Annotated in this window: 55 protein-coding genes and 1 pseudogene (2 of these 56 cut by a window edge); 37 read left to right on the plus strand and 19 right to left on the minus strand. The window is 67.0% G+C overall.

The features are described from left to right. Positions 1 to 454 (plus strand): annotated as a pseudogene (locus G432_RS00295) (Tn3 family transposase); it begins 2520 nt to the left of the window's first position. A gap of 253 nt (positions 455 to 707) precedes the next feature. Here G432_RS00295 and G432_RS00300 read toward each other — a convergent pair. Then, the gene (locus G432_RS00300; protein WP_015456805.1) at positions 708 to 2711 is read right to left on the minus strand and encodes a TonB-dependent receptor; all 2004 of its coding nucleotides are present in this window, start codon (positions 2709 to 2711) and stop codon (positions 708 to 710) included. A gap of 308 nt (positions 2712 to 3019) precedes the next feature. Here G432_RS00300 and G432_RS00305 point away from each other — a divergent pair, with 308 nt between their 5' ends. The 15 genes from G432_RS00305 to G432_RS00380 all read left to right on the plus strand — a co-directional run bounded on the left by G432_RS00305 (position 3020) and on the right by G432_RS00380 (position 16196). Continuing rightward, on the plus strand, positions 3020 to 3397 hold the full coding sequence (locus tag G432_RS00305; protein ID WP_144061954.1) for a hypothetical protein: 378 nt from the start codon (positions 3020 to 3022) through the stop codon (positions 3395 to 3397). A gap of 83 nt (positions 3398 to 3480) precedes the next feature. After that, positions 3481 to 4260, plus strand: coding sequence for a prepilin peptidase (locus G432_RS00310; protein ID WP_015456807.1), 780 nt, complete (start codon positions 3481 to 3483; stop codon positions 4258 to 4260). A 118-nt stretch (positions 4261 to 4378) separates the two neighbouring features. Continuing rightward, the gene (locus tag G432_RS00315) at positions 4379 to 5224 is read left to right on the plus strand and encodes a type II secretion system protein N (protein ID WP_015456808.1); all 846 of its coding nucleotides are present in this window, start codon (positions 4379 to 4381) and stop codon (positions 5222 to 5224) included. After that, the gene (gene gspD, locus G432_RS00320; RefSeq protein ID WP_015456809.1) at positions 5221 to 7419 is read left to right on the plus strand and encodes a type II secretion system secretin GspD; all 2199 of its coding nucleotides are present in this window, start codon (positions 5221 to 5223) and stop codon (positions 7417 to 7419) included. The genes G432_RS00315 and gspD overlap by 4 nt, the downstream gene beginning before the upstream one ends. Continuing rightward, complete coding sequence (gspE, locus tag G432_RS00325; protein WP_015456810.1) at positions 7416 to 8939, plus strand: type II secretion system ATPase GspE; 1524 nt, start codon at positions 7416 to 7418, stop codon at positions 8937 to 8939. Before gspD ends, gspE begins: the two co-directional genes overlap by 4 nt. Beyond that, positions 8932 to 10161, plus strand: coding sequence for a type II secretion system inner membrane protein GspF (gene gspF / locus G432_RS00330; RefSeq protein WP_015456811.1), 1230 nt, complete (start codon positions 8932 to 8934; stop codon positions 10159 to 10161). The genes gspE and gspF overlap by 8 nt, the downstream gene beginning before the upstream one ends. Before the next feature lie 8 nt (positions 10162 to 10169). Continuing rightward, on the plus strand, positions 10170 to 10667 hold the full coding sequence (gene gspG / locus G432_RS00335) for a type II secretion system major pseudopilin GspG (protein ID WP_015456812.1): 498 nt from the start codon (positions 10170 to 10172) through the stop codon (positions 10665 to 10667). A 149-nt stretch (positions 10668 to 10816) separates the two neighbouring features. Then, complete coding sequence (locus tag G432_RS00345; RefSeq protein ID WP_041865018.1) at positions 10817 to 11260, plus strand: GspH/FimT family pseudopilin; 444 nt, start codon at positions 10817 to 10819, stop codon at positions 11258 to 11260. Further along, the gene (gene gspI, locus G432_RS00350) at positions 11247 to 11726 is read left to right on the plus strand and encodes a type II secretion system minor pseudopilin GspI (protein ID WP_015456814.1); all 480 of its coding nucleotides are present in this window, start codon (positions 11247 to 11249) and stop codon (positions 11724 to 11726) included. The genes G432_RS00345 and gspI overlap by 14 nt, the downstream gene beginning before the upstream one ends. Positions 11727 to 11800: 74 nt before the next feature. Further along, a complete protein-coding gene (gspJ, locus tag G432_RS00355; protein ID WP_041865020.1) occupies positions 11801 to 12433 on the plus strand; it encodes a type II secretion system minor pseudopilin GspJ in 633 nt (210 codons plus the stop codon). Beyond that, a complete protein-coding gene (gene gspK / locus G432_RS00360; RefSeq protein WP_015456816.1) occupies positions 12430 to 13416 on the plus strand; it encodes a type II secretion system minor pseudopilin GspK in 987 nt (328 codons plus the stop codon). The genes gspJ and gspK overlap by 4 nt, the downstream gene beginning before the upstream one ends. After that, a complete protein-coding gene (gene gspL / locus G432_RS00365) occupies positions 13413 to 14513 on the plus strand; it encodes a type II secretion system protein GspL (protein ID WP_015456817.1) in 1101 nt (366 codons plus the stop codon). Before gspK ends, gspL begins: the two co-directional genes overlap by 4 nt. 11 nt (positions 14514 to 14524) lie before the next feature. Continuing rightward, complete coding sequence (gene gspM / locus G432_RS00370; protein ID WP_015456818.1) at positions 14525 to 15007, plus strand: type II secretion system protein GspM; 483 nt, start codon at positions 14525 to 14527, stop codon at positions 15005 to 15007. Next, a complete protein-coding gene (locus G432_RS00375) occupies positions 15004 to 15723 on the plus strand; it encodes a type II secretion system protein N (RefSeq protein ID WP_015456819.1) in 720 nt (239 codons plus the stop codon). The genes gspM and G432_RS00375 overlap by 4 nt, the downstream gene beginning before the upstream one ends. Further along, positions 15723 to 16196, plus strand: a complete 474-nt coding sequence (locus G432_RS00380) for a hypothetical protein (protein WP_015456820.1) — start codon at positions 15723 to 15725, stop codon at positions 16194 to 16196. The genes G432_RS00375 and G432_RS00380 overlap by 1 nt, the downstream gene beginning before the upstream one ends. A 7-nt stretch (positions 16197 to 16203) precedes the next feature. Here G432_RS00380 and G432_RS00385 read toward each other — a convergent pair whose 3' ends face one another. The 3 genes from G432_RS00385 to G432_RS00395 form a co-directional block, all read right to left on the minus strand. After that, positions 16204 to 17847, minus strand: a complete 1644-nt coding sequence (locus tag G432_RS00385; RefSeq protein WP_015456821.1) for an MFS transporter — start codon at positions 17845 to 17847, stop codon at positions 16204 to 16206. Positions 17848 to 17911: 64 nt separating this feature from the next. Next, positions 17912 to 19018, minus strand: coding sequence for a PepSY-associated TM helix domain-containing protein (locus G432_RS00390; protein WP_015456822.1), 1107 nt, complete (start codon positions 19016 to 19018; stop codon positions 17912 to 17914). 22 nt (positions 19019 to 19040) lie between these two features. Beyond that, positions 19041 to 21209 (minus strand): TonB-dependent receptor, encoded by a 2169-nt coding sequence (locus G432_RS00395; protein ID WP_144061956.1) that lies wholly within the window; start codon positions 21207 to 21209, stop codon positions 19041 to 19043. Between the two features lie 207 nt (positions 21210 to 21416). On the opposite strand from G432_RS00395, the gene G432_RS00400 reads away from it, so the two are divergent. Further along, positions 21417 to 22004 (plus strand): FxDxF family PEP-CTERM protein, encoded by a 588-nt coding sequence (locus tag G432_RS00400; protein WP_236626823.1) that lies wholly within the window; start codon positions 21417 to 21419, stop codon positions 22002 to 22004. Between the two features lie 112 nt (positions 22005 to 22116). Here G432_RS00400 and G432_RS00405 read toward each other — a convergent pair whose 3' ends face one another. Genes G432_RS00405 through G432_RS00430 form a run of 6 tightly spaced genes read right to left on the minus strand, consistent with a single transcriptional unit; the run spans position 22117 to position 28272 of the window. Further along, the gene (locus G432_RS00405; protein WP_015456825.1) at positions 22117 to 23295 is read right to left on the minus strand and encodes a CaiB/BaiF CoA transferase family protein; all 1179 of its coding nucleotides are present in this window, start codon (positions 23293 to 23295) and stop codon (positions 22117 to 22119) included. Then, on the minus strand, positions 23292 to 24221 hold the full coding sequence (locus tag G432_RS00410) for a hydroxymethylglutaryl-CoA lyase (RefSeq protein WP_015456826.1): 930 nt from the start codon (positions 24219 to 24221) through the stop codon (positions 23292 to 23294). Before G432_RS00410 ends, G432_RS00405 begins: the two co-directional genes overlap by 4 nt. After that, positions 24218 to 24835, minus strand: a complete 618-nt coding sequence (gene leuD, locus G432_RS00415) for a 3-isopropylmalate dehydratase small subunit (RefSeq protein ID WP_015456827.1) — start codon at positions 24833 to 24835, stop codon at positions 24218 to 24220. Before leuD ends, G432_RS00410 begins: the two co-directional genes overlap by 4 nt. Next, positions 24832 to 26214 (minus strand): 3-isopropylmalate dehydratase large subunit, encoded by a 1383-nt coding sequence (locus G432_RS00420; RefSeq protein ID WP_041865024.1) that lies wholly within the window; start codon positions 26212 to 26214, stop codon positions 24832 to 24834. Before G432_RS00420 ends, leuD begins: the two co-directional genes overlap by 4 nt. Then, entirely contained in the window at positions 26207 to 26707 is a 501-nt protein-coding gene (locus G432_RS00425) for a hypothetical protein (protein WP_015456829.1), read from the minus strand. The genes G432_RS00420 and G432_RS00425 overlap by 8 nt, the downstream gene beginning before the upstream one ends. 14 nt (positions 26708 to 26721) lie before the next feature. Further along, entirely contained in the window at positions 26722 to 28272 is a 1551-nt protein-coding gene (locus tag G432_RS00430) for an alpha/beta hydrolase (protein ID WP_015456830.1), read from the minus strand. An 86-nt stretch (positions 28273 to 28358) separates the two neighbouring features. Here G432_RS00430 and G432_RS00435 point away from each other — a divergent pair, with 86 nt between their 5' ends. The 5 genes from G432_RS00435 to G432_RS00455 are packed head-to-tail and all read left to right on the plus strand — an operon-like array spanning position 28359 to position 32834. After that, the gene (locus G432_RS00435) at positions 28359 to 29042 is read left to right on the plus strand and encodes an isochorismatase family protein (protein ID WP_015456831.1); all 684 of its coding nucleotides are present in this window, start codon (positions 28359 to 28361) and stop codon (positions 29040 to 29042) included. Continuing rightward, a complete protein-coding gene (locus G432_RS00440) occupies positions 29039 to 29944 on the plus strand; it encodes a polysaccharide deacetylase family protein (protein ID WP_015456832.1) in 906 nt (301 codons plus the stop codon). Before G432_RS00435 ends, G432_RS00440 begins: the two co-directional genes overlap by 4 nt. Next, positions 29934 to 30848, plus strand: a complete 915-nt coding sequence (locus G432_RS00445; RefSeq protein ID WP_015456833.1) for a polysaccharide deacetylase family protein — start codon at positions 29934 to 29936, stop codon at positions 30846 to 30848. Before G432_RS00440 ends, G432_RS00445 begins: the two co-directional genes overlap by 11 nt. After that, positions 30845 to 32278, plus strand: coding sequence for an aldehyde dehydrogenase family protein (locus G432_RS00450; RefSeq protein ID WP_015456834.1), 1434 nt, complete (start codon positions 30845 to 30847; stop codon positions 32276 to 32278). Before G432_RS00445 ends, G432_RS00450 begins: the two co-directional genes overlap by 4 nt. Beyond that, entirely contained in the window at positions 32271 to 32834 is a 564-nt protein-coding gene (locus tag G432_RS00455; RefSeq protein WP_015456835.1) for a VOC family protein, read from the plus strand. Before G432_RS00450 ends, G432_RS00455 begins: the two co-directional genes overlap by 8 nt. A gap of 31 nt (positions 32835 to 32865) precedes the next feature. Here G432_RS00455 and G432_RS00460 read toward each other — a convergent pair whose 3' ends face one another. The 7 genes from G432_RS00460 to G432_RS00490 are packed head-to-tail and all read right to left on the minus strand — an operon-like array spanning position 32866 to position 41570. Further along, on the minus strand, positions 32866 to 33597 hold the full coding sequence (locus G432_RS00460; protein WP_015456836.1) for a hypothetical protein: 732 nt from the start codon (positions 33595 to 33597) through the stop codon (positions 32866 to 32868). Continuing rightward, positions 33597 to 33959, minus strand: coding sequence for a hypothetical protein (locus G432_RS00465; protein WP_041864740.1), 363 nt, complete (start codon positions 33957 to 33959; stop codon positions 33597 to 33599). The genes G432_RS00460 and G432_RS00465 overlap by 1 nt, the downstream gene beginning before the upstream one ends. After that, entirely contained in the window at positions 33956 to 35155 is a 1200-nt protein-coding gene (locus G432_RS00470) for a class I SAM-dependent methyltransferase (RefSeq protein ID WP_015456838.1), read from the minus strand. The genes G432_RS00465 and G432_RS00470 overlap by 4 nt, the downstream gene beginning before the upstream one ends. Next, positions 35152 to 36228, minus strand: coding sequence for a nitrilase-related carbon-nitrogen hydrolase (locus G432_RS00475; RefSeq protein ID WP_015456839.1), 1077 nt, complete (start codon positions 36226 to 36228; stop codon positions 35152 to 35154). The genes G432_RS00470 and G432_RS00475 overlap by 4 nt, the downstream gene beginning before the upstream one ends. A 4-nt stretch (positions 36229 to 36232) precedes the next feature. Next, entirely contained in the window at positions 36233 to 37792 is a 1560-nt protein-coding gene (locus tag G432_RS00480; RefSeq protein WP_015456840.1) for an FAD-binding oxidoreductase, read from the minus strand. A gap of 1 nt (position 37793) precedes the next feature. After that, on the minus strand, positions 37794 to 39038 hold the full coding sequence (locus G432_RS00485; protein ID WP_144061957.1) for an MFS transporter: 1245 nt from the start codon (positions 39036 to 39038) through the stop codon (positions 37794 to 37796). 33 nt (positions 39039 to 39071) lie between these two features. Beyond that, positions 39072 to 41570, minus strand: a complete 2499-nt coding sequence (locus tag G432_RS00490; RefSeq protein ID WP_015456842.1) for a TonB-dependent receptor — start codon at positions 41568 to 41570, stop codon at positions 39072 to 39074. A 124-nt stretch (positions 41571 to 41694) separates the two neighbouring features. Here G432_RS00490 and G432_RS00495 point away from each other — a divergent pair, with 124 nt between their 5' ends. From G432_RS00495 to G432_RS00520, 6 genes are all read left to right on the plus strand, one after another. Next, positions 41695 to 42375 carry a hypothetical protein gene (locus G432_RS00495; protein WP_015456843.1) on the plus strand — a complete coding sequence of 227 codons (681 nt, stop codon included), beginning with the start codon at positions 41695 to 41697 and terminating at the stop codon, positions 42373 to 42375. 81 nt (positions 42376 to 42456) lie between these two features. Continuing rightward, positions 42457 to 43287 (plus strand): HpcH/HpaI aldolase/citrate lyase family protein, encoded by an 831-nt coding sequence (locus G432_RS00500; RefSeq protein ID WP_015456844.1) that lies wholly within the window; start codon positions 42457 to 42459, stop codon positions 43285 to 43287. After that, positions 43277 to 43789: a MaoC family dehydratase gene (locus tag G432_RS00505; RefSeq protein WP_236626824.1), complete on the plus strand. Its 513-nt coding sequence runs from the start codon at positions 43277 to 43279 to the stop codon at positions 43787 to 43789. Before G432_RS00500 ends, G432_RS00505 begins: the two co-directional genes overlap by 11 nt. 11 nt (positions 43790 to 43800) lie before the next feature. Then, positions 43801 to 44970: an acyl-CoA dehydrogenase family protein gene (locus G432_RS00510; RefSeq protein ID WP_015456846.1), complete on the plus strand. Its 1170-nt coding sequence runs from the start codon at positions 43801 to 43803 to the stop codon at positions 44968 to 44970. Then, the gene (locus G432_RS00515; protein WP_015456847.1) at positions 44967 to 46160 is read left to right on the plus strand and encodes a CaiB/BaiF CoA transferase family protein; all 1194 of its coding nucleotides are present in this window, start codon (positions 44967 to 44969) and stop codon (positions 46158 to 46160) included. Before G432_RS00510 ends, G432_RS00515 begins: the two co-directional genes overlap by 4 nt. Before the next feature lie 3 nt (positions 46161 to 46163). After that, positions 46164 to 47252, plus strand: a complete 1089-nt coding sequence (locus tag G432_RS00520; protein WP_015456848.1) for a CaiB/BaiF CoA transferase family protein — start codon at positions 46164 to 46166, stop codon at positions 47250 to 47252. Position 47253: 1 nt separating this feature from the next. On the opposite strand, the gene G432_RS00525 is transcribed toward G432_RS00520, so the two are convergent. Continuing rightward, positions 47254 to 48012, minus strand: a complete 759-nt coding sequence (locus G432_RS00525) for a GntR family transcriptional regulator (RefSeq protein ID WP_084653491.1) — start codon at positions 48010 to 48012, stop codon at positions 47254 to 47256. A 44-nt stretch (positions 48013 to 48056) separates the two neighbouring features. Here G432_RS00525 and G432_RS00530 point away from each other — a divergent pair, with 44 nt between their 5' ends. The 9 genes from G432_RS00530 to G432_RS00570 are packed head-to-tail and all read left to right on the plus strand — an operon-like array spanning position 48057 to position 56989. Further along, positions 48057 to 49313, plus strand: coding sequence for an MmgE/PrpD family protein (locus G432_RS00530; protein ID WP_236626825.1), 1257 nt, complete (start codon positions 48057 to 48059; stop codon positions 49311 to 49313). Continuing rightward, on the plus strand, positions 49310 to 50617 hold the full coding sequence (locus tag G432_RS00535; RefSeq protein ID WP_015456851.1) for an MmgE/PrpD family protein: 1308 nt from the start codon (positions 49310 to 49312) through the stop codon (positions 50615 to 50617). Before G432_RS00530 ends, G432_RS00535 begins: the two co-directional genes overlap by 4 nt. Beyond that, complete coding sequence (locus tag G432_RS00540; protein WP_015456852.1) at positions 50614 to 51987, plus strand: phenylacetate--CoA ligase family protein; 1374 nt, start codon at positions 50614 to 50616, stop codon at positions 51985 to 51987. The genes G432_RS00535 and G432_RS00540 overlap by 4 nt, the downstream gene beginning before the upstream one ends. Beyond that, positions 51984 to 53300 (plus strand): amidase, encoded by a 1317-nt coding sequence (locus G432_RS00545; RefSeq protein WP_015456853.1) that lies wholly within the window; start codon positions 51984 to 51986, stop codon positions 53298 to 53300. The genes G432_RS00540 and G432_RS00545 overlap by 4 nt, the downstream gene beginning before the upstream one ends. Before the next feature lie 21 nt (positions 53301 to 53321). Further along, positions 53322 to 53627 (plus strand): hypothetical protein, encoded by a 306-nt coding sequence (locus G432_RS00550; RefSeq protein WP_015456854.1) that lies wholly within the window; start codon positions 53322 to 53324, stop codon positions 53625 to 53627. Continuing rightward, a complete protein-coding gene (locus G432_RS00555) occupies positions 53627 to 54460 on the plus strand; it encodes an SDR family NAD(P)-dependent oxidoreductase (protein ID WP_015456855.1) in 834 nt (277 codons plus the stop codon). The genes G432_RS00550 and G432_RS00555 overlap by 1 nt, the downstream gene beginning before the upstream one ends. Further along, positions 54460 to 55326 carry a polysaccharide deacetylase family protein gene (locus G432_RS00560; RefSeq protein WP_015456856.1) on the plus strand — a complete coding sequence of 289 codons (867 nt, stop codon included), beginning with the start codon at positions 54460 to 54462 and terminating at the stop codon, positions 55324 to 55326. Before G432_RS00555 ends, G432_RS00560 begins: the two co-directional genes overlap by 1 nt. Beyond that, positions 55323 to 56087 (plus strand): enoyl-CoA hydratase/isomerase family protein, encoded by a 765-nt coding sequence (locus G432_RS00565; protein WP_015456857.1) that lies wholly within the window; start codon positions 55323 to 55325, stop codon positions 56085 to 56087. The genes G432_RS00560 and G432_RS00565 overlap by 4 nt, the downstream gene beginning before the upstream one ends. Continuing rightward, positions 56084 to 56989 carry a glyoxalase/bleomycin resistance/dioxygenase family protein gene (locus G432_RS00570; protein ID WP_015456858.1) on the plus strand — a complete coding sequence of 302 codons (906 nt, stop codon included), beginning with the start codon at positions 56084 to 56086 and terminating at the stop codon, positions 56987 to 56989. The genes G432_RS00565 and G432_RS00570 overlap by 4 nt, the downstream gene beginning before the upstream one ends. A gap of 46 nt (positions 56990 to 57035) precedes the next feature. Here the strand turns inward: G432_RS00570 and G432_RS00575 are convergent, their stop codons facing one another. Next, positions 57036 to 57113: the end of a quinone oxidoreductase family protein gene (locus tag G432_RS00575; RefSeq protein WP_015456859.1), read on the minus strand. It continues 897 nt past the right edge of the window; the window shows 78 of its 975 coding nt (coding positions 898-975); its start codon lies beyond the right edge, outside the window; the stop codon is at positions 57036 to 57038.

Genomic DNA, 57113 nt, shown 5'->3' on the forward strand with positions numbered 1-57113 from the left:
CTTGTCCGCCTATCCGCGACAGAACGGACTGGCCCTCGCACTACGCGAGCTGGGCCGCCTCGAACGCTCCATTTTCATGCTCGACTGGCTGCGCGACATCGACCTGCGCCGGCGCACCCAGGCGGGCCTCAACAAAGGCGAAGCCCGCAACGCGCTCGCCCGCGCGCTCTTCTTCAACCAGCTCGGCGAACTGCGCGATCGTCGGTTCGAGAACCAGACCTATCGCGCCTCCGGCCTCAACCTGCTCGTCGCCGCCATCATCTTGTGGAACACTCGCTATCTCGAAATGGCGCTGGCGGACATCGGCACAGCCGACGAAATCGCACGCCACATCGCGCCATTGGGCTGGGAGCATATCTCGCTGACCGGTGACTATAGCTGGAATGTTGAAGATCAACCCGATCCGGACGCCTTGCGACCGCTGCGCGCCGTCAACTCCCTACTTGCCGCGTGACGTTCGCTATCCGTTCGCCCTTTCCGTGCAGATACGTCACTTTCGTGTAGTCACCCCCAAAAGCGCTTGCCGGCTACGGGTTTGGAGAGCCCATTGGCACGGAGCGTGAGCACAACGCCCCGTTTGCAAGCAGCGCCGGATGATGGCGAGCACACTGGCAGATAATTCGAGCAGGACGCTCCCCGCCAGTGGCAGAAAGCGTGAGCAGGAAATCAGGCTGTTTGCGAGCACACGCCGCTATGATTGCAAGCGCCTACAGGTAGGAGATGCTGCCGTCGACGCCGTATTTCTCGACCTTGCCGAGGTTCCGGTAGATCGTGACATTCTGTTCGAAGTCATAGGACGAAGCCAGGCGGTTCTTGTAGTTCGTATACCAGCCGGAGAGCTGGGCCTGGATCTTGCCCGACGTGTAACGGACGCCGAGGTCGAAATTGTCTGTCGTTTCCGGCGAGGGATCGGCGGCGTCGGTGCCCGGCGCATACCAGAAGGACTGGTAGAGGTTGTCCGTGCCCGGAACCTGAACACCCTTCGAATAATTACCGAAGACGCTGAATTTCGGCATCACGTTGAACACGACGCCGGCGGTCGGCAGCAGCTTGTCATAATTGAAGACGCGCTTCTGCGGGCGGGCGAAGTTCGGGTTGGCCGCCGCATAGGCATCTTCGGCCGCGTCGTTGCCGCGCATGCAATCCACGAAGCCGCTGTTGCTGCTGGTGAAGCAATATTGGTTCAGGTTGCGCTTGAAGAAGGGTGCGCGCAGGCCGGCATTGACGGTCAGGCGTTCATCGAAGAACTCGCCGCGATATTCGCCCGAGACCTGGTGCAGGATCGCATAGGACAGGCGATCGCGCTTCTGCAGGCGGTTGCCGTCCGATCCCAGCACGGGATTGTCGACCGGGAATACGTCGATCGCATTGCCGTAGGCGTCGAGGAAGCCGACTTCGCCGGTCTGGCGATGGCGGCCGCGATCGTAGCTGTAGGCAAGGCGGACGGTGTTATGATCGTCGATGTCATAGCGCAGCGAGGCGATCAAGCCGAGGCGATCCGTCTTGGTCTGGCTGGGGGCCAGCATGCGGACGGTATCCAGCGTATCGCCATCGCCGTTCAGGTCGGCGCCGACATAGGGCTTGCCGCCGAAATAGCCGGGGAAGAACTGGTCGCCGATCTTGAATGCCGACTCGATGGCTTCCACCGTGCCGCCGCCATTGGCCTTGGTATATTGGTAGCTGGGATCGACGGTCAGGACGAGGCCGTCGCTGAGCGTGAAGCGCGAGCTCAGGCGGATATTGCCCGTGTCGGACGGATTGAACCGATATTCGTAGAGCGAGCCGCAGCTGTTGGCGGTATCCTTCACGCCCGGCGTGGCCGGCGTGACGGTGCAGCGGGCGACTTCATAGAAGCGCTCGTCCTTGGTGATCGGGAAGCGGTTGCTGGAAGCCGATCCGACGACCCGGCCGCCCGCGACATCGGTGCGCAGGGGAACCGAACCGAAGAAGTTGTTGCGGTTCTGGTTCCAGTGGCCGGCGAGCGACACGAAATCGCCATTGTCGCCGACCGGCTGGTAGATCTTGAAGTTATACTGCTGCTTGTCGACCTTGCCGTAGCCGCCATAGATCGCATTGTTGGTCGCGCTGCTGGCGGAGAACCAGGCGCGGGTGCCGAACGAGGTGAATTCGCCGGTGTCGACCAGGCCGAACACGCGGAAGAAATCATATTCGCCGACCGAGCTGACCACCTTCACGCCGAAATCCTGGGAAGGATTGCGCGAACGCAGGTTCACCGTGCTGCCCGAGGCGGCGGCGGTGGGGCTGTCCACGTCGGTGGTGCCGAGGTTGACGTTCACCTGATCGATCAGCTCGGGGTCGATCTGCTGGTTCGAATAGAGCGCATAGCCGCCCGTGTCGTTCAGCGGCAGGCCGTCGAACGTCTGCGAGATGCGCGTGTTGTCGAAGCCGCGGATCGACATCTTGCCGCCGGCCGAGCCGAACGGATCGTTGTTCTGGAAGCTGACGCCGGGAACCAGGTTGATGATGTCGTTCACCGACTGGCCGGGCACCTGATGGGCGATGATCTCCTGGGTGAGGACGACCTTGGCCTTGGGCGTATCGGGCGTGTTCACGCCAGCGACGGCCTTGGGGCCGGCGACGCCGGTGACGACGATTTCCTGATTCTCGAAGTCGATCGAGCCCGTGGACTGGGCGTAAGCGGCGGGCGCCGCCAGAGCTGCAACGGCGCAGCCCAGCAGTAACTTTTTCACTTCATATCCCCTTTTTAGCGGATGGCGTGCCAATGGCCTCCCCTCATGACGCGCCGGAGAAATCTGCATGGCTCCCGAGTGACGGTTGCATGACGTTATTGTTTCACCTGCCTTTGCGGCGGTGCATCATGCGCCGATAGGCGAGATTTTCTGCGAATCCAAGATGTCCCGCAGCAACTCATCGCGATTGGTGTGCGGCTGCGAAACGACTGCTTGCAAAGAGCGAAATCGCCGGATGCGGCCGGTTGTGGCCGTGTCATATCCGTGTAACATTCATCTCTATAATTAATCGGTTTTGCTTGGAGGAGATGATGCGCGGTCTTGGGTTGATGTCGCTGGCGTTGATCGCCATTCCTGCCGCCGCCCACAGCCAGCCGGCCCCGCGTGTGGAGACGGGCTATGAAGTCGGCGCGCTCGGCCTGGCGGCGATCGACCGGGGCGACTGGACTGCGGCCGAGCGGCAGCTTGGCGCGATGCGCGGCGTTTCCGCTGACGATCCTGCCCGCCTGATCAACCTCGGCCGCGTCTATGCGGCCACGGGGCGGCCCGAGCTGGCCGCCGAAAGCTGGCGGCAGGCGCTGCGCTCGCGCCATCATTATGAGGTCACGCTGGGTGACGGCACCGTCACCACGACCGACAAGGTCGCCCGCGCGGCGCTGGCGCAGGTGAGCTTCGTTTCGCGCTGACCCTTTGGCGCGGAAATCGGTTGGGCTGCCGCGCCGCGCTGTAATAGGCGTGGCGCGATGATTCGGCTTTTCGCGCCCCTGCCATGATCCTGCCCGATCCGATCGGGGCGGGGTGGGGCATGTCCTGGATATTGCCGGCGCTGGGCGCGATTCTGGGCCTTGTCGCCGGCAGCTTCCTCGCGGCCCTGGCGCTGCGCTGGCCGCGCGGTCAATCGGTGATGCGGGGGCGATCGGCCTGCGACGCCTGCGGCCACCGGCTTGGCGCCGTCGATCTGCTGCCCGTGTTCGGCCACCTCCTGCGGCGGGGGCGTTGCGCCTATTGCGGCGCGCCTATCGATCGCCGCCATCTGCTGATCGAACTCGCCTGCGGGGGCGTCGGCCTGGTATCCTTGCTGGCCGCGCCGGGGCTGGAGGGGCTGTGCGGCGCCATGTTCGGCTGGCTGCTGGTCGCGCTCATCGCGCTGGATGTCGATCATTTCTGGCTGCCGGACGAATTGGTCGCGGCGCTGGCCGTCGTCGGCGTGGGCGCCGGCCTTGCGGGAATCGCCCCGCCGATGGCGGATCGGCTGATCGGCGGGCTGGCCGGGTTCGCGGGGCTGGCGGTGATCGCGATCCTCTATCGCGTCACGCGGGGCCGCACCGGCATGGGTGGCGGCGATCCCAAATTGCTGGGGGCGATCGGCCTGACCTTGGGCTGGCAGGCGCTGCCGCTGGTGCTGCTGGGCGGTGCATCGGTCGGCCTCGCGCTGCTGGGCGTCCGCCGGCTTCGCGGCGACAGCATCCGGGCCGATCAGGAGGTGCCGTTGGGCGCCCTGATGGCAGTCGTCGCATGGCCGCTGTGGCTCGTCGCGGCCATGGCTTGACGAGGCTGGTGACAAATCCTCAACAATGCCCGGCTAGGACGGGTGAAGCCCGTGGTTAACAGCACGTCACGGACCTGTCATAATGCAGCGCTAGCGGGCGGCGCAGGGGTGGTATTTGATGCAATTGTCTTTCGATCGGCGCGCCCAACGCCTGCTGCGCCGATTGCCGCGTTACTCGGCCTATAATATCGCGGAAATCCTGCTGCTTGCCCTGCTGGCGGTGCAGGGTGCGCGCCTGCTTTATGCGGTGGTGACGCCGGTCGGCCCGGTCGGCGGCTGGCGCGCGGCGGACCGGGCCGTGGGGGCGCCTGTTTCGATCCTCGGCGCATTCGATCCTTTTTTCCGTCTCGCCGATACGCAGGGGCCGGTGGCGGTCACGGCACTGGACATCAAATTGTTCGGCACGCGGGCCGATCAGGCGTCCGGCCGCGGATCGGCGATCATCGGCCTGCCGGACGGCAGCCAGGCGAGCTTCGCCGTGGGCGAGGAGATATTGCCGGGCGTCACGCTGAAGGCGGTCGGGTTCGACAATATCACCGTGCAGCGCGGAGGAACGGACGAGATGGTCTATCTCGACCAGTCCACCCCGGCGGAAGCCGTGGCCCAGGCCGGGGCGGAGGGAGCGGGCGGCATCCCGAGCCCGGCGGTGGCCGCTGGCGACAATTATGACGCCAAGGGCCCGACGCCCGCGCCCCTGCCGCTGATGGACGAAACCGCCGCCACGCCGCGCCTGCGCAACGGCGCGGTCGATGGCGTGGTGCTGCAGCCCAAGGGCGGCGGCAACGCCTTTCGCGCGGCGGGTTTCCAGCCCGGCGACGTGCTGATGTCGGTGGATGGCCAGCCCGTTTCCGATGCCGGCGGTGCCGCGCGGCTGCAATCGCGCCTCCAGCAGGGAGGTGATATTCCGGTGGAAGTTGAACGGGGCGGGCGCATCGTCTCCCTGCGGGTGAAGGCTGGTCAATGAAGCGTCTGGTTCTCGTCTCGGCGCTCGCGCTCGCTCTGGCCTCGCCGGGGGCGGCCCAGCAGATGCTCAACCTGCGCGATGCCGATATCCGCGCCTTCATCCAGGATGCCGCCCGCGTCACGGGCCGCACCTTCATCATCGATCCCCGCGTGCAGGGGAAGGTATCGGTGGTGACGGACCGGCCCTTGTCCCGCACCGAATATCTCGATGTTTTCCTCTCCACGCTGCGCGCCAACGGGCTGGTCGCGGTGCCGACGTCCGGGGGCGCGTTCCGCGTCCAGCCGGCCGATACCGCCGCCGCCCAGCCGGGCCGGGTGGGCACGCGGGGCACGTCCAGCAACAGCTTCGTGACCGAGGTTTTCCGCCTCCAGACGATCGATGCCGCATCGGCGATGGAAACGATCCGCCCGCTCGTCAGCCGCGAGGGATCGGTTACCGCCAATCGCACCGGCAACGCCGTGGTCGTCGCCGACTTCGCCGACAATATCCGCCGCATCCGCGAACTGATCGACCGCATCGATCGCGATGCCGCCACCACCCGGGTGATCGCGCTGCGCAATGCCGGCGCGCGGGAAATCGCCCAGTCGCTGCAGGCCCTGGCCGGGGCACCGCGCGCGGGCGGTGGTGGCGGGGACGGTGCTGCCGCCGCACCTGCCGGGCCGGGCGTGTCCGTCGTCGCGATCGACAGCTCCAACTCGATTGCGTTGCGCGGCGATCCGCGCACGGTGGCGCGCCTCGCGCAGATCGCCGAGGATCTGGACCGGCGGGCGGCGACGGGCAGCGAGATCCGCGTGATCTTCCTGGAACATGCCGATGCGGCGCAGCTCCTGCCGGTTCTCCAGCAGCTTGTCGGCCAGCCGGTGACGCCGGCTTCCTCCTCGACCACGCCGTCGCGCGGCCGTTCCGGCGGCGGCAGGAACGGCGGCAACAACGCCCCTGCCGAAGTGGTGGAAGCGGTGGCCCCCGCCACATCCAGCGCCGCGCCTGTGGGACGCGGCCAGCCGGTCATCGCGCGCTTCGAAGGCGCGAACGCGATCGTGGTTTCCGCGCCCAGCGACATGCAGCGCACACTGGGCGAGGTGATCCGCCAGCTCGATACCCGGCGCGAGCAGGTGCTGGTCGAAGCGATCATCGTCGAGATTTCGGACAATGCCGCCCGCAAGCTGGGCGTGCAGTTCCTGCTGGGCGGGCTGGAGGGCAGCGCCATCCCCTTCGCCGCGACCAATTATTCCAATACCGCGCCCAACCTGCTGACCATTGCCGGCGCCATCGGCGCGCGGGAACTGAACACCACGACGACCACCACCGATAACGGCACGACCACCACGACCACCAACAGCGGCGGCGTGGCCGATCAGCTCGCGCAGGCGGCCGTCGCCTCGATCCTGGGGGCGGGCGGCGGCTTCTTCGGGTTGGGCGGTAAGACCGACAACGGCACCATCTTCGGCGCGATCGTCAATGCGGTGCGATCGGATACGGAATCGAACATCCTGTCGACGCCGTCGGTGATGACGCTGGACAATCAGGAAGCGAAGCTGCTGGTCGGCCAGGAAATCCCCGTCACCACCGGCCAGGCGCTCAGCAACAATTTCGACAATGCCTTCCGCACGGTGCAGCGGCAGAATGTCGGCGTGCAGCTGGAGGTGAAGCCCCAGATCAACGCGGGCGGCGCGATCAAGCTGTTCCTGCGGCAGGAGGTGAGCTCGATCGCCGGGCCGGTCTCCAACGACAATAGCGAGCTGATCCTCAACAAGCGCGAGATCGAGACCACCGTCACCGTCGACGATGGCGAGATCATCGCGCTGGGCGGCCTGCTGGACGACAATGAGCGCAAGACGATCGAGCGGATTCCGCTGCTGAGCGACATTCCCGGCATCGGCGAGCTGTTCAAATCCCGATCGCGTTCGCGCACCAAGACCAACCTGATGGTCTTCATCCGCCCGCGCATCGTGCGCAGCGCCGAGGATGCCCGCATCGTCGCCGCGCAGCGCTACGGCTATATCCGCGACATGCAGGCCGCCCAGCGGCCCGAGCGCGAGCCGACCATCGACGAGATGGTGCGCGGCTATATGGGGGCGGAGCCGCCGGCGCCGGGCGCGGTTCCGGCCCAGCCCGAGATCATAACGCCGTCCGTCCGCTCCTCGCGCGAAGTGGTGCGGCCCGTGCCGGTGCCGCCGTCGAAGGACGAGCAATGAGGATCGCGCGTGGCGATCAGCCGGCGGAGGGGGGCATTGGCCCCGCGGCCGCCGGCATCGCCATCCCCTACGCCTTCGCGCGCCGTTTCGGCGTGGCCCTGATGGCGGGCGAGGACGTGACCGTGGCGCTCCGCGAGGGCGGCGATCCGCGCGCGCTGATCGAGCTTCGGCGCAGCTTCGGCCGGCCTTTCGGCGTGGAGAAGGTCTCCGCCGACCGGTTCGACCGCATCCTTTCCGAAGCCTATGCCATGGACGGGCAGGCGGCCGCCGATGCCGCCGGATCGCTCGGGCTGGGCGACGAGCTGGCGATGCTGGCCACCGACCTGCCGACCGCCGACGACCTGCTCGATTCGGCGGACGATGCGCCGGCCATCCGCCTCATTAACGGCATCATCGCCGATGCCGCGCGGCAGGGCGTCTCCGACATCCATATCGAGCCATATGAAACCGGCCTGATCGTGCGCATGCGGATCGATGGCGTGCTGCGCGAGACGCTGCGCATGCCGCCGCACGTCGCGCCCGTGGTCGTCAGCCGCATCAAGGTGATGGCCCGCCTCGACATCGCCGAACGCCGCGTGCCGCAGGATGGCCGCATCGGCCTTACACTGGGCGGCAAGCTGCTGGACGTGCGCGTTTCCACCTTGCCCAGCCGGGCGGGCGAGCGGGTGGTGCTGCGTATCCTCGACAAGGAGAATGCCGGGATCGAGCTGGACGTGCTGGGCATGCCGCCGGCTATCCTCGCTGCGTTCCGGGATGCCATCGGCGAGCCCAACGGCATCATCCTCGTCACCGGACCGACCGGATCGGGCAAGACGACGACGCTCTATGCCGGCCTGCGCCTGCTGAACGACGGCAGCCGCAACATCCTGACGGTGGAAGACCCGGTCGAATATGCGATCGAGGGCGTCGGCCAGACGCAGGTCAACGCCAAGGTCGGCCTGACCTTCGCCGCCGGCCTGCGCGCCATCCTGCGCCAGGACCCGGACGTGGTGATGATCGGCGAGATCCGCGATCGCGAGACGGCGGAGATCGCCGTCCAGGCCTCGCTCACCGGCCATCTCGTGCTTTCTACCGTCCACACCAACGATGCGGTCGGCGCCATCACCCGCATGCGGGACATGAAGGTGGAGCCTTTCCTGCTCGCCTCCACCCTGCGCGCCGTGATCGCCCAGCGGCTGGTGCGGCGGCTCTGCCCGGTCTGCCGTCATGCCGTCGAGGCGCCGGCCTCGATCGCGGCGCTGCTGGGGATCGCGCCGGGCACGGTGATCCATGAGGCGAAGGGCTGCGATGCGTGCAGCCATACCGGCTATAAGGGGCGCATCGGCGTCTATGAGGCGGTGCGCATCGACGATGCGATACGCGGCCTCATCAACGCGGGTGGCGACGAGACGGCGATCTCCGCCCATGCCTTCCGCAACGCGCCGACATTGACGGCGGCCGCCCGCGCGCTGGTGCTGGAAGGGCGGACCACGGCCGAGGAAGCGGTGCGCATCACCCGGCGCGAGGCGATCGATGCCTAATTATGATTATGTCGCGCTGGATACCGGCGGGCGGGAACGCCGGGGCAGCGTGCGCGCCGATACGCCGAACGAGGGCCGCGCCAAGCTGGAGGCGCGCAAGCTCTATGTCGTCAGGATCGAGCAGGGATCGGAGACCGCGCCCGCGCCGTCGCTCCTGTCGCGGGCCGGCGCGCCCGCGCTGAAGCGCCGGCTCTCGGCCAAGCAGCTCACCCTTTTCACGCGCCAGGTCGCCACCCTGGCGCAGGTCGCCCCGCTGGAGGAGGCGCTCCGCACCATCGCCCGGCAGGCGGAGCAGCCGCATGTCCGTCGCGTGCTGGAAAATGTCCATGCCGGGGTGGTGGAAGGCCGGCGCCTTTCCGATTCCATGGCGCGCGAGCCCAGGAGCTTTCCGCCGCTCTACCGCGCGATGGTGGCGGCGGGCGAAAGCTCGGGCAGCCTGCCCACCATCCTCGATCGCCTGTCCGATCTCCTGGAACGGCAGGCGGCGGTGCGCGCCAAGGTGATGACGGCGCTGGCTTATCCCACCATCCTCGCGCTGGTGGCGGTGGGCGTGGTGTTCGCCCTCATGGTGTTCGTGGTGCCGCAGGTCGTCGCCCAGTTCGACAGCGTCGGGCAGGATCTGCCGCTGCTCACCCGCATCGTCATCGGCATCTCCAACTTCCTGCGCAACTGGTGGTGGGCGCTGGCCATCCTTATCGCGGGCCTTGGCGTTCTCGGCTGGCGCGGCCTCCGGGAGCCGCATATCCGCATGGCGGTGGATCGTTCGATCCTCCGCATCCCGCTGATCGGCCGGCTGGTCCGCGATCTCCACGCCGCCCGCATGGCCCGCACGCTTTCCACCATGGTTTCGAGCCGGCTGCCCCTGCTGGAGGGGCTTACGCTGACGACCGGCACGATCCACAACCGCGCGCTGCGCGCCGCGTCTGCCGATATCGTCGAGGCGATCCGGGGCGGCGGCAGCCTTTCGGTGGCGCTCCGTCGGGCGGGCGTGTTCCCGCCGCTGCTCGTCTACATGACCGCCTCGGGCGAGGCCGCCGGCAAGCTCGATATCATGCTGGAACGGGCGGCCGACTATCTGGAACGCGAATTCGATGCCTTTACCAGCGCCGCGCTTTCGCTGCTGGAACCGGCCATCATCGTGCTGATGGGCGGAATCGTCGCTATAATCGTTCTGTCCATTCTCCTTCCCATTCTTCAGCTCGATACGCTTGCGGGCGCATGAGGACATCCATGGAAATTCTCGAACAGACCGCCAAGACGCGCCGCCGGCGCCGGGACCGGCGGGAACACGGCTCCGCTTCTCCGAGGCGTTCCGCCGAACACGGCTTCACGCTTGTGGAACTGATGGTGGTGATCGTCATCATCGGCCTGCTCACCACCATCGTCGCGATCAACGTGCTGCCCAGCGGCGACAAGGCCCGCGTGGAAAAGGCGAAGGCCGATATCTCCCTGCTGGAACAGGCGATGGAGATGTATCGCCTCGATAATCTGACCTATCCGGGCACGGCCGATGGCCTGCAGGCGCTGGTTGCGCCGCCGGCATCGCTCACCCGGCCGGAACGCTATCGCCGGGGCGGCTATGTGAAGAAGCTGCCGGAAGACCCTTGGGGCAATCCCTATCAATATGCCTCGCCCGGCCAGCACGGCGCGTTCGACATCTTCAGCTACGGCGCCGACGGCCGCGAAGGCGGCGAGGGCGACGATGCCGATATCGGCAACTGGAAATAGGCCAGCGCCCGGAGAGCATTCAAGTGAGCCGCGCCGTTGAGCATGGCGCTCGCAAGCGCCTCGCCGAACACGGCTTCGCGTCCCCGCGGCGTTCCGCCGAACACGGGTTCAGGTCCCTGCGGCGTTCTGCCGAACACGGCTTCACGCCTGTGAGGCGTTCCGCCGAACATGGCTTCACGCTTGTCGAGCTGATGGTGGTGATCGCGATCATCGGCATTTTGACCGGGGCGGTGGTGCTGGCCATGCCCGATCCGCGTGGCGACCTGCGCGATCAGGCGGAGCGGTTCGCCGCCCGTGTCCGCGCCGCGCAGGATGCCGCCGTGATCGAGGCGCACGAGATGGCGCTGTGGGTGACGGCCGACGGCTATGGCTTCGAACGGCGCGAACGGCGCGGCTGGCGGCGGCTGGATGAAAGGCCGTTCGACGATCGCGATTGGGAAGGGGCGCAGGCCATCGTCGGCGATGCCGGCCGCGCCCGCGTGATCTTCGACACCACCGGCCTTTCCGAGCCGCTCGATCTCGCGCTGGTGCGCAACGGCACGCGGGTGACGGTGCATATCGACGCCGACGGGACGATCGATGTCGGCTCCTGATCGCCACGGCGCCGCCGAACACGGCTTCATGTCTTCTAGGCGTTCCGCCGAACGCGGCTTCGCGTCCCAGCGGCGTTCCGCCGAACACGGCTTCACGTTCCCGCGGCGTTCCGCCGAATACGGCTTCACGCTGATCGAGCTGATGGTCGCGCTGGCGGTGTTCAGCATCGCGGCGCTTGCCCTGCTGCGGCTGGAGGGCGCGACGCTCACCAGCACGGGGGTGCTTGCGGACCGCACGATCGGCCAGATCGTCGCGCGCAACCTAGCGGTGGAGGCCTTGACCGATCCCGTCGCGCCGTCGTTCGGCGAAGCGCGCGGGCGGGAGGAGAATGGCGGCCGCAAATGGACGTGGACGCGCCGCTCCGTCCGCGCCACCGATCTCAACCTTCAGCAGATCGACATTGCCGTCACCGACGATGCCGGCCGCCCGGCGGGCTCGCTCACCGTGTTCAGGGCGCTGCAATGACCCGCCCAGCGCCCAGGGGAGAACACGGCTTCAGGCCCGTGATGCGTTCCGCCGAACACGGCTTCACTTCCTTGATGCGCTCCGCCGAACACGGCTTCGCGTCCCTGCGGCGTTCCGCCGAACACGGCTTCACGCTTGTCGAGCTGATGATCTCGCTGCTGATCTTCGGGCTGCTCGCCTCGGCCGGGGTGGCGCTGCTGGGCTTCAGCGTGCGGGCGCAGGAGGCATCGCGCGAGCGGCTGGGCGAGATTGCCGCGATCCGCCGCGTCGGTGCCATCATGACGTCCGATCTCGCGCAGGCGGCGCCGCGCATGGTGCGGGACGAGGGCGGCGTCCGCCAGGTCGCCTTCACCGGCGAAGGCGGCGGCCCCGGCGCCGTCGCGCTCGGCTTCGTCCGGCGGGGCTGGAGCAACGGCGGATCGGCGGCGCGCGCCTCGCTCCAGCGCGTCGAATATCGCCTGGTCGACGACCGGATCGAACGGCTGACCTGGCCGATGCTCGATGGCGCGCAGCCTTCCCGGCCGGGCACCGTCATCCGAGGCGTGAAGTCGCTCACCATGCGCTACCGCCGCAAGGGCGAATGGCGCGATCGCTGGGACCCGGAGCGGCCCGAGGCGATGCCGGACGCCGTGGAAGCGGTGATCGATATCGAAGGGATCGGCCCCGTCCGCCAGCTCTTCCTCACCGGCACGGGGAACGGGCCGTGAAGGAGCGGGGGCATGCCGAACGCGGCGGGGCGCTGCTCACCGTGCTGTTGCTGGTGGCGGTGATATCGGTGCTGGCCGTCGCGGCGCTGGAGCAGCTTCGCCTATCCACCCGGCTTGCCGCCAACGGCGCCGCGATCGATCAGGCGCGCGCTTATGCGCTGGCGGCCGAGGCGATGACGCTCGATCGCATGGGCGTGCTGGCGGGGCGCGATACGGGCAAGACCACGCTGGCCGGCGGCTGGAACGGGCGGGCCTTTGCGGTGCCGCTGCCGGAAGGGATCGTTTCGGCTACTCTGTTCGACGGCGGCAATTGCTTCAACCTCAACAGCGTCGCCGAAGGCTTGCTGGCCGGCGATTATGCGCCGCGTGAGCTTGGCATCCGCCAGTTCATCGCGCTGATGGAAGCGCTGGGCATCGATCCCACCGATTCGCGCCGCGTCGCCGCCTCGCTCGCCGACTGGATCGATGCCGATGCGGCTCCCAATCCCGATGGGGCGGAGGATGATTTCTACCTCCAGTCGGCGACGCCCTATCGCGCCGCCAACACCCTGCTGGGCGACGTCAGCGAGCTGCGCGCGGTCGCCGGCGTCACGCCCGAAATCTATCGGCTGCTCCGCCCATGGGTGTGCGTGCTGCCCAATACCGATCTTTCGCCGATCAACATCAACACGCTTGCCATGGATCAGGCCCCGCTCATCGCCATGCTGATGCCCCAACGGATCGATCTCAACCGCGCGCGCCAGATCCTCGCCCAGCGCCCGGCCGATGGCTGGAACAGCTCGGTCGATTTCTGGAACCTCTTCACCGCCCGCGGCGATACGCCGGACATGGAGGCAATGAGCCAGGTTTCGCTCCGCACCCGCTGGTTCCGGCTGGAGCTTGACGTGGAAATCGGTGGCGCGCAGTTGAGCGAGACGGCGCTGATCGACGGGGCATTGGCGCCCGCGCGGATCGTGGCGCGCAGCTGGGGGAGCGACGAATGAGCGACGATCGCTACCTGCTGCTCTTCCCCGGCGACGAGGGCGCGCTGCTGGGCGGCTGGCTGCGGATCGCCGGTGGCGCCGTCGTCGGCCGTGGGCGCGATATCCCGGCCGTGGGGGAGGGGGAGGACGAGCGGATCGTCGCGGTGGCGCCCGGCCCCGACGTCACCGTCCACTGGCTCGACCTGCCGAACCTTTCGCAGGCGCAGGCTGCCGCCGCCGCCAGGCTTGCCGCCGCAGATGTCGCGGCCGAGCCGGTCGATCGCCTCCACATCGCGGTCGGCCCGGCCGGCGAGGATGGCGCGCGGGCGATGGCGCTGGTTTCGGGATCGCGGATGGCGGCCTGGGTGGCGGGGCTGCAATCGCTCGCGCTCGATCCCGATCATGTGGTGCCCGAAACCCTGCTGATCCCGCCGGCCGCCGAAGGCGCGCGGCGCTGGGCGCGGGGTGATCTCCACCTGGTGCGGGGCGACCGCATCGCCTTCGCGGCCGAAAGCGTCGTTGCCGATGCGCTCGTCGATGGCCCGGTGGAGGAACTGGACGACGCGGCGGTCGAGGCGGGGCTGGCCGGCGCGCTGGCCGCCATTCCGGTCGATTTGAGGCAGGGGGCCTTCGCCAAGCGGCGTCCCTGGGCCGTGGACTGGAAATCGCTGCGGCGCATGGCCTGGATGGTGGCGGGGCTTTGCCTGCTGACCCTGCTGATCCAGGGCGCGCTGATCCTGCGCTACACGGTCGCGGCCGATGCGGTGGAGCGCGAAACCGGCGTGATCGCGGCCAAGGCCCTTCCCCGCGCGGGCCGCATCGTCAATGCCCGCGCCCAGCTTGCCGAGCGGCTGGCCGAATTGCGCGGCGCCGGCATGGGCTTCGGCGCCACGGCCGCCGCCTTGTTCTCGGCGGTGCGCGATACCGCGAATATCGAGCTTTCATCGCTCCGCTACGATCGCGACGGCAGCCTGCGGGCGACGGTGGAGGCGAGCGCTGCCAGCGACATCGCCGCCCTGCAGCAGCGCATCGCCGCGCAAGGCTTCACGGCGGATGCCGGCGAGCCGCGATCGGGCGGCGGCCGGCAGATCGCCGAGCTGACGGTGCGCGGCCAATGAGAAGAAGCCCGATGATCGAACGTTTCCGTCCCTGGTGGAGCCAGCGTTCCCAGCGTGAGCGCATCATGCTCGCGGTGATGGCGGGCCTGCTGCTGCTTACGCTTGGCTGGCTGCTGCTCGTCCGGCCGATGGGCGATGCGCTGGCCGATTCCCGCGCGCGTTACGATCGCGCCGTCACCGCCCGTGGCGAGGCGCAGGTGCAGGCCGATGCGATCGCCGCGTTGGAACGGGGGAAGCCGAAGGCGCTGCCGGCCCCGATCGACAAGTGGATCGGCCAGCGAGCGGGGGAGGCGGGCTTCACCGTCGCCCGCGTCGATCCGGTCAGCGCGGCGCAGGCGACGGTCGTGATCAACGCGGTGCGCCCGCAGGCCTTCTTCGCCTGGCTCGCCGATATGGAGCGGCGGGACGGGCTGGTGGTCGAAGGGCTCAACGCCACCACCAACAATGATGCGACGCTTGCCGTCGAAGCCACGTTGCGGACGCGCGCGCCATGATCCGCCTTCCCGTCCGTCGCGTCGTCCTGTTCCTGGCGCTGCTCGTGCTGGCCCTGATCGCGCTTTTCCCGATGCGGATCATGCTGGGGGCGATGGGGCTGGGCAGCGCGGGCCTTTCGGTGCGCGAGGTGCGGGGCAGCATCTGGTCCGCCCGGCTGGCGGAGGCGCGCTTCGGATCGGCGGAGCTGGGCGACATGAAGGCGCGGCTCAACCTGTTTCCCTTGCTGGTCGGCCGGGCGCGGATCGATCTGGATCGCGCGGAGACGGGCGGCTCCTCCTCGCTCAAGGGTGCGGTCAGCGTCACGCGGCACAGCATCGGCGTGGATGACGTGACGGCGCGCCTGCCCGTGGCCAGGCTTTTCGCGCCGATGCCGGTCGCGGCGCTCGACCTCAGCGATGTCAGCATCCGGTTCCGGCAAGGGGCGTGCGATCGCGCCGATGGCCTCGTCCGCGCGGAAATCCAGGGGGACGTGCCGGGGCTGGCGCTGGCCAACGGGCTCAGCGGCACGGCGCGCTGCGATGGCGACGCCGTGCTGCTGCCGCTCGCCAGCCAGAGCGGCATGGAACGCCTGTCGCTGCGCATCGGCAAGAGTGGCGGCTATACCGCCGATTTCGTCGTCCGGGGCGCCGATCCCGCCACCAGCCGCGCGCTCGAGGCCAACGGCTTCGCCGCCTCGGCCGATGGATTGAAGCTTTCCGTTGCGGGAACATTGTGATGCGTCTTGCCCTGATCGCCCTTCTCGCCACGCTGGCGGGGTGCAGCGGCGCCCAGCCGTCCGCCTCCCGCCGGGCCGCGCCGCCGGCCGCTCCGGTGGATGACGGCATCCCACTCGGCACGCTGCCGCGCCAGCAGCTCGCCGCCGGCCAGTGCGCGCTTTTCCTGTGGAAGGCCGGCAATGAAGCGCGGCTCGTGCTGATGGCGCGGGTCGATCCGCCGATGGCGCGGATCGCGATCGGCGGCCAGCAGATGGACCTTGCCCGCACCAACATCGCCGCCGGGGACGGCGGCAGCATGTTCGCCAACGCGGTCTATAGCGACGGCACCACCACCGTCACGCTCGACGTCAGGCTGGAACAGCGATCGACGCTGCAGGGCGGCGCGGTGGTGACGGACGGATCGCTGCGGCTGGACCGGCCGGACGGAGAAAGCTTCGTCATGCCGGCCGCGGGCCTGCTGGCCTGCCGCTGATCGCCCGTCAGGCGTCCAGCGGTCGGCCCTTCGTCTCCGGCACGAGGAACGCCATCGTCAGCAGGCTGATCGCGGTGAAGATCACCGGATACCAGAGCCCGGCATAGAGATCGCCCGTCATCGCAACGATGGCGAAGGCGGTCACCGGCAGGAAACCGCCCACCCAGCCGGTGCCGACATGGTAGGGCAGCGACATGGCGGTATAGCGGACGCGGGCGGGGAACAATTCAACCAGCATCGCCGCCATCGGGCCATAAAGCGCGGTCGCCGCCACCACGAACAGCAGCAGGATCGCCGCGATGCCGGGCAGGTTCATCCGCGCCGGGTCCGCCTTCAGGGGGTAGCCGCCATCGGCCAGCGCCTTGCGGATCGCGGCGGTCTGTTCGGCCTTCAGCGTCTTCAGCGCATCGGCGCCGAGCCCGGTGCCGTCGGCCGGGCGCAGGCGCGCCTCGCCGATCCGCACCTCGGTCGCCGTGCCGGCGGGCAGATCGGCGCTGCGATAGGGGATGCCGCCGGTAGCCAGCACGCCCTTGGCGATGTCGCACGCGCTGGAGAATTTCGCGGCGCCCACGGGATCGAACTGGACCGAGCAGGTAGCGGGATCGGCGGCGACCACCACCGGCGTCCGCCGCTGCGCCTCCACCAGCGCGGGATTGACGAAGCCGGCCAGCGCATGGAAGGCCGGGAAGAAGGCGACCAGCCCCAGCAGCATGCCGCCCAGCATCACCGGCTTGCGGCCGATCCGGTCGGAAAGCCAGCCGAACAGGACGTAGCAGGGGGCGGACGCCAGCGTCATCGCCATCACCACGATATTCACCGTCGCCGGCGCGACCTGCAGCGATTTTTCCAGGAACACCTGGATATAGAAGAAATAGCAATACCAGACGGCGCCCTGCGCGCACATCACGCCGAAGAAGGCGAGCAGCACCAGCCGCATGTTGCTCCATCGGCCGAACGCCTCGGCCAGCGGCGCGCGCGATATCTCGCCTTCCTCGCGCATCTTCTCGAAGGTAGGGCTTTCGGTCAGCTTCATCCGCATCCAGATGGAGATGGCGAGCAGCCCGGCGGAAACGAGGAACGGCACGCGCCAGCCCCAGGCGGTGAACGCCTCCTCGCCGATCGAGGTGCGGGTCGCCAGCACCACGACCAGCGCGGCGATCAGCCCGAAGGCGGCGGAGGCCTGGATCCAGCTCGTCGAAAAGCCGCGCCGGTCGGAAGGGGAATGTTCCGCCACATAGATGGCCGCGCCGCCATATTCGCCGCCCAGCGCCATGCCCTGGAATATCCGCATCAGGATCAGCAGCGCCGGCGCGATGGCCCCGGCCTGGGCGTGCGTGGGCAGCAGGCCGATCGCGAAGGTGGCGCCGCCCATCAGCGATACGGTGATGAGGAAGGCGCCCTTGCGGCCCAGCCTGTCGCCCATGCTGCCGAACAGGATGGCGCCCAGCGGACGGAAGGCGAAGCCGGCGGCGAACAGGCCAAGCGCCGCGACGAAGCCGGCGGTTTCCGTCAGCCCGGCGAAGAACACCTTGGCGATGACCGGCGCCAGCGCCCCGAAGATGAAGAAATCATACCATTCGAATGCGGTTCCGGCGGCCGATGCCACCACCACCCGCCGCATCGAGGCGCGCTGCCCCGCTAGTCCGCCCATCGACATCCCCACTTTCCGCTTTCCCGCTTCTCTGCGCGAGGTGGAGCGGGGACCGCAAGCCCCATCAAGCCGGCCGCTTGAGCCCTTGCGATACTTTTGTCGCCCTGGGCGGCTGGGCGGGCACCTTCAGGCCGCCCCGGAACCAGAAGGACCATACCGCCAGGCTGCCCAGCAGGGCCAGCGCCAGGCCGGAAACCGTCATCACCAGCCGATAGGGCAGGCCGCCTATCTTGGCGGCGTGCAGGGGATAGAGCGCGTTATAGGCCTTCACCGCCCGCGGGAGCGCGCGGGCATCGCGGGTCCGGACCAGTGCGCCGCTGTCGGCCGCGAACCACAATGTCGTGCGGCCGTTGGGGATCCACTCGTCGGGCTGGCGCATCCGCAGGCTGATGAGGCCGTTGTCGTTGCGCGGCAGCGAAAGGATGCGGAATTCGGCATCGGGATAGAGCGAGCGGGCCGTGTGGATCATCCGGGTCCAGTCTGGATGATCGGCCAGCACCGCCTTGCGCGGCGCGGGCGGCTTCAGCGCGACCTTGATCTGCGCCGGGGCGGAGGGCCCGAGGAATATGCCCGCCAGCGGCTGGAAGACGAGGATCGATCCGGTGACCAGCGATAGCGCGAGGAGGGGGGCCGCCACCACGCCCAGATCGCGATGGTGGCGCACGATCGCGGGACGGCTCAGGCGCTTGGGCAGCAGCCTGAAGGCAAAGGTCTTGCGCGTCCGCCACCACAGGATCGTGCCGGAGATGACGAAGAACAGCCCGCAGACGGCGGCGATGCCGATCACCGTTTCCCCGGTGTCGCCGGCAAACAGATGGTGATGGAAATCGAACAGCCAGATTTCCGGGCGTTGCCATTGGCTGTCCCAGCGGGTGACGATCGTTCCCGCCTGATCGCTATAGGCGCCGGCGTCGCCGGCATAGCTCAGCCGGTTCAGGCCGAAATCGCGCGTGGCGAAGATGATGCTGCGCGGCCGGGTGGCGGGATCGGCCATGATCCGCTCCACGCCGGCCGCGATCGCCTGCGTATCCCACAGCTGGGCGTCGCGGGCGTGCGGCAGCATCACCCACGCATCCTTGTGGACCAGCACGGCCCCGCTGAGACCGAGCAGCGCCAGGAGGAGACCGATCAGTCCCCCAGTCCAACGGTGCAGGCGATCTAGCAGCCGCATGTCTGGCGCATTCCCCGGATCATCAGAAACGATAATCCCAGCCGAGGGTGAAGGTGCGCCCGCGCCCCGAATAGAAACGGGTATCGTCCGTGGGCCGCTGGGTATCGCTGTTATAGTCTATGTAGAATTTGTCGAAGAGGTTCTGCACCGCCAGCGTGATCCCGCCGAATGCCGTCTGGTAGCGGACGGTGGCGTCGGTCAGGTTGTAGCCGCCGAAATCATTGCTGCGATCGGCCCCGGCGAAATCGGGAAGCGGGCTGTAATCGAACCGGCGCGCGAAATAGAACTGGGTCTGGATACGAGCCGAAAGCGGGCCGCGATCATAGCTTGCCGCGAAGTTCAGCCGGTCGGGCGAGATATTGGCGCCGTCCAGATCGATATTCACCTTGTCGATGCCGTCGTCGGGCGTGCCGTCCGTGCGGCCGATAAGGTGGGCATAGCCCATGGAAAGCTTGAGGCCCGGCACCGGCGGCTTCACGCTCAGGTTCAGCTCCAGTCCCTGGATCTCCACCCGTTGCCGCTGCACCTCGAACACGCCGTTCACCAGCACCAGCAATTGGCCGTTCTTGCTGGTCGACCAGAAATAGGCCGCGCTGGCATCGATCGGGCCGCGCTTCACCTCGACGCCGATTTCGCGGTTGTTCGAGACGATGGGGCTGATGTCGAGATAGTTGCTGAGGTCGACGCCGTCCCTGTTGATCGATCGCGTGATGCGGCCCACGTCGGGAACCGTATAGCCCTCGGCATAGCTCACATAGGCGCGGATGCCCTGTGCCGGCTCGAAGATCGCGCCGCCGTTCAGCAGCGTGTCGCTGAACTTGGGCGATCCGCCCTTCACCTGGCGCGAACCGTAGGAAGCGAGGGTGGTGAAATCGTCGATCTTGATCCGCACATTCTCATTGCGGACGCCGCCGGCCAGCCGGACCTTGCCGTCCAGCAGCGCGAGATTGAGCTGTCCGAACGGAGCGAGGCTGCGGAAATCGGTGGGCGGCACCCAGACGCGCCCGGTCAGCAGCAGGGCCTGCTCGGTCTTGTCGAACAAAGTGTCGAACCCGATTGTGGCCGTCAGCGCATCCCAGCCCGGCAGGGACCGTTCGTAGCTGAACTTCGTGCCGATCTTGCGGGACCGATTCTGGGATTGATCGACCAGCGTGCCATAGGGAGCGATCGACGCATCCTGGAAGGTGGCGACGGGCGCAGGATCGCTGCCGAACGTATCGCGCGTGCGGCTGTAGAAGACCTGGGTGACGAGATGGCCGTCGGCCAGATTGTCGTCGGTGAAGGAAAGCGCCGCGCTCTGGGCGAGATTCTTGGCCGGCAGGCCCGGCGGCGTGCCGCGAACCGTGGAACTGGGCAGGCCGATATCCCTGTCGCCGGGAACCGAGACATAGTCGGCATCGCTTTTCAGCTCGTAGCGGCTCAGGATCAGGTCCAGCCGGGCGCTGTCGCTGACGGCATAGCCGAGACGGCCGAAGAGCGACCAGCTCTTGGAATCCATCGTCTCGCCTTGGACGTTGTCGATGCCGATGCGGTTGCCGTGGCCGTCATAGAAGGCGCCGCGCTTTTCGAATGCGGCGCCGAACGTCGCGTCGAACCGATCGATCTTGTAGGACAGCAGGCCGGCGACCTTGCCGCCCAGCCCGTCGTCATGAAAACCATCGTCCGCGGTGCCCTGGATGAGCGTGCGGCCGCTCAGCCCGTCCACCCTGGGCGGGCCAACCGTCACCTGATTGACGATGCCGCCGGCACCGCCGATGCCCTGCAAGGCATTGGACCCGTAGATCAGCTCCACCCGATCGACGAAGAAGGGATCGATGGTGAAGCCGTCGCGCGATCCGTCGCGCAGCGGCGTGGACTGGGGAATGCCGTTGATCGCGTAGAGCGGCGATCGGCCGCGCAGCGATTCTCCCGATCCCGAAAGCTTCTGGCGGGTGGGCGAGAAGGATGGGGTAAGCGTCGATATCGCATCCACCACCGATCCGCTGATCGCCACCTGCTGGTTGAGCGCATCATTGTCGATCACGTCGATGGTCAGCGGCAGGGCGCTTGCCGGCAAGGCGCTGCGGGCAGCGGTGACGACGATATCGCCATCGCCATCGCGCTGGCCTTCGCTGCCGATCGTCTGTGCGGCGAGGGGCGGAGCGGCGAGCATGGTTCCGATGGAGAATAATGTCCGCAATGTCAGCTTCATGGCGACCCCTTATCTTAGCCGGCGTGGCCGCTACAGGAGCGACCCGGCTATTGCAAGTGATTATCATTAATCTGCGGAGCGGACATGCTTCTTCCACCCGCACGTCGCGCGCGGTGTGGCTTGACGCCTAAAATTGCGGATAAGTGACGGAATTCCTTACAATCCGGAAATTGCGTTAACTATATTGCACTGCAAAAAACGGACGTTGTGACGGTTTGGCCCGATGCTTGCTGGCATATCGGGGCGTATGTCACTGTAAGGGTTTGTCGAATGAAGAAATTTCTCGTTGCCGCCTCGATCATGGCTTCCGCCCTCATCGGCAGCCAGGCCGCGTCCGCCGCGGTTTTCCCCATCAACGTGTCGCAGGGATCCAACTATTTCGGGAATACCGGGCTGTCGAACGGGACCGGGTTCACCGACACCTTCACCTTCACCCTTTCCGAAGACATGCTGGCCAACCTTACGGTGTTCTCGATTTCGCTCGGGCGGCTCCAGAACGTGGATTTCACCTCGATCCTGTTCGATGGCCACGCCCTGCAGCCGGACGGCAGAACTGGAAACATCGAAAGCTGGTATCTCGACCCGATCTTCCTGACGGCCGGCGAGAAGGCGATCGAGATCACTTATAACGTGTCGGGTGCGTCCTCTGGCTCGCTGGCGAGCTATTCCGGCATCCTTAATATCGCGGCCGTCCCGGAACCGGCCACCTGGGCGATGATGCTGGTGGGCTTCGGCGTCGTCGGCGCTTCGATGCGCCGTCGCAACAGCGGCATCCGCCTGCCTCAGGCGGCCTGAGGCAAATGATCGTGCCGCCGGCGAAGATGCTGGCGGCACGATCATGCCAAATATTGCTCCGAATGCGTCGGCTTCTGCCTGAAAACGGCAAGCCTGATGGCATTGTTGCGACCTAATCTACAGCGGTTTCATCCGGAAAAATCGCCAGAATTTCTGTCTCGCTGAGGCCGAGGTCGCGGAGTATCGCCCGGCTATCGGCACCCGCCAGGGGCAGCGCCCCGGAACGCGCCAGCAGCTTTCCGTCGAACGCGATCGGCAAGGTCGGCAATCGCGTGGGAGTGCCGTCCGCCAGAGTGACGGGTTCCAATGCGCCGGATGCGGCGAGGTGGGGATCGTCGAACATGTCCTCGGGCCGGGCGATCGGGGCGAAGGGGAGGCCGGTGCCTTCGAGGCGGGCGATCACCTCGGCGCGGGTGAAGCCGGCGATCAGGTCGCGGATGCGGGGCAGGATGCGATCGCGCTGGAGGACGCGCTCATTGTTGTGGCGGAGGCTTTCGTCCGCCCAGAGATCGTCGAGGCCGAAGAGGGCGCAGAATTTCTCCCACAAGGCATCGGTGACGACGCCGATGAAGACGGGATCGTCCTTCGTTTCGAACACGTCGTAGATCGCCCAGGCGGAGATGCGGGCGGGCATGGGGCTGGCGGCTTTGCCCGTGACGGCGAGCTGGGCCATGTGCTGGCCGACCAGATAGACGGTGGTTTCGAACAGCGATGCCTGGATCAGCTTGCCCTTGCCGGTGCGGTGGCGTTCCTCGAGCGCGGCCAGCACGCCGATGACGCCGAACATGCCGCCGGTGACGTCGATGACGCTGGAGCCGGCGCGGAGCGGGCGGCCTGGCGGGCCGGTCATATAGGCGAGGCCGCCCATCATCTGCGCGACCTCATCCAGCGCGGTGCGTTCTTCATAGGGGCCGGGAAGGAAGCCCTTGGCCGAACAATAAATGAGGCGCGGATTGACGGCGGCCAGCGCCTCGTAGCCCAGCCCGAGCCGGTCGAGCGCGCCGGGACGGAAATTTTCGATCAGGATATCGGCGCGTTCGGCCAGCCGGCGGGCGACCTTCAGCCCGCGTTCGGATTTGAGGTCGAGCGCGATGCTGCGCTTGTGCCGGTTATACATGGGGAAATAACCGGCCCCGGAGCCGAGCAGCGTGCGGGTCTTGTCTCCCTCCGCGGGCTCGACGCGGATCACGTCCGCCCCCAGCGCCGCCAGCATCGCGCCGGCGGCCGGACCCATCACCATGTGCGTGAATTCGACGACCCGAAGGCCGGCGAGCGGTGCGGGCGCCGTCATGCCGCCACCTTGCCGAAGCCGAGCGGCAGGCCGGCATCGGGCGTGAAGCCGTAGAGCGGTTCGCCGGGCAGGGCATCGGCGATGATCGCGCGGACCTTCATCAGCTTTTCGAGGTCGATGCCCGTTTCATACCCCATGGCCTCAAGCATGAAGACCAGATCCTCCGTGACGATGTTGCCCGATGCGCCCGGCGCGAAGGGGCAGCCGCCGAGGCCGCCCAGGGACGCATCGAGCGTGGTGATGCCTTCCTCCAGCCCCGCGAGCGCATTGGCGAGGCCGAGGCCGCGGGTGTTGTGGAGATGAAGCGTGTTGAGCCGGCCGTCGCCCACCTCCGCCTTCACCGCGCGGACGAGGCGGCGGACCTGGGCGGGATTGGCATAGCCGGTGGTATCGGAGAGCCCGACCTCGACCGCGCCGGCTTCGATCGCGGCCGCCGCGAGGCGGACGACGCTCGCTTCGCTGACGGGGCCTTCGATCGTGCAGCCGAAGGCGGTGGCGAGACCGACCTCGAAATGCGGACGGGAATCGGCCGGCTGGCTGGCGACGAGTTCCGCGATGGCGCGGATTTCGGCCAGCATCGCCGCATGATCCTTGCGGACATTCCTGAGGCTGTGGGTTTCGGACATGGAGAAGGGGATGGATATCTTTTCCGCGCCGGCGGCGATGGCGCGCTCCGCCCCCTTGAGATTGGGGACGAGCGCCGCAACGGCGAGCCCTTCCAGGCCCTTGGCAAAGGCGATGAGATCGGCCGTGTCCGCCATCTGGGGGAGCAGCGACGGCGGCACGAAGCTGCCCACCTCGATCTCGGGGACGCCGGCGGCGGCCTCGGCGGCGATCCAGGCCTTCTTGGCTTCGAGCGGCATCACCCGGTCGATGCTCTGGAGGCCGTCGCGCGGGCCCACCTCGCTGATGTGGATGCGGGTCATGCCTTGGTTTCTCCGAGATAGATCCACGGCCGGGCCTTGCGGTCCGCGGCCTGGAAAGCGGCGATGTCCGCCCTGTGCTTGAAGGTGAGATCGATGGCGTCGAGCCCTTCGAGGAGCATGGCCTTCGCCTCCGCGCCGATATCGAAGGGCCAGGCGCGGCCATCGGCAAGGGAGACGCGCTGGGCGGGAAGGTCCACCGTGACCGCACCGCCATCGGCCGCGATCCCGGCGATCGCATCGGCGGGGAGGACGACCGGGACGATGCCGTTGCGGGTGCAGTTGCCGGCGAAGATCGGCGCGAAGCTCGGTGCGATCACGGCACGGATGCCATATTCGGCAAGCGCCCAAACGGCATGTTCCCGGCTCGAGCCGCAGCCGAAATTGACGCCGCCGAGCAGGATGCGCGCATCCGCATAGGCCGGCTTGTTGAGCACGAAGGCGGGATCGGGATCGCGGCCGCCGGGCGAGAGATATCGCCAGGCGGAGAAAAGGCCGTCGGCGAGGCCGGTCTTCCCCGTGCTCTTCATCTCGCGCGAGGGGATGATCGCATCGGTATCGATATTGTCGCGGATCAGCGGCGCGGCCGTGGCGGTAAGGACGATGAAGGGGGTCATGCCGCAATGTCCCGCGGATCGGCGATGCGGCCGGCGATGGCGCTGGCGGCCACGGTTTCGGGGCTCGCGATATGGGTGCGGATGCCCGGACCCTGCCGCCCTTCGAAGTTGCGGTTGGTCGACGAGATGACCCGCGAGCCCGCGGGAAAGCTCTCCCCGCCGGCATAGAAGCACATGGAGCAGCCGCTCATCCGCCATTCGAACCCGGCTTCGGTGAAAACGCGGTCGAGCCCCTCGGCCTCGGCGGCACGGCGCACCGCCATCGATCCGGGAACGACGAGCGCCTTGACGCCGGGCGCGACATGGCGGCCCTTGAGCAGGGCGGCGGCGCGGCGGAGATCGGAAAGTCGGCCGTTGGTGCAACTGCCGATGAAGGCGGCATCGATCGGGGTGCCGCCGATCGGCTGGCCGGGGCCGAGGCCGATATAAGCGAGCGGCCGTTCGGGCGCGTCGATCGGCACGGCGCCCGATATGCCGGCGCTGTGCTCGGGCGAGGTGCCCCAGCTCACCATGGGTTCGATCGTCGCGGCATCGATGGCGATCTCCGCATCGAAGGCGGCGCCGAAATCGGTGGCGAGCGTCCGCCATTCGGCGACGGCGGCCGCGAGCATCGGCCCGCCGGGGGCATAGCGGCGGCCGTCCAGCCAGGCGAAGGTTTTTTCGTCCGGCGCGATCATCCCCGTCATCGCCGCGAATTCGGTGGCCATGTTGCAGAGCGTCATCCGCCCTTCCATGTCGAGCGCCTCGACGGCGCTGCCGGCGAATTCCACGGCATGGCCCTTGCCGCCGCCGGCGCCGTGGCGGGCGATCAGCGCGAGCATCATGTCCTTGGGCGTCACGCCCGGCGCCAGTTCGCCGGTGAAGGTGACGCGCATCGTCCTCGGGCGGGCGAGGCGCAGCGTGCCGGTGGCCATGGCATGTTCGGCCTCGGACGAGCCGATGCCCCAGGCGAGCGCCCCGAAAGCGCCCTGCGTGCAGGTGTGGCTATCCGGCGCGATCAGGGTGCAGCCGGGCAGCACGATGCCGAACTCGGGCGAGACGACATGGACGATGCCCTGATCGGGATCGGTGACGTCGAACAGGGTGATGCCGGCATCGCGCGCGGCGGCGCGGGTTTCGGTGATGAAGGCCTGCCCGCCCGGCATCAGCGTGCGATCGTCCCGGCCGGGCCGGGTATCGACGATATGGTCCATCACGCAGAATACGCGCGACGGATCGGCGACCGGGCGGCCCGCCGCCTTGAGGCTGTTCAGGGCGGCGGCGCCGGTGCGCTCGTGCAGGAAGATCCGGTCGATGGCGACCAGATCGGCGCCGCCGCCGAGAGAGGCGACGACGTGCCGATCCCAGATCTTTGCGAACAGGGTGCGCGGATCAGGCAGATCGTGCCTCCATTTCCTTCTCCATCGCCGCCCAGTTACGGCTGACCAGCTTTTCCTGGATGGCGGTGCGGGTTTCGAGCTGGCCGTTGCGGATCCAGTGCCAGGTGCGGCAGCGCGAGGTGCCGTCATCCGAAAGCTGGATCATCTCGTAGAGATAGAGGCTCGGATCGCCCTGGCGCTGCCAGTAGAGCATCACCGTGCGGCTATACTCATCCAGCCCGACCTCGGCCGCCCAGCCCTTGATGAGATCATTGTCCCACCATACGCGCTTATCGGCATAGGTGGCCGGGAAATCGCGGATGTCAGTGCGGCCGTCGTCCCAGCTATAATAGTTGGTCTGGTGATACGGATGATCGCTGCCTTCCTTGAAGCGGCAGAACAGGCGGGACCTGTGCTGGTCGATCTGCTCGCCGGTGGCATTGTAATAGGTATAGACGCCATCCCATACGCCTTCGTGGCGGGCCAGAAGCGGCATTTCTTCGCGAATTCCCATGGATTTCCTCCCTTTCAGAGACCGTGTGGCGACCAGATGTCGTTGCGCCCGCCCGCCCAGCCGGCGGTTTCCCAGCCGATGATCGCCGGCGCGGCAGCCACCAGCGCATCGCGATCGGCCGTGGCGAGCGTGGCGAGCAGCGCCTTGCCGGCGCGGGCCCGGATCAGGGCGCGATGTTCCGCCGCGAGCGCATCGGGCGCGATATCGGCGGCCGTGAAGGGGATGGCGTTGGCGGCCCTGGCCTCGAACCACGGCCAGAAGAAATGGCCCGCGCGCACGGCGCCCCATGCGGCGATGAGGTAGGCGCCGAAGCGATCCGGCGCCTGATCGGGGATGGCCCGATCGATCCACGGTGCGGTGGCGGTGGGGAGCGGAATATGGGCGGCGACGGCGCCCCAGCCATGGGCGCCCGTGCGGGCCGCCACGGCGGCGGCGAGGAGGGCGGAGAAGCCCTCGCCGATTATGGCGGGCCTGCCCTCCGCGATGGCGGCGATCGCGGCGGCAACGATGGCGGCCCAATCGGCGAGCGTGGGCGTGAAACCTTCCTGCCAGCCATCGGACAGGCCGTGGCCCGGCAGGTCGATGCCCAGCGCGTCGCCGATATCGAGCAGATCGGCTTCCCGGCCGGGCGCGTGGAGCAGCACCTGCGCGCCTGCGGGATCGCCGCGCCAGCGGATCAGCCCGTCGAAGCCGGTGCCGGCCACATGGACGAAGCCGCCGTCGCGGCTTTCCGCGAGATCGGGGCAGGGCAGGGCCTCGGCCGCGCGGAGATGGGCGAGGCATGCGTCTTCGAGGTCGGCGGGCGTGGCGACGGCCTCGGCGCGCCAGCTCGGCGGCATCTCGCCAAGCCGGGCGATATGGGCCTGGAGCGGATCGCCGTCATAGGCCGCGATCAGCACGGGCACGGTCTTGGCGTCGGCGGGCGGAATGTCGCGCGGCGCGCGCAGGACCGCGCCATAGCCGGCGCGATAGGCGTCGCCGCTGTCCAGCATGTCGCGGACGACCGCGTCCGTCTTCACGGGATCGTCATGCGCCACGCCGATCCGCGCGGCATCGCGCACGTCGAACCATGGGAAGAACCATGTCTGCTCGATGATCCGGTTCCACAGCCAGGCCAGATGCTCGCCATAAGCGCTGGGCCGGAAGGGCGGGAGATAATCGCGGTCGAAGATCACCATCTCCTCGGGCGTCCAAACCGCATAGCCGCCCGTCGCCAGCGCGGTGAAGCGATCGGGATGGCGCTTCACCGCGCCGATCAGGATGATGCCGCCCGAATGGAAGCCATAGGCCGCCGTCCGTTCGATGCCGAGCGCGTCGAGCAGCTCGACGAGGGCGGCCGAAAAGTCGGCTATGTCGGGCGTGCCGGGCAGGGGATCGGACTGGCCGAAGCCGGGCGTATCGGGCGCGATACAGGTGAAATGGCGCCCCCATCTTTCCATCAGGGGTTCATATTCGGCCGAGCTGCGCGGGCTCTGGTGCACCATCAGCAACGTAGGGCCGGAGCCGGCCTTGCGATAATGGACCCGGCGGTTGCCGACCCTGATGAAATGGCGGGTGATCGTCATGGCGCCTAATTTGTCCGGACAAATTCCGCTCGACAAGCCCTTTTCGTAAACTAGTGTGCGAATCACGATTTCGCAGGAGTTTCATGATGACGCTGATCGGCACCCAGATGGTCTGCGACGGACGCACCGCGCGCCAGATTTTCGAGGATGTGATGGCGAATCCGGCCCGTGCCAAGTTCGGTTTCGGGGAAAGGCTGGCGATCGTGAACGTCGATTTCCAGCAGGCCTACACCCGCACCGATCTGTTCAAGACCGCCTATGAAACCGATCCCCGCCAGATCGAATATGCCAACGCCCTTTCCCGGCTGGCGCGCAGCCGCGGCATGCCGGTGATCTGGAGCCGGGTGGGCTATAAGGAAGACGGCGGCGATGCCGGCGTGTGGGGCACGCGGACGGACACGCCCGATTCGCTCCAGAACATCAAATATGGCAGCGAACGCCACGCCTTCGACCCGCGCTGCGAGATCGATCCCGACGACCTGCAATATACCAAGCGGATGCCCTCGGCCTTCTTCGAGACGCCGCTGAATTCCTATCTGCGCTGGCATCGCGTGGATACGGTGGTGGTGACGGGCGGCAGCACATCGGGCTGCGTGCGGGCGACGGCGGTGGATTCGCTGGCCTATGGCTTCCGCACGATCGTGCCGATCGAGACCTGCGCGGACAAGCATGAGAGCTACCATTTCGCCAACCTGACCGATCTCCAGCTCAAATATGCGGATGTCGAGCCCGTGCAGGTGGTGATCGACTGGCTGGAGGCGCGGCGATGAGCGAGGCGCAGAAGGCCGATCCCGGCCTCTATGATTTCGTCCCCTATCGCGGACGGCCGAGGATCGCGTGGCCGGGCGGCAAGGCGGTGGCCGTGTGGGTGGCGCCGAACCTGGAATATTATGAGATCGATCCGCCGGCCAATCCGCTGCGCAAGAGCTGGACGAAGCCGCATCCCGATGTGGTGGGATATGCCCATCGCGACCATTCCAACCGCGTATCCCATTGGCGGATGGCGGAGGCGATGTCGAAATACGGCTTCCCGGGATCGGTTTCGCTGTCGGTGGCGCTATGCCAGCATCATCCCGAAGTGGTGGCGGACGCCAATGAACGCGGCTGGGAATTCTTCAGCCACGGCATCTACAACACCCGATACGCCTATGGGATGGACGAGGCGCAGGAGCGCGCGATCATCGAGGATTCGATCCGCACCGTGCGCGAGGCGACGGGGCAGACGATCCGCGGTTGGCTGGCGCCGGCCCTGACGCACACGCCGCGCACGCTGGACCTGATCGCCGAATATGGGCTGGATTACACCTGCGACCTTTATCACGACGATCAGCCGCAGCCGGTGAAGGTGAAGCAGGGGCGGCTGATCTCCATCCCCTACAGCCTGGAGGTCAACGACCATTACGGCTTCTTCGTCTATAATATGAGCCCGCGCGAATATGCCGACACGCTGATCCGCCAATATGAGCGGCTGGCGGAGGAGGGCGCGGAATCGGGCACGGTGATGTGCATTCCGCTGCACGCCTATCTGATCGGCCAGCCCCACCGGATCGGCCCCTTTGCCGATGTGCTGCGCCATATCGCCGAGGACGGCCGCGCCTGGATCGCGCGGGCCGGCGAGATCGCCGACCATTATTACGAACATCATCATGCGGAGGCCGCCCGTGGCGCTTGATCCCGCCTATCTCGAATATCCCAGGCGGCGCGAGGGATATGATCATGACCTTTACGCCTGGTCCTCGATCTTCGATCGCGGGGCCTTGCGCTGGCCGGGCGACAAGGGCGTGGCGGTATGGCTGTGCGTGAGCCTGGAATGGTTCCCGATGACCCCTTCGGACATGCCGTTCCGCGCGCCGGGCCATATGCAGACGGCCTATCCGGACTATCGCCATTATACGGCGCGCGAATATGGCACGCGGGTGGGCTTCTACCGCCTGCTCGATGCCTTTGCGAAAGCCGGCGTGCGGGCGTCGATCGCCACCAACGGCGCGATTGCCGAGCGTTATCCGGAGATCATCGTCGATATCGTCGCCGGGGGCCATGAGATCATCGCCCATTCGACCGACATGAACGGCACGATCGCAAGCGGGCTTCCGGAAGAGGACGAGCGGGCGCTGATCGAACGATCGCTGGCATCGCTCGAGGCAGCGGCGGGCCGGCGGCCCACCGGCTGGCTTTCGATCGCGCGATCGGAAAGCTGGAACACGCCCCAGCTGCTGAAGGAAGCGGGCCTCGCCTATACGTGCGATTGGGTGAATGACGAGCTGCCGTGGCGTTTCGCCAACGGCCTCATCAACCTGCCGCTCAACCACGAGCTTTCCGATCGGCAGATCATCACCGTGCAGCAGCAGTCGGCCGACAGCTATGCCCGGCAGATGGAAGACGCCTTCGACTGGCTGGCGGCGGAGGCGGGATCGGCCAATGCCCGCGTCCTTCCGCTGCATATCACCCCCTATATCATGGCGCTGCCCTATCGCATCGCCGCGTTCGAGGGGCTGCTGGCGAGGCTCGCCGCGCGGCCCGAGGCGTGGTTTGCGACCGGCGCCGAAATCATTTCCTCCTGGGAGAGCCAGCAATGAGCCTTGCCGTCGTCAACCCGCGCACCGGCGAGGCGGATTACAGCATCGAGCCCCTGGACGAGGCGGCGATCGCGACGGTCGCGTCGCGGCTGCGGGCGGGGCAGGGGGCGTGGGCGGCACGAACCGCCGGGGAGCGCGGGGCCGTCCTGCACCGCCTGGCCGAGGCGATCGGCCGGCATCGCACGGCTCTGGCCGCCGCGCTGATCGCCGATACCGGCCGCGCGGCCATATCGAAGATCGAGGTGGAGGCGATGATCCGCGCGCTGCAGCGCTGGGCGGACAGTGCGCCCGGAATCATCGCGCGGGCCGAGATCAGCGACCGGCAGACGGCCATCCCGACGATCACCGCCTCGACCAGGCTGGTGCCCTATCAATTGATCGGCATCATCAGCCCGTGGAACTTCCCGCTGACCCTGGCCCTTATCGACGCCATCCCGGCGCTGGCGGCGGGTTGCGCGGTGATCGTGAAGCCATCGGAAGTGACGCCGCGCTTCATGCGTCCGCTGGCGGCGGCAATCGCCGAGGTGCCGGAGCTGGCGGACGTGGTGGCGCTGATCGAAGGCGATGGCGCAACCGGGGCGGCGCTGATCGGCCAGGTCGATTTCATCGCCTTCACCGGATCGGTCGCCACGGGCCGCAAGGTAGGCGAAGCGGCCGCGAGGGCCTTCATCCCGGCCAGCCTGGAACTGGGCGGCAAGGATCCGATGCTGGTGCTGGCCAGCGCCGATCCCGTGAAGGCGGCGGAAACGGCGCTGCGCGCATCGGTGCTGAACACGGGCCAGGCTTGCCAGTCGATCGAGCGTGTCTATGTGGCGCGGGAGATTGCCGGGCCTTTCCTGGAGGCGCTGGTGAATGGGGCGAAGGCGGTGCGCCTCAATCATCCCGACGTGAATGCGGGCGATATCGGCCCCTTCATCTTCGCCCGGCAGGCGGAGATCGTGCAGGCACAGATCGACGATGCCGTGGCCAGGGGCGCGAAGCTGCTGGCGGGGGGACAGGTGGAAACGCTGGACGGCGGCAAATATCTGCGCCCGACCGTGCTGGTGGACGTGACGCCCGACATGCCGATCATGGCCGAGGAGACGTTCGGCCCCGTCATTCCCGTTACCCTGTTCGACAGCGTGGACGAGGCGGTGACGCATGCCAATAGCGGCATATTCGGCCTGTCGGCGGCGGTGATCGCCGGCACCGTGGAGGAGGCCGAGGCGGTGGCCGTGCGCCTCCGGGCAGGCGGCGTTTCCATCAATGACGGTTCGCTGACCGGGCTGGTGTGGGAAGCGGAGAAATCGAGCTTCGGCGCGAGCGGCATCGGCCCTTCGCGCATGGGCGATAGCGGCCTGCTGCGCTTCTTCCGCAAGCAGGCGCTGATCCGCCAATCGGGCGCGGCGCTGCCGCTGGCCGCTTATTCGGAAGAGGCGCTCAGTGGTTAAGGCCCTGGCGCTTGCCTTGGCGCTGGCGGCGCAACCCGCCGCTCCCGTCACCCAGTCCCCCGGCGTCGAAAAGCCCGTCCAGCCGGTGCCCACCGATATCCGCCGCGTCACGCTGATCGTCCGCGATATCGATGCCTCGCTCCGCCTCTATCGCGATGTCGTGGGGCTCAAGGTCAATTACGACACCGTGGTAGAAACATCGGGCGTGGCGCTCCCCGCGGGCGAGCCGGGCGCCAGGGCGCGGCTCGTGCTGCTCAACGGCAATGATGCATGGGTGGGCTGGATCGGGCTGATGCAGTGGATCGATCCGCCGCTCGCCGATCCGGGGCCTTATCCCCGCCGCATGGGGATAGGCGGCCACGTCATCGTCATGAACACCGACGATGTCGAGAGGCGTTGCGCGGCGGCGGCGAAGCTGCCCGGGATCGCCATGACGGCCCCGTCCCGCCTGCAGGTCTATCCCGGCCGCAACGGCGCGCCGCCGATCCGGGTGAAGGGCTGCAACTTCTTCGATCCGGACGGCACGCTGATCGAGATGAATCAGCTGCTGAAATAGATTCTCCGGCCCCGGTCCCCGGCCGGGATCGTCAGCGCTGTAATTCGACCAGTTCGTACCAGGTCTGCATATAGCCGCCGACGCCGCCCTGGACGAAGATCGAATCCTCGTCGGCCGTGACCCACATGTCATAATGGGGATGCTGGGTGCCGCCCATGCCCGGCCCTTCATCGTCGACGAAGCGGAAATGGCGGCAGGCGAAGGTGCCGGCCGGCACGGTTACGGTTTCGTCGCCCACATATTCCAGCCCGATATTGACTTCGGCGATCATCGGCGGCGTGGCGCCGCGATGATCGGGGGAAGGGAGGAACACGCGGATGTTGCGCCGGTGCGGCCCGCGCGAAACATCCATGCAGCGGGTGGTGTAGCCATCGCCGGCGATCGGGTGCGTGCCGAAGCCGTCGATCGTGCCGGCATAGGGCATCACCTGTGAAAGCCGGCCGATCGAGGGGCCGAAGCTTTCGCATTCGATAGTGCCGCCCTGTTCGCCGGGGACATGATGCATCCAGCCCGAGCCCATGAACCTGTCCCCCACGGTGAGGTGGATGTGGAGGTCCTGCGGCCGGCCTTCCGCATCGAGGGCGTAGATGATGTCGCGCAGCACCGTGGGCGCCGGTTCCTCAATTTCGCAACGGGCGCGGAAGATGGTGCTGCCGTCGCCATGGCGGGTGAAGCTGAACCATTCGCGGCCGCGCTCCCGATCCAGCATCTCGGGCTTCTTCGATGTGTAGCGGATGTGGCCGCTGATCGTGCGGTGCTGCATCAATTGTCCTTCAGATCGGCGCTGATATCGGCGACGGGGCGTTCCTGCACCTGCATCGCTTCCATCTCCTGCTGCACGCCGCGCATGATCCGCGCGATATATTCCTTGGTCATCACCGCGCGTTCGTAGGCCGCGTCGCGATCCGGATTATAGCCTTCGATGTCGGCGCGGCTGATCGTGCCCTTGGCGTCGAGCAGCCGTTCCACCGTATCCAGCCGTTCCTTCAGCACGGAAACCTCGCCAGCGACGGCAAGGAGGATGGAAAGCATGCGTTCGGAGGTGGGATCGCCCAGGAAATCCGGGCGCTTGCCCTTGGCGCGGGTGCCCGCGCGGGCGATCCAGTCGATGCTGTCGTCACTCATGCTTTCGGTTTCCAGGCTCCATAGGCGTTCCACACCGCCGCGCGGCCATGATCCTCCTGCTCGCCCGAGGGCGCCTGGGGGAATATGTCGCGATCCACCACGGCGCGGACGCCGGTGACGAACTGGCAGTCGAGCGGCAGGCCGGCATCCGCCATGATCTGCTTCAGGTCCATGGCGTGCATCGCCGACCAGAAGGGCTCGTTATTGTTGAAGGCATCCCAGTCGCGGATGAACTGCTCGTAGAGCGGCATGTCATCGGTATATTGCGGCTGTTCGAGGTGGAACATCAGCCCGCCCGGCGCCAGCACGCGCACCCCTTCGCGGATGATCGCGGGCAGCGCCTTGCCGGACAGCTCGTGCAGATACATGGTCGTTTGCACCCAATCGAAATGGCCATCGGCGAAGCGGCCCATATGCTCCGCATCCATCTGGATGAAGCGCAGGTTGGTCGCCCCCAGCGCCTGCGCGCGGGCATGGCCATATCGGAGCACCGGCGCGGCGGTATCGATCGCGATCACCTCCGCCTCGGGAAAGGCCAGCGCCAGCGGCACGATATTGTGCCCGACGGTGCAGCCCAGATCGAGGATGCGCTTCGGCGTCCAGCCGGGCCGTTCCTTGCGTATCCATTCCACCAGCGCCTGCCCGCCGCCGTCGGAAAGGGCGCCCAGGCCGCCGCCGGTGGTGGCGAAGAGGCCGCTATCGTAATTGGCGCCGGCCGACATGTCCCCCGGCCGTTCCTCGCCATGGTAGCAGCCCGGCATGCAGTGGATGTCGACCGCATCCTGATAGCGCGGCACCTTCACCGCCGGATCGAGTTCCAGCGTATCGCGGCCTTCGTTGAACTGCCGGACCTTGCCGGCCAGCTCGTCGATCTGGCGCAGCGTGATGGAGCGGCCGTTCTGCTGGCGCATTTCCATGGAGTTGCGCTTGCAGGCGGACCAGAAGCGGTGCCACGGATCGCGGTTCATCGCGTGGCGGATTTCGAACCGATCCCTGGGATCGCGGCCATGCTCGGCCCGGAAGGCGGGCAGGACGCGCGTGTCATAGGCCAGCTTGTTGCCGGCGCCGATCGTTCCGGACAGATATTTGTTGAGGCCGGTGAGGAAGTTGTAGCGGGCGGCCTCGTCATGGCGCGGTGCCGGGAACACGGCGTGGCGCGCGACGGCCGTATAAGGCGGGGGCACATCCTGCTTCATATCAGACCCTCCTTGGATAGGCGTTCGATCACCTGCTCCTGAACGCGCAGGAAATGATCGCGGTCCGGCTGACGGACGGTGCCGTCCGGTTCGATCAGGCTGTTCGCCGGCTGGTGCGTGGCCGCCGCATAGACGGGCGCGAACAGATCCAGCCGCTGCCGGGCCAGGAAGTTCGTCATGCCCGGCTTGCGGCGCTGCGCGCGCAGGGCGGCGATATCGATATCGGCAAAGGCGGTGAAGGTTTCGCCGCTGTTCGATTCCGACAGCGGATTGCCCTTATAGTCGATGACGGTGGAATTGCCGTCGGCCGAGGCGAGCGGCATCGTCGTGCCTTCGATGCCGGCGGTGTTGGCGGACACGACATAGGCGATGTTTTCGAAGGCGCGGGCGCGCTTGGCGATCTGCTTGGGCGTTGCCAGCGGCGATCCGATCTCGGACGAGGAATGGACGAAGATTTCGGCGCCGCGCAATGCGTGGGCACGCGCGATCTCCGGATAGAGGATCTCTTCCGAAGCGATCGCGGCGATGTTGCCGATTTCGGTGTGCGCCACCGGGAACACGCCATCGATCCCGTAGATGTCGAGATATTTTGACCAGACGTCGTGCGGCGTCGGCGCGAACATCGAGTTCAGCCGGCGATAGCGCAGCGCCACCCTGCCATCGGGCGCGATGACGAAGCTCGTCTGGAAATAGATCCCCGGAAAGTTCGGATCGCGTTCATAGGCGTTGCCGGCGAGATGAAGATTCTGCGCCGATGCGATTTCCCCCAGCGCGGCATATTCCGGCCCGTCCATGTCGAGCGCCGCCTTCTCGGCGAAATCGGGAATGGATATCCGCCCCGGATAGCTCGTCAGGAAATATTCGGGCAGCACCGCCAGCCGCACCGGCGTGCCGCCATATTGCTGGATGAAGATGGCGGAGGAACGGAGCTTGGCGCCGATTTCCGCGATCATCGCCAGCATCTGGGTGCTGGCTGCCGCGCGATCGGGCTGCCTTTCCACGGATCGCGCCGCGATCTGGAGCGCGAGCGCGGCATAGGGCTTGGGCGCCGGGGGCGTGGGAGCGGCGGTCATCGGCCTAGAGCCCCAGGCTGCCGGGGTTCATCAACCCCCTGGGATCGACGAGTGCCTTCAGCGCCTTCAGCATGTCCCACGCGCGCGGATCGCTGGCGGCGGCGAGGGGATAGGTGCGGGCGACCTGCAGGTGCGTCGCCTCCAGATCGCGGAAAATGGCGACGATTTCCGCCCGGAGGCGGCCGACGAGGGCGCGCGATTGCGCGTTTGCCGGAAAGCGGTTGAGCTTGGCGAGATGATCCGCCTCGAGCGAGCGGCAGTGGATATCCTCCAGCGCATCGGGCCAGAAGAAAACCGGCTCGATCAGGCAGGTCGACCGGCTGACCGCGGCCAGCATGGCGCCGGCGGCGACGCCGTTGGCCTCCATTTCGGCCCTGTTCGCATCGAACAGCTCCTGGATGCGGTTCCAGCCTTCCACCAGCCGGCTGTGCGGCAGGAAGCCGTGCACCGGCACCCAGCGCTCGCCATCGGGGCCGACCATGGAATTGACCGGTGGGAAGGGGTTGGCGCGGAGGATCTTGGGGATGGTGTTTTCGATCGCCTTGCCGCCGTGGCGGGCGGCGATCGCCTCGATCGCCTTCATGTCTGCCTCGACGGCGGACTGATGGCGCCCCTCGCAGATCAGGTGGAGCGAGAAGGGCACGTCATCGAGGAAGGAGCGGCCGGCGGCCACGACCTTGGCGCCTTCCTTCAGCGCCTTCCACGCCGATCCTTGCGCCTTCATCATGTTCACCAGCGACTTGGCGTCCTTCGTCAGGCTTTCGCGCTTCATCCGCTGTGCCTGGAGATAGGGATCGAAGCCGAAGCTTTCGGATGCCAGGCCGTCGCGCGCCACCGCGCTCATCGCGCCGAAGAAAGCGGCGGCATCCGGGAAGGAGAAGGAGCCGTAGGCGAAGGCCGTGCCTTCGCGTACCAGCTTCAGCGTGACGGTGGCCTTGACCCCGAACGCCCCGCAATCGGCCGCGAAGATGCCGGTGACATCGGGGCCGAACGGCCGGAAGAAGCTGCTGCCGGTGCTGACCATCGTGCCATCGGCCAGGACCACCTCGAAGCTGAGCGCGGCATCGACGACCGTGCCGCCGCCGGCGCCCCAGAACACGCCATTCTGGCTCATGCCGCCGCCGACCGTGGCGTTGATGCCGGAAAGCGTGCCCCAGGCGAGCGCGCGCAGGCCGTGCGGCTTCAACGTGCGATGCAGCTTGTCCCAGGTGCAGCCGGCCTCGACCGTGACGGTCATGTCCTCCGCATTGATATCCAGCACCCGGTTCATCGATCCGGTATCGATCAGCAGGGCGCCGGCCGCGGGGGCGAGGTATCCGCCCGTATAGCTCATGCCGCCGCCGCGGGGCACGATCATCACCCCGGCGGCCGTGGCGGCGGCGATGCCGCGCGCCAGCATGGCCTTGTCGGCCGGACGGAACACGGCGAGCACCGTCGGCCCGTTGCTGTAGACGTCCTGCGAATAATAGCGCAGCTCGGCCTCGTCGGTGACGAGCGCTGCCGCGCCCACCGCCGCCGAAATCGTGGAAAGCGCGGTCTGGTCGATCGGGGCCAGCGTAGCCATGTCAGTCATTTCCTGATGTCCGGGGATCGGGGTAGCGGCCGAGCAGCGGCAGCAGCGCGCCGCCGGCGGCAAACATCACCATCGCGGCGATCAGCATGGGATCGTAGCCGCCCGTCCGATCGCGAACCATGCCGTAGATGATGGGGGAGATGGCCGAGCCGATCGCGAAGGGCATGTAGAGCACGCCATAGATGCGGCCATAATGCGCCATGCCGAAATATTTGGCGGCGAGATAGGCGATGACATCGGATTCGGTGCCGGCCGCGAAACCCAGCAGGAAGCCGCCGACGATCACATGGGACATGCCGGCATCGGTGCCCATCAGCAGCCAGCAGGCGATGGCTGGCAGCAGCAGGGCCGGAAAGGCCACGCCAGGCGCCCAGAAGCGATCGAACAGGAAGCCGACGAGAAGCCGGCCGACCAGGATGCCGACCGCGACCACGCCCAGCACGCTGGCGGCGACCTCCGCCGAGAAGCCGTGGAGCCCGACGATCTGCGCGATGTGGATATGGGCGCCGCCATAAGCGAAGGCGGTCAGGAGGATCGAGGTAAACAGGATCCAGAAGCGATGGCCACGCACGGCATCGCGCAGGCTGATGCCGAAGATGGCGCCCGTGGTATCGGCAATGCCCGCCGGCCTTTCGTCGGCGCGCGGCTCGCGGAACCAGAGCAGCGCGATGGGGATGGCGATCAATAGCGGCAGCAGCGCCACCACGGGAAAGGCCATGCGCCAGCCGCCGCGGGATATCGCCGCCTGGGCGATCTGGGGCACCACCATGGCCGCCAGGCTGGTGCCGAGCAGCATGATGCCCAGCGCCAGCCCGCGATGCCGGTTGAACCAGAGGCTGATCGCCCGGCTCCACGTAACGGGGGTCGATCCGATGCCGATGGCGCCCAGCACCGCCCAGAACAGCAGATATCCCGTCTTGGATGCCGGCAGGAAGTAGAAGGAGGCGAAAACCACCGCGAAGGCCAGGAGCGACCACAGCACCACCGGCCGCACCCCGAAGCGATCGGAAAGGCCGCCATAAAAGGGCGCGAGCAGCGCGGCGATGATGCCGAATACGGTCACCCCCGCGCTGGTCGCCGCGAAATCCCAATGGAACTCCGCGCTGATCGGCCCCATGACGAGCGGCAACACGTTGAACGGAAGCGGCGATGCGCCGCACGCCACCCCGATCAACGCCGCCGCAAGCGGTTTCGCGCCTAGCCTGAATTCCGAGCGCGCGCCTGTGGCTCTCGTCATGCGTTCGTCGTCCTTATTGCCGGCGATGCCGGATCAGAAGTTGTAGCGGGCCCGCGCCATCCACGTCATCGGCTGGTCGATGTAGCGGGTGTTGACGAGCGAGGTGTTCGCCGCCGTCTCATTGAAGCAGTTGGTGCACGAGACGGAAAGCTGCCACTTCTTGTCCACGCCGTTCAGCGCGAGGCTGGCATTGATGAACCAGGCCGAAGGGGCGTGCGAACCCGTCAGGATATCCCCTTCGTAGGGATTGGCCGGGTAGGTGCCGTTGGTGCCGGTGATCTCGCCGCTGTAGATGGTGTAGTTGGCGGCGTTGGTTTCCTGCTTCGTGCGGAAGCTGGCGTTGATCGAAGGAACCAGGGTCAGCCCGCTATTGCCCAGGCCCAGTTCGTAATTGCCGCCGAAGGCCAGCGTCAGTTCCGGCGTGCGGGTGGGCTTGGCGATCTTGCCGTCGGGCGTGACGATGCCCGCGCCGCAGGCCGCCGTGGTGCCGGTGCCGCCGGGAATGTTGCCCGCCGCCAGCAGGGCCAGGCAGGCCTGCTGCTGCGCATTGACCGACTGGATGCCATATTCGTCGAGATCCGGCGCGTTGCGATCGATCTTGTATTTGGCGTCCTGATAGCCGGCGTTCACGTAGAGGTTGAGCTTCTCCACCGGCACGAACACGAATTCGGCCTCAATGCCCTTGTTCCGCATGTCGGCGAAATTGCGGGTGATGAAGGTGGCCGATCCGTTGGCCGCGACGAGCGCGGACGGCGTCTGCAGATCGGTGACGTCGGTGTAGAAGAAGGTCAGGTTGGCGCGGACGCGGCGATCGAACCAGTCGGATTTGATGCCGGCTTCGTAGCTCCAGACCTTTTCGGGGCCGAAGGGGAGGAAGGCGTTGGTCGCGGTGGCGCGCGCATTCCAGCCGCCCGACTTGAAGCCGCGCGTGGCCGACGCGAACAGCAGCACGTCGTCCGTCGCCTTGTAGTTCACCGCAAAGCGCGGCGTCCACAGCTTGGCCTTCAGCTTGTCCGGCACCAGCAGGCCCGAAGGTGCGATCAGGTTGGGCGTATCCATGCAGGTCGCCTCGACGGTGCCGTCGTTGCAGCTCGCTCGGTTGTCGTGCAGGCTGAAGGTCTTGGTCTCGTCGGTATAGCGGATGCCGGCCGTCAGCTTGAGCTGGTCGGTGACGTTGAAATCCGCCTGCATGTAGCCCGCGAGCGCTTCCGTCTTGTTGCGCAGCAGGCGATCGGCCAACACCAGCGTGGTCGTCGGCGCCAGGGTGAAGGTGTCGGCGAAATCGGTGCGGTTGTTCTCCACGAGGTAGAAGGCGCCGCCGACGAAGTCGATCAGCCCATCCGCAAGGCTGCCGTTGAGCTTCACTTCCTGGCTGAACTGTTCGTGCTGGCCGTCCGTGAGGATGGCGAAGCCGCCGCGGGTATAGCCCATCACCGGCGGCACCGGATTGGACAGCGACGGGCCGGAGCGGCCGTCATAGAAATCCAGCGCATATTGCTGATCTTGACTGACATAGCCAGTGATCAGGTTCAGCGTGAGATCCTTGCCGACGTCGAATTCGAGGTTGGACGTGATCAGATCGGTCGTCGTGTAATTCCCCATCAGGAAATTCTTCTTGCGCCCGCTGATCGGCAGCGAGGCGAAGGGCGACGACGTGGAGCTTTTGCCCGTGGGAATGCCCGTCGTGGCGAACCGGCCCTTGCAGTCTGTGGGATCGGCCGGGTTGCAATCGAAGTTCAGGATATTCTCGCCATTGGCGACGATATGGGCGTAGGAGCTCGTCCAGCGGGCCGAAGGGCTGAGCTCGCCGCGCACGCCCAGGCGCACGCCCCAGCCGTCATCGTCGTTGAGGCGCTGGCCGGTGGTGACGTTCTTCACATAGCCATCGTCATTCTGCCAATAGCCGCTGATCTTGATCGCGAAGCTGTCCGCCAGCGGCACGTCCACCGAGGCGCGCGCCACGCGCTTGTTGTAGCGGCCATAGCCGACCTCGGCGAAGCCGCCGAATTCCTTGCCCGGTTCCTTCAGGATGACGCTGACGGCGCCGCCCGTGGTGTTGCGGCCGAACAGCGTGCCCTGCGGGCCGCGCAGCACTTCCACGCGCTCCACATCGAACAGGTTGATATTGTTCGCATTCTGGCGGCTGAGATAGATGTCGTCGACATAGGTGCCGACCGGCGGATCGAAGGTGGGGATGGTTTCGGTATTGCCGAGGCCGCGCAGGTAGAAGGCGTTGGCGGACCCGATGCCGGTATTGTTCATCGACACCAGGTTGGGGACGAAACGGCCCAGTTCCAGCGTGTTCGAAACGCCCTGGTTGCGAAGCTGATCGCCCGAGAAGGCCGAAATCGCGATCGGCACATTCTGAACGCTTTCCTGGCGGCGCTGGGCGGTGACGACGATGTCGTCGATCCCGCCCATCGATGCGTCCGTCGCGGCCTGCGCATCAGCCGCGGCGGTCTGTGCGTGAAGCGGAGCAATTGCAAATCCAGCGGTAAGCGCCGTCGTTGCGGCGAGCAGAAAGCGATTCATTTTCAATCTCCCTGATGACCCGGTGTCGCGTATCCACCTGCGGCTTCTTTTTATGATTTGTCCGGACAAATTTTCATGTACGATCGGGTGTGTCAACCCATCGCGGGGCAAACGGGAGAATTTTATGAGCGTCGCCGATCTGGCCTATCCGAGCCTGGTCTATTTCCACCTTCTGCTCTTCGTTCTGTGGCTTGGCGGCGACGTGGGCGTGTTCCTGGCGGGGCAGCATTTCCGCAAGCGCTTCGTCTACACGCTCGATCAGCGGATCGCGCTGCTCAAGCTCCTCGTGCTGATCGATATGACGCCGCGCACGGCCTGGGCGCTGATGGTGCCGGTCTCGCTCTCCGTGGTTTCCCTGGGCGGCTATTGGGCGGTGCCGGCGTGGCTGCTGGCGGGCGCCTGGGCGGCGGGGCTGGTCTGGCTCTGGCTGGTGTGGGACGCGCATTTCCACGACATGACGCCGCGCGCCGCGCGCAACCGGCGAATCGAATTCTGGCTGAAGAACGCGATCACCCTCGGCTATCTCTGGCTGGGGGTTCAGTCGCTGGCGCAGGGCGCGCCCCTCGCCGAGACCTGGCTGGCGATGAAGGCATTGCTTTTCGGCCTTATTTTTGCCGCCGCCATCATGATCGACGTCGCCTTCAAGCCGGTGGGGCCGCAGCTCGGCCGCCTGCTGAAGGAAGGTTCCAGCGACGAGACCGAGGTGCCGCTCCGCCGGACGATGGATCGCACCCGCATCTGGGTTTTCGTCGTTTATGCCCTGCTGATCGCCACATCCTATCTCGGTGCCGTGAAGCCATTTTGAGGCCAGGGGGAGCGCCGGGCTTTTTGCGCTTGACTTATAAGTTGTCCGGACAAATTCTTAGGGCCTGACAGGGAGACACCGTTGACCGCCATCGGCATCATATCCACCATGCTGTTCGTTCCGGGCAGCAAGCCGGATCGTTTCGGCAAGGCGCTGGCGTCGGACGCCGATGTCGTGTGCATCGATCTTGAGGATGCCGTTCCCGAATCCGGGAAGGGCGAGGCGCGCGCCGCCGCGATCGCCGCGATCGCGGAAGGGGCCGATCGCCTCGTCCTGCGCATCAACGGAATGACGACGCGGGCCGGGCTGGAGGATCTGCTGGCGCTGGCGGATGCCCCGCGCCTGCCGTCCCTGCTGTTCGTGCCCAAGGTGGAAAACGCCGCCGAGATCGCGATCATCCGATCCGTGCTCGGCGCCCGCGCGCCGGGCATCGTGCCGCTGATCGAAACCGTGAGGGGCCTCGATGCGATAGGTTCGATCGCCGGCGCGCCCGGCGTTGCCGCGATGATGTTCGGCGGTGGCGATTTCGCGGCGGAACTTGGCGTGGATCTGGCCTGGGGGCCGCTGCAGGCGGCGCGCGGGGCCTTCATCCTGGGCTGCGCCGGGGCGGGCGTTCCCGCGATCGACGTGCCGTTCATCCGCCTCGACGACCAGCAGGGGCTTGTCGAGGAGACGCGCGCCGCCAAGGCGATGGGCTTCACCGGCAAGGCGGCGATCCATCCCGCGCAGGTCGATCCGATCAACGCGGTGCTGCGCCCGACGGCCGAGGAAGTGGCCGAGGCCAGGCAGGCGCAAGACGCTTTTCAGGCGGCCGGTGGCGCCGCCGTTCGTTTCAATGGCCGCATGCTCGAAGCACCGATCATGCGGCGATACCAAAGGATTTTGGACATGCGGAGCAAGAATGATGCGTGAGGGTGTAGTGGAAGTCAGCCCCGGTCGTTTCCGGGAAACCTTCGGCCGTTATTTCGAGGACTTCGTCGTCGGCCATATCTACGAACACCGGCCCGGACGCACCATCACCGATACGGACAATGTGTGGTTCACGCTGCTGACGATGAACACGCATCCGGCGCATTTCGATTATGAGTTCGCCAAGAAGACCGAGTTCGAAAAGCCGCTGGTCTGCTCGCCCTTCACCGTCGCCCTGATGGTGGGCATGAGCGTGTCCGACATCAGCCAGAAGGCCGTCGCCAATCTGGGCTGGGACAATATCAAGATGACCAAGCCGCTGTTCCCCGGCGACACGCTCTATGCCGAGAGCGAGGTGATCGAGAAGCGCGAATCCAGCTCGCGTCCCGAACAGGGCGTCGTCACCGTCAAGACGACCGGCAAGAACCAGCACGGCGATATCGTCTGCACCTTCAACCGCACCATGCTGATCTGGAAGCGCGGTTGCGGTCCGATGGACGATTGAGGGGCGCTGGCATGTCCGAACACGTCCAAAGGCATATCGATCCGGCCGAGGAAGCCGCCTTCCTCGACGCGATCGATCGCTGGATAGAACGCGAGGTCCGCCCCGTCGTGATGCATCACGACCATGGCGACATATGGCCGGCAGCACTGGTCGAGCAGATGAAGGAGATGGGGCTCTTCGGCGCCACCATCTCCCAGGAATATGGCGGTCTCGGCCTGCCGGCGACCACTTATGCCAAGATCATCACCCGGATATCATCCTACTGGATGGCGATCACGGGCATCGTCAATTCGCACCTCATCATGTCGGCGGCGGTGGAGCGCTTCGGCACCGAGGCGCAGAAGCGCAAATGGCTGCCGCTGTTCGCCAGCGGCGAGGTGCGCGGCGGCCTTGCCCTGACGGAGCCGGATGCCGGCACCGATCTGCAGGGCATCCGCACCACGGCAGTGCGCGACGGCGACGATTATGTCATCAACGGCACCAAGACCTGGATCACCAACGGCATCCAGGGTAGCTGCTTCGCGCTGCTGGTGAAGACCGACCCCAAGGCAGAGCCCCGCTATAAGGGGATCAGCCTGTTCATCGCCCCCAAGGGCGAAGGCTTCAAGGTCGGCAAGAAGTTCGACAAGCTGGGCTACAAGGCGATCGACAGCGCCGAGCTGGTTTTCGAGGATTATCGCATCCCGGCCGAAAACCTGATTGGCGGCGTGGAAGGCGAGGGCTTCTTCCAGGCGACGGGCGGGCTGGAACTGGGCCGCATCAACGTCGCCGCGCGTGGCGTGGGCCTGGCCGAGGGCGCGCTGCGGCTGGCCACCGAATATGCGCAGGTCCGCAAGACGATGGGCAAGCCCATCGCCCAGCACCAGGCGATCCAGCTCAAGCTGGGCGAGATGGTGACGCGTGCCGAGGCGGCCCGCCTGCTCGTGGCCAATGCCGCCCAGGCCTATGACCGGGGCGAGCGCTGCGACATGGAGGCCGGCATGGCAAAATTCTTCGCCTCCGAAGCGGCTGTCCGCAATTCCGAGGAAGGCATGCGCATCTTCGGCGGCTACAGCTATTCCAAGGAATATGAGATCGAGCGCTTCTATCGCGATGCGCTGCTGATGTGCATCGGCGAGGGCACCAACGAGATGCAGCGCATGATCATCGCCAAGCAGTGGATCAAGAGGAACCCGGTGTGACGTCCCATCTTCCACTGGCCGGATACCGCATCCTTTCAGCCGAGCAATATGGGGCGGGACCCTATGGCACGATGTTCCTGGCACAGCTCGGCGCGGAGGTCATCAAGATCGAGCAGCCGGGCTCGGGCGACAGCGCGCGTGCCGTGGGGCCTCATTTCCTGCGCGAAAATGAAAGCCTGTTCTTCCAGAGCTTCAACCTCAACAAGCGATCGCTGACGCTGGACCTCAACACGGCGGAGGGGAAGGAAATCCTCCACCGGCTGGCGGCGCAGTCGCACGCGGTGGTCAACAATCTGCGCGGCGACCTGCCGGAGAAGATCGGCCTTACCTACGATCATCTGAAGGCAGCCAATCCGGCGATCGTGTGCGCGCATCTTTCGGCCTATGGGCGCGATAACGAACGCACGCGCTGGCCGGGCTATGATTATCTGATGCAGGCGGAAGCCGGCTTCATGGCGATGACCGGCGAGCCCGATGCGCTGCCCACGCGCTTCGGCCTGTCGATCGTCGATTTCATGACGGGCACGATGATGGCGATCGGCCTGCTGGCGGCGCTGCTCGATGCCGGCCGCAGCGGGCAGGGCAGGGACGTGGACGTCGACCTGCTGTCCACCGCCGTCCACCAGACCAGCTATCCGGCGATGTGGTATCTGAACGCGGGCGACGTGACTGGCCGCACGTCGCGATCCGCGCATCCTTCCGTGACGCCGAGCCAGATGTTCCGGACGGCGGACGGCTGGGTGTTCGTGATGGCCCAGATCCCGAAATTCTGGACGGTGCTGCTCGACCGGCTGGGCCTGCCCGAGCTGGCGGAGGACCCGCGTTTCCTGAAGCCCGCCGATCGGCTGGAAAACAGGGATGCTCTCGTCGCCATCCTGGATACGGTGTTCGAACGGCAGCCGACCGCCCACTGGGTCGATCTGCTGGGCGGGCATATGCCGGTGGCGCCGGTCTTCTCGCTCGATCAGGCGCTGGACAATCCGTATCTCCGCACGACGGGCATGGTCGATACCGTGGCCCATCCCGACCGGGCCGACATGCGCGTGCTCGCCAATCCGATCCGGATCGACGGCCAGCGCCTGCCGAACCGCGCGGGGCCGCTGCTGGGCAGCGATACCGAGGATGTGCTGGCGGAGGCCGGCTATGCCGCCGCCGAAGTCGCGGCCTTCCGGGCGAAAGGCGTGATCTGAGGCATGGGCAAGCTATCGGGCATAAAGGTCGTCGATCTGTCCCAGTTCCTGCCGGGGCCGATGCTATCGGTGATGATGGCGGATCACGGGGCCGAGGTCGTCAAGGTGGAGCCGGCCGCTGGCGATCCCGCCCGCGATCAGGCCCCGTTCGAGGCGGGCCAGTCGATCTGGTTCCGCAACCTCAACCGGGGCAAGAAAAGCGTCGTGCTCGATCTCAAGTCCGATGCCGGGCGCGAGGCGCTGTGGGCGCTGATCGCTGATGCGGACGTGTTCATCGAGGGCTTCCGCCCCGGCGTGACCGCCCGGCTGGGTTTCGGCTATGATGCGGTTTCCGCCCGAAACCCGCGCATCGTCTATTGCTCGATCTCCGCCTTCGGGCAGCAGGGCGCGCTGGCCCATCATCCCGCGCACGACATGGCGGTGCAGGCGATGGCGGGCTTCCTTTCCGTCAATGACGGCCCGGATGGCATGCCGGTGGTGCCGGGGGCGCCGTCCGCCGACATGGCCGCCGGGCTGACCGCGCTGTCGGCGGTGCTGATGGGGCTGATCGGTCGGGATCGGACGGGGCGTGGCGATTATGTCGACATCGCCATGTTCGACGCGATGATCCCCTGGTGCGCGCATATCGCCGGCGCGGCGATCGGTGGGGGCGATCCGCCGCGATCGGACAGCCAGCGGTCGCTGGGCGGAGCGGCCTTCTACAATGTCTATGAAACGGCGGACGGACGGCATGTCGTGCTGGGCGGGCGAGAACTGAAGTTCGTCGCCAACCTGCTGAACGCGCTTGGCCGGCCCGATCTGGTGGCGCTGGGTGCCGAGGCGCCGGGCGAGGCGCAGGCGCCGCTGATCGCCTTCCTGCGAGAAACCTTCCGCACGCGCAGCCGCGACCAGTGGGTCGCCTGGTTCGCGGACAAGGATGTCGCTTTTTCGCCCGTGCTCGATTTCCGCGAGGCCCTGGCCGAACCGCATGTCGCGGAACGCGGGCTCGTGGTCGAGATGGGCGGCGCGCACCATATCGCGCCGCCGATCCGCTTTGCCGGCGATGCCCCCTGGGCGCCTCGCCCCGCACCGGAGCTGGGCGCCGATGGCTGATCTATTTGTCGACGTCGATATGCATGGAATAGGCGAAGCGGTTGCCGGGATGGTGGCTGAGCGAAAGTTCCAGCACCCGGCCGTTGGCGTCCAGATAGCAGCGCAGGATGCGCAGGCAGGCGCTGCGGCGCGGGATGCCCAGCTCGGCGGCCACGGGGCCGCTGGCGGGCACGGCCTGTATGTCCTGCGTGACGCGGGCGATGCGGACGCCGGACAATTGCTCGAGCTGGCGGAAGATCGCCTCGTTGGGCAGGATTTCGCGCGCGGCGGCTTCCAGGTCCTGGCTGATATAGGCGTCGGTCAGCGCGATCGGTTCCTTCAGGCCCCGGCTCGTGCGCAGGCCGCGGAAATGATACCAGCGGCCGCCCGGCGCCATGCCGGCATGCGCGGCCAGCTTCCTGGGCAGCGGCACCATGCCCTTGGGCGTGAAGTGGAATTCGGTGTCACGCGCATATTGCAGGATTTCGCCCACGTTGGACAAAGGCTGGTGCAGCGCGCCGCCGCGCGCGGAAGCCGGCTGGATCACCGTGCCGGAACCGCGCCGGCGCTGGATCAGGCCTTCATTCTGCAACGCGCGCAGGGCCTCCCGCACGGTGAAGCGGCTTACCCCATAGCGCGCACAGAGCACGCTTTCGGTTGGGAATTGCGCCGGATCGGGAAAGTCGCCGCGCAATATTCCCTGGCGCAGATCTTCGGCAAGTTCCTGGTAGCGATGCTTGCGCCCACTGCTACCGGCGGCCTGTTCAGTCGTCGCCGACAAGAATTCACTCCCCTTCCAACTTGTCACGTCCCGGAGCTTTGCCGGTGAACGCCGCCGATCATAGCCTAATCGAACGGCTTGCACAGCATCTGCGGCGCCCCGTTCCGAAAATTGTCCGGACAAATGCCCGGCTCCACCTGCTGGACTGGCTGGGCTGCGTCGCGGGCGCGCGCTCGTCCGAAATCGCGCGGATACAATCCGCCATGGCAGGCGTGGGGCCGGTCGACAGGGCGGCATGGCTGGGCAATGTGCTGGAGATGGACGATGTCCATCGCACGGCGATCCTGCATCCGGGGCCGGTGGCGTGGCCGGCGGCGCTCGGCATCGGCGGGGATGCGGTGGACGACGGGCTGGAAAATGCGCTGGACGCCGCCGTGCGCGGCTATGAAGCGATGATCACCATCGGCGCGATGTTCGATGGCCGCCATTATGCCCATTGGCACAATACGGCGACGGCGGGCGGCTTCGGCGCGGCGGCGGCGGCCGCGAGCCGGCTGGGTGCGGACATCGGCCAGACCGTGGCCGCGCTCGGCCTGGCCGGGTCGGTTGCGGGCGGCCTCTGGCAGATGCGGCACGAGCCGGTGATGGCCAAGCAATGGCACCTCGCCCATGCGGTTGCCACGGGAACGTCGGCGGCGCGTTATGCGATGGCGGGCGTCACCGGTCCGCGTTACGTGCTGGAAGGCCCGCAGGGGCTGTTCGCGGCGACATGCGCCGCACCCGGAGAGATCGTGCTGGCCGATACCTGGCGGATCGGCGAGGTCAGCTTCAAGCCGTGGGGCGCCTGCCGCCACGCCCACCCCGCGATCGATGCGGCGCTTCTCCTCAAGGCGGAAGGGGGCCTTTCCGGCCCGGTCACCCTGGCCACTTATCGCGATGCGCTGGTCTTCTGCGATCGGCCGACGCCCCGCACCGTGCAGGAAGCGAAATTCTCGATCCAGCATGCCGTGGCGATCGTTATGGAGCGGGGCATTCCGCGCCTTCAGGACTTCGAGCCGGATGCGATCGCGGCATTGGCCGATGCCCGCGCCGCCGTGTCGGTGATCGAGGCGCCGGACATGACGGGGGCCTATCCCGCGCATTTCGGTGCGCGGATCACCAGCGCGGGCGGCGAGGTGACGCTGATCGATACGTTGGGTGATCCGGAGCGGCCGCTGGACCGTGACGGCGTGATCGCCAAGGCGCGCGAGCTGATGGCCTGGGGCGGGATCGATGCGGGCGCGATCGACGAGGCGATCGGCATCGCGCTGGAGGGGGGGCGCGTGTCCGACATCACCGATCTGCTGGATCGCTGGCTGTGAGCGCCACGGCCCGCATCCTGGATTTCGCGTGCGCGGAGCATCGGCTTCCCGATCCTGCGCGCGCGGCGGCGCTTCATCTGCTGGGCGATACGCTGGCGGCCGGCGCCGCCGGATCGACTGCGCCGGGCACGGAAGGCGTGTTCGCCGCCGCCAGCGGCTGGGGGCAGGGCGGGGATGCCCGCATCATCGCGCGCGATGCGCGGCTGCCGGCGGTGGGCGCGGCCTTCGTCAACGCCTTCCAGATCCATTGCCTGGAATGGGACGCGGTGCATGAGCCGGCGGTCGTCCACGCGCTTTCCACCGTCACCGCCTCGCTTCTCGCCGCGATCGACCGGCGCGGCGGCTGCGATCCGGAGGAGGCGCTCGTCGCGCTGGCCGTGGGCGTCGACATTGCGAGCGGCCTCGGCCTCGCGGCCGAAACGCCGCTGCGCTTCTTCCGCCCGGCGACGGCGGGCTGCATCGGATCGGCCCTGGCAGTGGCCCGGATCGAGGGCGTGGAGAATATGGCCGACGTGCTGGGCCTGGCTTATTCGCAATGCGCCGGCACGATGCAGGCGCATGTCGAAGGATCGATAGCCCTTCCGCTTCAGATCGCCGGCGCCGCGCGATCGGCCATTGCCGCCGTCGATCTCGTCAAGGCCGGCCTGACCGGGCCGCACGACGCGCTGGAAGGTCCCTTCGGCTATTTCCGCCTGTTCGACGAGGGCGATCCGGCGGCCTATGCGCGCGATCTGGGGCGGACCTGGCGGATCGCCGAGGTTTCGATCAAGCCCTTTCCTTCCGGCCGCGCCAGCCATGCCGTTCTGGCGACGATCGACATGCTGATGCGCGACGGGGCGATCGACGCCGTTTCGATCGAGCGCATCGAGGCCTTCGTGCCGCCGCTGATCGCCCGGCTGGTCGGCCGCCCGATGAAGCCGGACATGACACCCGCTTATGCGCGGCTTTGCCTGCCGCTGCTGGTGGCGCTGATGCTGACGGACGAACGGATCGATCCGCGCCGCTTCACCGCCGCCACCTTTGCCGATCCCGCGATCCTGGCGCTGGCCGATCGGCTGGCGATCACCGTTGACGACAATCCCGATCTCAACGCGCTGTCGCCGCAGCGCCTGGCGATCACCCTGCGCGACGGCACCCGCATCGAACGCGCCATCCCCAATACGCTGGGCCACCCCGAAGCCGCGATGAGCGCCGGGCAGACCGCCGCCAAGCGCGACCTTGCCCGCGAACTGGCGCGCGCCGAGCCCGATCCGCGCCTTTTTTCCGACCCGCTTTCCTATTTCACACGTCCGGAGCCAGCATGACCTTCCCGACCTATTTCGAAGCCTTCGATGCCAAGCAGATGCTGGAGGACTATCCGGTCGGCGACGCCTTCACCGCGCGCTACACCGCGATGAGCCGGGACGAGCTGCACGCCCTGCAGAACCGGCGCTTCCTGAAGCTGATGAAGCGCGGCTGGGAAATCCCCTTCTACCAGCGCCTGTGGGGCGCGAAGGGCATCGAGGCCGGCGATATCCGTAGTCTGGAGGACATCACCAGCCTGCCCGTCTACGACAAGAGCGATCTGATGGCGTCGATCGCCGATCATCCGCCTTATGGGGATTTCGGCGGTGTCGGCACTTCCCCGGATCGGGCGCCGGTGATCTTCCACACCACATCCGGCACCACCGGCCGGCCGCAGGCGCTGCTGTTCGGCCCGAAGGGGCGGGAGATCACCAACCTACTCGTCGGCCGCATGTATCGCTGGCAGGGCGTGAGCCCGTCCGATGTCGTGCAGTCCGTCTACGGCCACGGCATGATCAACGGCGGCCACTATATCCGCGAGGCGGTGACGCATTTCACCAACTCGATCTTCCTGTCCGCCGGCACGGGGATCGAGACGCGATCGGTCAACCAGGTCGGGCTGATGGCCGATTTCAACGTGTCGGTGCTGGTCGGCTTCATCGACTATATCCGCAAGCTTGCCGAGACGGCTGAGGCCGAGGGGCTGCTGGACCGCATCAACATCAAGATGATCTGCGGGCATCTGGGCACCGAGGATCGCGCCAGCGTGGAAAAGGCGTGGGGCGGGGCCAAGGCCTATGACTGGTATGGCGTGGGCGATACCGGATCGATCGCCGGCGAAGGCCCGGAACGCGACGGCCTCTATGTGTGGGAGGACGCGCAATATCTGGAGCTGCTGGATGTCGACAGCGGCGTGCCGGTGGGCGTGGGCGATACCGGCGACATGGTCGTCACCTGCCTGTTCAAGGACGATATCGCGCCCTGCATCCGCTTCAACACGCATGACATCACGCACGAGCTTTCGGGCGCGAACCAGACGGGCATGGTGTTCAAGCGCATCGCCGGCTTCAAGGGCCGCAGCGACAATATGGTGAAGCTGCGCGGCATCAACGTCTTCCCCCACGCCATCGGCGCGCTGATCGAGAACCGGCCGGACCTGACGGGCGAATTCGTCTGCCATGTCAGCCGCGACGCAGCCGGGCGCGACGATATGCGTGTGACGCTGGAAAGCCGCGGCGGGACCGATCACGGCCAGATCGCGGGGCTGCTGCGCCAGGGGCTGGGCGTGGAGGTTTCGGTGGTCCTGGTGGGCGTGGGCGAAACCGCCGCCGCCACCCAGATCGATGTCCGCCAGAAGCCGATCCGCCTGATCGACGAGCGCAAGCTGTGACGCCGCTGCACCAGCTCGACATAGCCGGGCTGCGTGCGGCCTATGGCGCGGATGAGGTCACGCCCGCTCAGGTGGTGGATCATTATCTGGCGCGGATCGATGCCCACGATCCCGCAATCCGATCCTATGTCGGGATCGACATTGCGGGCGCGCGGGCCGCGGCCGTGGAAAGCGGCGCGCGCATCGCAGCGGGACGCGCGCTCCCGCTGGAAGGCGTGCCGGTTGCGGTGAAATCGAACATCGCCGTCCGCGGGCTGGAATGGAATGCCGGCATGGCGGCGCGGCGCGGCATTATCGCGGATGAGGATGCCGTCGCCGTGGCCCGGCTGCGCGCGGCCGGCGCGATCGTCCTGGGCACGCTCAACATGCATGAGGCGGCGCTGGGGGCGACGACGGACAATCCCTGGTTCGGCCGGACGATGAACCCGCATCGCGCCGGATACACGCCGGGCGGATCATCGGGCGGGAGCGGGGCGGCGGTTGCGGCGGGCCTGTGCGTGGCGGCGCTCGGCACCGATACGCTGGGATCGGTGCGGATTCCCGCCGCCTATAACGGCGTCTACGGCATCAAGCCGACGCATGGCGCGATCCCCGACGCCGGGCTGGTGCCGCTGAGCGAATGGCTCGACAGCATCGGCCCGATCGCCCGATCGATCGACGATCTGGAAGCGGTGCTGGCGGTGCTGGCCGATCCCGCGCCTGCCGCACCTCCGCCCGCGCGCCTGCTGCTGCTCGACAGCTTCGATGGCCTGGGGTGCGAACCCGCCGTGCTTGCCGCCTATGAGCGCGCGGCCGTGCTGCTGGCCGATATGCCGAAGGCGATATTCGCACCCGAGGACGGCGCCGCTGACATCCGCTTCGCCGGCTTCGTGGTGGCGGCGCGGGAACTGATCGACCATCTCGGCCCCGTGCGCGCCCAAGCGCCGGAAAGCCTGTCGGACGAGCTTCGCTTCATGCTGGATTATGCCGGCGGCGTCCCCGCCGCCGATGTCGCCAGGGCCGAAGGGGTGATCGCACGCACCCGCGCGGGCGTCCGTGCCGCGATCGCTGGCGACGGAGCCTTGCTGATGCCCACCGCGCCGCAAGCCGCCTTCGCGCATAGCCGCCGCCCGCCCGTTACCCAATCGGCCTTCACCGCCTTCGCCAATATCGCCGGCCTGCCCGCCATCAGCATTCCCGCCGGCCTGGACGGCGATGGCATGCCGGTGGCGGTGCAGCTTGTCGGCGCGCCGGGCGGCGAGGCGGGGCTGATCGCGCTCGCCCGCAGGCTGGACGCCGGCCTTGCCGGTTTCGTGCCGTCCCCGCTGATCTGATTCTGAAGAAGGAGTGCCCCCATGCGGATCATCGTGCTGTTCAACCTGAAGCCCGAAGCCGATCCGGCCGCCTATGAGAATTGGGCGCGGACGACCGACATTCCGGGCGTTCGCGCGCTCCCCTCCGTCAGCGATTTCCAGGTCCATCGCGCCACCGGCGTGCTGGGCAGCGATCAGCCTTCGCCCTACGCCTATTTCGAGGTGATCGACATCACCGACATGGCGGCCTTCGGCGCCGATGCGGCGAGCGAGGCGGTGCAGAAGGTGGCCGGCGAGTTCCGCCAGTTCGCCGACGATCCGCAGTTCATCCTGACGGAGACCTTGTGATGCGGCGGTTCGAAGGGAAGACGATCGTCGTCACCGGATCGGGCCGTGAGAAGGGGCTGGGGCAGGCGATCCTCCAGCGCTTTGCCGATGAAGGGGCGAATTGCGTCGTCTCCGATCTCGGCCGCCCGGCCGAGCATATGGGCGCGGGCGACATCGGCACCACCGACGAGATGGAGGCCGTGGCCGCCGAGCTGCGCGCGCGCGGCGCCCAGGTGGCGGTGATACCCTGCGACGTGCGATCGGAGGAAAGCTGCGAGGCGCTGGCGGCGGGCGCGATCCAGGCGTTCGGCTCGCTCGATATCTGGGTGAACAATGCCGGCATCGGCTACATCATGAAGCCCCTCCTCGAAACCTCCGCCAGCGAGTGGGAAGCGGTGATCGGCGTCAACCTGACCGGCGCCTTCCACGGCACCAAGGCGGCGGCGCGGGCGATGATCGCGGCGGGCAAGGGCGGCCGGGTGATCAACATCGCCAGCCAGGCGGCGAAATCGGGCTTTCCGCACATGGCGCCCTATACCGCCTCGAAGCACGGTATGGTCGGGCTAACGCGGTCCAATGCCATCGAGCTTGGCCAGCATGGCATCACCGTCAACGCCGTCTGCCCCAATCATGTCACCACCGGGCTGGGGGCGAGGCAGAATGAGTATTTCTCCAAGCTGCTCGGCTTCGATACGGTCGCGGCCTATCTCGAAAACATGAAGCGGAAGAACCCGATGGGACGCCCCGGCCTCGGCAGCGATACCGCCGCCGCCTGCGCCTGGCTGGCGTCCGACGACGCGATTTACGTGACCGGCGAGGCGCTCAACGTCTCGGGCGGGGAGGAGATGCATTGATGCGGGAAGAACGGATCGACTGGCCGAACGGCGCGAAAGTGGCGCTATCGGTGGTCGTCAATGTCGAGGAAGGGTCCGAAATGACCGTGGCGCGGGGCGACCGCGGCATGGAGCCGGTGGATGAGCTGGGCATCCACATCAAATCGCCGATCCGCAATTACGGCAACGAATCCAACTATCTCTACGGCATCAAGGCCGGTGCCCCGCGCGTGGTGAAGCTGCTGCGCGAACATGGCGTGAAGGCGAGCTGGACGGTCGCGGCGCTGAGCCTGGAAAACCACCCCGAAATCGCGCGCGCCATCGCCGATCTGGGGCATGAGCCCGTCAGCCACGGCTGGCGCTGGGTGCATCAGTTCAAGATGGATGAGGCCCAGGAACGCGAATTCATCCGCAAGGCCGTGCAGTCGATCGAAAAGACGGTCGGCGTCCGCCCCTATGGCTGGCTCAGCCGCTATTTCCATACGGACAATACCCGGCGCCTCCTGATCGAGGAGGGCTTCGAATATCATATGGACGATTATTCGGGCGATGTGCCCTTCTGGGATCGCGGCACCGTGCCCGGACGTCCCATCGCCATCGTGCCCTACCAGCTCGATTCTAACGACATGAAGATGTGGACCGATCCGGCGATGACGCCGACGCAGTGGCTGGAATATGCCAGGAACTGCTTCGACCAGCTCTATCGCGAAGGGGAGGCGGGCAACCCCAAGCTGATGTCGCTGGGGCTGCACCTGCGCATCATCGGCCGGCCGGGCCGCATCTGGGCGCTGGAGGAATTCTTCCGCCATGTCACCGCCCGGCAGGACGTGTGGATCGCCACCCGGCGCGAGATCGCGCAGCACCTCGCCACGGTGGAAAAGCCATGAGCCTGCGGCTGGAGAGGACGGGCGCGGTCGCCCGGCTGCTGATCGACCGGGCGGAAAAGCGCAATGCCTTCACCCAGGCGATGTGGGAGGCCCTGCCGGCGCTGCTGGACGAGGCGATGGCCGATCCCGCGATCCGGGCGGTGGTGCTGCAATCGGCCGCGCCGGGGGCCTTTTCCGCCGGTGCGGACATCGCCGAATTTTCGACCGGCGTGCTCGATCCGGAATGGCGCGATCGCAACCAGCAGGCGATCCGCCTCGCCCAGCACAAGCTGGCCCGCGCGGAAAAGCCGGTGATCGCCGCGATCGACGGCGATTGCGTCGGCGGCGGCTGCGGCCTTGCCATCGCCTGCGACATGCGGGTCGCGAGCAGCGGCGCGCGCTTCGGCATCACGCCTGCCAAGCTGGGCCTGGTCTATTCGCTGCACGATACCAAGCTGCTGGTCGATCTGGTGGGGCCGGCGCAGGCCAAGCGCATCCTGTTCACCGCCCAGCTGCTGCCGGCCGGGGAGGCGCATCGCATCGGGCTGATCGAGTTCGTCGAGGATGATCCGGTGGCGGCTGCCATGACCCTTGCCGAAACGATCGCCGCGGCATCCTCCCACAGCGTGCGCGAGACCAAGAAGATGGTGCGCCGCATCCTGGACGGGCAGGCGGACGACGATGCCGATACCCGGGCGCTGTTCGGCGCGGCATTCCATGGCGAGGATTTCCGCGAAGGCGTCGCCGCTTTCCTCGAAAAGCGCAAGGCGGTGTTCAAATGAGCGATTATCTGAAACACGGCCGGATCGCGGGCGGCATCGTCTCCACCCCCGATCTCGATGCGGCGCTGGCCGACTATCAGGGCCGGCTGGGGCTGGAGCTTGCGGAGCAAGGCACCATCGCCGCCGATCTCGCGGCAAGCTGGGGCTGTCCCGGCAGCGCGGGCGCGCGGTTCGCCGCGCTTCGACCGCTGAGCGGGGCGCACTGCTTCATCCGTCTGGTCGAGGCGCCGCTGCCCGCCGATTTCGTGCCGACCCGCACCTATGGCTGGGCTGCCTTCGAGCTTACCGTCAAGGACGTGTTCGGCTGGCCGGATCGGCTGGCGGGCAGCGGTTTCGAGGTAGTCGGCCCGCCCAAGGCTCTGGAAGGGCTGCCTTATTTCATCCCCATGCAGGTGATCGGCCGGGGCCGGGAGATGATCTATCTGAACGAGGTGGCGGAAAATACGCCGACGTCCGACCTGCCCAAGGCCGGATCGCTCACCGATCATATCTTCATCACCATATTGGCGACGCCCGATCGCGAGGCGAGCCTCCGCTGGTTCGAAGCGGCGCTGAAGCTGGATGTATCGACCAGCTACACGCTGGCTTATTCCATGATAAACAAGGCGTTTGGGCTATCTTCCGATTATCGCACCACGATCACCATGGTGCAGAAGGGGCGGCTGCCGATCGTGGAGGTGGACGATTATCCCGCCGAGGCGACCGTGCGGCAGGGTGATCCCGGCAGGCTTCCGCCCGGAAACGCGCTCGTCACGCTGGCCGTGGACGATCTGGATGCGCTCAACGTGGCCTTCATCGCGCCGCCGGTGCATCGCGAGGGGCCGCTTTACGGTGGCCGCCGTGCCGCAACGGTGCGCGGGGTTGCGGGCGAGTTGATCGAGCTTCTGGAAATCGGGCGCTGAAGGATGGCCCGTCCCCCGGCTAGGGGCGGGGGACGGGCGGTTCGCTTCAGGGTTGCAGGATGGTCGATCCCGTGGTGCGGCGCGCTTCCAGATCGGCGTGCGCGCGGGCCACTTCCGCCAGCGG

Source organism: Sphingomonas sp. MM-1 (assembly GCF_000347675.2).
GTDB lineage: Bacteria > Pseudomonadota > Alphaproteobacteria > Sphingomonadales > Sphingomonadaceae > Sphingomonas_E > Sphingomonas_E fennica.

Excerpts from the sequence above, each read along its gene's own strand:
- leuD (WP_015456827.1), bottom strand. The coding sequence starts at position 24,835 with ATGACCCCCTTCATCGTCCTTACCGCCACGGCCGCGCCGCTGATCCGC.
- gspJ (WP_041865020.1), top strand. The coding sequence starts at position 11,801 with ATGCGCTCCGCCGAACACGGCTTCGCGTCCCTGCGGCGTTCCGCCGAA.
- G432_RS00305 (WP_144061954.1), top strand. The coding sequence starts at position 3,020 with ATGATGCGCGGTCTTGGGTTGATGTCGCTGGCGTTGATCGCCATTCCT.
- gspF (WP_015456811.1), top strand. The coding sequence starts at position 8,932 with ATGCCTAATTATGATTATGTCGCGCTGGATACCGGCGGGCGGGAACGC.
- G432_RS00315 (WP_015456808.1), top strand. The coding sequence starts at position 4,379 with ATGCAATTGTCTTTCGATCGGCGCGCCCAACGCCTGCTGCGCCGATTG.
- G432_RS00395 (WP_144061956.1), bottom strand. The coding sequence starts at position 21,209 with ATGAAGCTGACATTGCGGACATTATTCTCCATCGGAACCATGCTCGCC.
- G432_RS00485 (WP_144061957.1), bottom strand. The coding sequence starts at position 39,038 with ATGACGAGAGCCACAGGCGCGCGCTCGGAATTCAGGCTAGGCGCGAAA.
- G432_RS00495 (WP_015456843.1), top strand. The coding sequence starts at position 41,695 with ATGAGCGTCGCCGATCTGGCCTATCCGAGCCTGGTCTATTTCCACCTT.
- G432_RS00540 (WP_015456852.1), top strand. The coding sequence starts at position 50,614 with ATGACCTTCCCGACCTATTTCGAAGCCTTCGATGCCAAGCAGATGCTG.
- G432_RS00470 (WP_015456838.1), bottom strand. The coding sequence starts at position 35,155 with ATGAAGCAGGATGTGCCCCCGCCTTATACGGCCGTCGCGCGCCACGCC.
- G432_RS00440 (WP_015456832.1), top strand. The coding sequence starts at position 29,039 with ATGAGCGAGGCGCAGAAGGCCGATCCCGGCCTCTATGATTTCGTCCCC.
- G432_RS00475 (WP_015456839.1), bottom strand. The coding sequence starts at position 36,228 with ATGACCGCCGCTCCCACGCCCCCGGCGCCCAAGCCCTATGCCGCGCTC.
- G432_RS00510 (WP_015456846.1), top strand. The coding sequence starts at position 43,801 with ATGTCCGAACACGTCCAAAGGCATATCGATCCGGCCGAGGAAGCCGCC.
- G432_RS00385 (WP_015456821.1), bottom strand. The coding sequence starts at position 17,847 with ATGGGCGGACTAGCGGGGCAGCGCGCCTCGATGCGGCGGGTGGTGGTG.
- G432_RS00490 (WP_015456842.1), bottom strand. The coding sequence starts at position 41,570 with ATGAATCGCTTTCTGCTCGCCGCAACGACGGCGCTTACCGCTGGATTT.
- G432_RS00410 (WP_015456826.1), bottom strand. The coding sequence starts at position 24,221 with ATGACCCGCATCCACATCAGCGAGGTGGGCCCGCGCGACGGCCTCCAG.
- G432_RS00405 (WP_015456825.1), bottom strand. The coding sequence starts at position 23,295 with ATGACGGCGCCCGCACCGCTCGCCGGCCTTCGGGTCGTCGAATTCACG.
- G432_RS00480 (WP_015456840.1), bottom strand. The coding sequence starts at position 37,792 with ATGGCTACGCTGGCCCCGATCGACCAGACCGCGCTTTCCACGATTTCG.
- G432_RS00375 (WP_015456819.1), top strand. The coding sequence starts at position 15,004 with ATGATCCGCCTTCCCGTCCGTCGCGTCGTCCTGTTCCTGGCGCTGCTC.
- G432_RS00570 (WP_015456858.1), top strand. The coding sequence starts at position 56,084 with ATGAGCGATTATCTGAAACACGGCCGGATCGCGGGCGGCATCGTCTCC.
- G432_RS00560 (WP_015456856.1), top strand. The coding sequence starts at position 54,460 with ATGCGGGAAGAACGGATCGACTGGCCGAACGGCGCGAAAGTGGCGCTA.
- gspM (WP_015456818.1), top strand. The coding sequence starts at position 14,525 with ATGATCGAACGTTTCCGTCCCTGGTGGAGCCAGCGTTCCCAGCGTGAG.
- G432_RS00390 (WP_015456822.1), bottom strand. The coding sequence starts at position 19,018 with ATGCGGCTGCTAGATCGCCTGCACCGTTGGACTGGGGGACTGATCGGT.
- gspD (WP_015456809.1), top strand. The coding sequence starts at position 5,221 with ATGAAGCGTCTGGTTCTCGTCTCGGCGCTCGCGCTCGCTCTGGCCTCG.
- G432_RS00450 (WP_015456834.1), top strand. The coding sequence starts at position 30,845 with ATGAGCCTTGCCGTCGTCAACCCGCGCACCGGCGAGGCGGATTACAGC.
- gspL (WP_015456817.1), top strand. The coding sequence starts at position 13,413 with ATGAGCGACGATCGCTACCTGCTGCTCTTCCCCGGCGACGAGGGCGCG.
- G432_RS00565 (WP_015456857.1), top strand. The coding sequence starts at position 55,323 with ATGAGCCTGCGGCTGGAGAGGACGGGCGCGGTCGCCCGGCTGCTGATC.
- G432_RS00430 (WP_015456830.1), bottom strand. The coding sequence starts at position 28,272 with ATGACGATCACCCGCCATTTCATCAGGGTCGGCAACCGCCGGGTCCAT.
- G432_RS00520 (WP_015456848.1), top strand. The coding sequence starts at position 46,164 with ATGGGCAAGCTATCGGGCATAAAGGTCGTCGATCTGTCCCAGTTCCTG.
- G432_RS00505 (WP_236626824.1), top strand. The coding sequence starts at position 43,277 with ATGATGCGTGAGGGTGTAGTGGAAGTCAGCCCCGGTCGTTTCCGGGAA.
- G432_RS00435 (WP_015456831.1), top strand. The coding sequence starts at position 28,359 with ATGACGCTGATCGGCACCCAGATGGTCTGCGACGGACGCACCGCGCGC.
- gspE (WP_015456810.1), top strand. The coding sequence starts at position 7,416 with ATGAGGATCGCGCGTGGCGATCAGCCGGCGGAGGGGGGCATTGGCCCC.
- G432_RS00555 (WP_015456855.1), top strand. The coding sequence starts at position 53,627 with ATGCGGCGGTTCGAAGGGAAGACGATCGTCGTCACCGGATCGGGCCGT.
- G432_RS00550 (WP_015456854.1), top strand. The coding sequence starts at position 53,322 with ATGCGGATCATCGTGCTGTTCAACCTGAAGCCCGAAGCCGATCCGGCC.
- gspG (WP_015456812.1), top strand. The coding sequence starts at position 10,170 with ATGGAAATTCTCGAACAGACCGCCAAGACGCGCCGCCGGCGCCGGGAC.
- G432_RS00465 (WP_041864740.1), bottom strand. The coding sequence starts at position 33,959 with ATGAGTGACGACAGCATCGACTGGATCGCCCGCGCGGGCACCCGCGCC.
- G432_RS00380 (WP_015456820.1), top strand. The coding sequence starts at position 15,723 with ATGCGTCTTGCCCTGATCGCCCTTCTCGCCACGCTGGCGGGGTGCAGC.
- G432_RS00310 (WP_015456807.1), top strand. The coding sequence starts at position 3,481 with ATGATCCTGCCCGATCCGATCGGGGCGGGGTGGGGCATGTCCTGGATA.
- gspI (WP_015456814.1), top strand. The coding sequence starts at position 11,247 with ATGTCGGCTCCTGATCGCCACGGCGCCGCCGAACACGGCTTCATGTCT.
- G432_RS00460 (WP_015456836.1), bottom strand. The coding sequence starts at position 33,597 with ATGCAGCACCGCACGATCAGCGGCCACATCCGCTACACATCGAAGAAG.
- G432_RS00425 (WP_015456829.1), bottom strand. The coding sequence starts at position 26,707 with ATGGGAATTCGCGAAGAAATGCCGCTTCTGGCCCGCCACGAAGGCGTA.